Below are 57,671 nucleotides of genomic sequence, written 5' to 3' on the forward strand. Positions count from 1 at the left end.
GCTCATTTTGTCTTCAAAACCGAACTGTTTTACAGCAGCAACAGAATCGCCACCACCTACTAATGAAAAAGCACCATTTTGCGTAGCTTCCGCAATATAATCGCCTAAAGCGATAGTTCCTTTTGAAAATGCTTCCATTTCAAAAACACCTAAAGGACCGTTCCATAAAATAGTTTTAGACTCTAAAATTACTTTTTTGAAATTTTCCAATGATTTAGGACCTGCATCAAGACCTTGCCATCCATCAGGAATTTCTTTTACATCAACCACTTTTGTATTTGCTGTATTTGAAAAATCATCAGCAGCAATAACATCAACCGGAATATGAATCTGAACTCCTTTTTCTTTAGCTAATCTTAAAATTTCAAGTGCCAATTCCTGTTTGTCATCTTCGCAAATAGAATTACCAATTTTACCACCTAGTGCTTTCACGAAAGTAAAAGTCATTCCACCACCGATAATCATGTGATCTACTTTATCTAAGATATTTTCGATAACTGTAATTTTTGAGGAAACTTTAGAACCTCCAAGAACAGCAGTAACTGGTTTCTCGCTATTTTTAAGTACTTTATTTAAACTCTCGATTTCTTTTGCCAATAATGTTCCGAAACATTTTTCAGTTGGAAAAAATTGGGCAATAATTGTTGTTGAAGCATGCGCTCTGTGAGCTGTTCCGAAAGCATCATTTACATAGATATCTCCAAGAGACGCCAATTCTTTTGCAAAAGCAACATCTCCAGCTTCTTCTTCAGCATGAAAACGTAAATTTTCAAGCAATAAAACTTCACCTGGTTTTAGAGCTGCAGCAGCTGTCTTAGCTGGTTCTCCAACACAATCAGTAGCAAACTTAACTTCAACTCCTAAAATTTCAGAAGCTGTTTTTAAAATATGTTTTAATGAATATTTTTCTTCAGCACCTTTTGGTCTTCCTAAATGTGACATTAAAATAACACTTCCGCCCTGAGCCAGAATAGTATCAATTGTTGGTTTTGCAGCTTCGATACGAGTTGCATCCGTTACATTAAAGTTTTCATCCAGTGGCACATTGAAGTCAACACGGATGATTGCTTTTTTATTTTTAAAATCGAAATCGTTTAAAGTTTTCATTTGATAATTTTTTAATTTTTTGAAAGAAAAACAAATATAGAACTTTTAGAGTAGTATTAAATTTGAAATATGTAAAAATAACCTATCTATAACAACGAAAACGATGTAAATTATGAAAAAAAACAAATTTATATTTAAAAAAGATAAAAATGGTTGCTTATACCATTATGAAGTTAAACATACTGCAGTTTAAAAATTGTTTTCAAATTAAAAATCAAAATTTAAACGGCAGTAGTTTCAACTTTAGTTTTAGTTATGAACAGGACTCTGCGTACAAGGACAGTTACTGATAGCCTGTAAGAAATCAAATCCGATAGTAACTACGTGTGTACCGGTATTGTAGTTTCCAAGATCATTGAACATTACCTGGTAAGAATATCCGAAATAGAATTTCGACTTCATGAAACCAGCCATTGGCCCTACAGATAATGGTTTAGGAAACTGGTCGTTTAAGAAACGATATGAAACTCCAATCCAATAGTAGTCTTCGTAACGGTTGTAACGTCTGTACTTGAAGTTAAAATCGGTTGTAGAACGTTTATCACTTGCAAAATATTGATAGAAAACGGATGGCTCATATTCGATACGACTGTTTTCTCCATCTTTAAAAACATATCCGGTATAAACCTGATAATTAGAAAGTAAATTTGGCTCAACACCTCTGTATTTATCTGTGTTTTTCTTTAAAACGTTGTTCGCATTAAAACTCAAATAGAAGCTTTTGTTACGATACAAGGCACTAATATCAAAGTTATTATTCGATGTATAACGATTATCTGTAACAGCCGGATCTAAAATAGGATGCTCAATAGTGTTATTGAATTCATCGACATCAATACGGAAACTATTGAAGTTATATGAAAGTCCGAAAGACAAATATTGTTTAGAATAATAATCTAAAATGATATGATGCGCAAATGAAACTTTGGCACCGGTTTGTCTTGTATAACCATTCTTATCATTATAAACTGAGATTCCAACCCCGGAACGATCCAGGACTCTAAAATCAGCATAAAGCGATTGATTTTCTGGAGCATCTTTGATTCCGACCCACTGTGTAAGACCGTTGGCACGAATTCTAAGGTTATCTCCAATACCCGCATAAGCTGGTGAAAGCACGAAAGGGTTATCAGCTAAATACTGGGTAAACACTGGTAGGTTTAACTCTTGGCTGTAACTAGTTGTTACAGCCATGAGTACTAAGGATAAAAATAATTTTTTCATTGTAATAATTTTTTTAGACAACATCCTAAGGGGCATTATTTTGTTATCTGTATAAAGTGAAATGTCCAACAAACTCTCTTGCATCTTTCTCGTCATTTAGTTTAAGAACATACCAGTAATCACCTGATGGTAATTCTTCACCATTGTATCTTCCATCCCATTTTTGACCATAATGATATTTAGCAATTACACGACCGTATCTGTCAAAGATTGAGAATTCAAGGTTGTTGTAAATATTGGTACAACCAGGACCCCAATTATCATAAACACCATCTCCGTTTGGAGTAAAGTAATTGTCTAAACAAACATCAATGTAAACCATTGGTATTGTAATAGTTGCCGTACAACCATTTTGATCTCTAACCACCACTACATAATCTCCAGATTTGTAGATTTTATAAGTATTAGAAGAAGTAAATGGCTCTCCGTTGAAACTGTATTCGTAAGCTGGAGCACCACCTGTTCCTGTAACCGAGATTACGTTCATTTCAGGTTGTCCATCAGACAATTTGATTCCAAGTGGGGTGTATGCCTTAATCTCGAAGCTTACTGTTGGAACTTCACAACCATTTGTATGTCTGGCTGTAACATAGTGGTTACCAGGAGCAAGATTTGTAAAGATATTGCTTGGTTGGTAAGTACCTGTTCCGTCAAGTGCATAATCAATTTCTGTAAGATCAGTATTGCTGGCATCAACAGTAACTGTAACCATGTTAGCTTGTGTGTTGTTAACACAGTCATATGATACTTCTGCTATTGGGTTAAGCGTTACCGGCATCGGTACATTAACGTCTAATTCCTGAGGACAGTTTCCATTATCTTTCACGAACACCGTATGGATACCTCCTGCAAGATTTTCAAATGTATGTTGTGTTCCGTTAACCAATTGATAAGGACCGTTAAGATTATCTAAACTAACCATGTATGGTGGTGTACCACCTGCAAGGTCAATTGTAAATGCACCATTAAGGTCTCCAGCACACTCCTCAGGCATAGTCATTCCAGGCGTTTCAACAACTGAAAGTGGTGCGGCAGGCTGTTTTACCTCAACTACTTCCGTATCATAACATCCATGCTCATCAGTTGCTATCACGGTGTAGAAACCAGCTTTTAATTTCTCAAAAATGTTGCTGTCGAAGAATTGATCGTTTCTAGGTGAAATAGAGTATTTATAAGTTCCCGTTCCTCCTTTACCGATTACTTCAATTTGTCCATCATTTCCGCCAAAACATTTAACTGCAGTTGGAATAAATTCAGCTGAGAATACTTCTTTCGGCTGATCAATCGTAACAGACTCAGGTAAAGTTTCACAATCGCCACTTTTCACAACTACTTTATAATCACCAGCTAAAAGATCTGCAAATCTACCATCTGACTGTGGTCCTTTTAGTATGTTTCCAGCACCATCTTGCAAGATGTATTGATAGTTTCCTAATCCGCCTGAAGCATTTGCAACAATTACTCCACTTGGATCTTCACGACATAATACTACAGCGTTTGTTATATCTAAATTAGCCAACAATGGCTCAACAGCTTTTATTGTGATTTCATTAGAAACAAAATCAACACATCCGTTAACATCCTTCACATAGTATTTGTAAACTCCCGGAGCAACATCAAACGAAACAGAACTTGTAAATGGAACTGTTGAATATGTTACGTTATCACCACTATAAGTGTATGGAGGCGTACCACCAACCGCACTTAAGGTAAGTTCAGTATCTGTAAGACATGTTCTTTTTCTAGACTCTCTCAAACTTGGTTTAACTTCAGAAGGTTCCGTAATTGTCATTGGAGCTGATTCTCCTATACAATTAAATCCATCAGTTACCGTTACCGTGTAAGTTCCTGCGCCTAAACCTGCAAATGAAGGTGTAGCCTGAGGTCCTGTCGATCTTACAGGAGTAACTGAAGTAGTATTTAAAGTATATAAATAATTACTTCCCTGACCTCCTGTAACCGCAGTTACTGTAATCGTAGCGCTTAAATCTCCATTACATAATAATAATGTTTTGTCTGATAAAGCTGTAACCGCAATTGGTGTTGGAACTACTAATCTAACCTGATCAGTATCAATACAACCACCAGCATCTTTAACAGAAACTGTATACAATCCTGCTTTTAATCCTGAGAATATATTTTGAGTAGAAAAATCTACAGTAACCGGACCATCTAATTTATATAAATAATCTCCTGACCATCCGCCTTGAGCGCTTATACGGATTTCTCCATCATCATTACCTGATACACAAGTAATGTCTTTTTTAGACGCTTTAATTTCTAATTCTGCTGCAGGCCCGTCAATTCTAAATTGAGTTTCAACTGGACAGAAAGGCAGATCAAGTAATGTCGCAACAACTGTATAACTACCTTTTTTTAGATTAGAAAGTTTTAATTCTTTTGTTGTAGTTGCACCACTTTGAACCGTTCCGGATTCATGAGTAATAACATAACTAAATCTACCTGCATCATCTTTTGGAGTTGTAATATTATCTACTAATGTCAATGTAATTGCTCCATCTTCATCACTATAGCAAGTAACATTCTTAATATCAGAAGCTACAAATTTGAATGTATTTGGCTCATTAACAATATGGAATCTTTCGATACTACATCCTGTTACCGGATTTGTAACCACAATTTTATAGTTTCCAACTTTTAATCCCGTAAACAATCCAGTCGGACTAGTTGTCAGCGGATAAACTGTTGGGCTAACACCTTCTATTGTATAACTTAAGGTTGGCAATGTACCTTTTGTTGCAATTGCAGTTACCTGAACTGACTCATCATCTTTACAGTTAATTGGTGTAACATCAAGATCCAAGTCGGCAATACCAACATAAGGATCAATTGTAACTGAAACGTATGAACCTTGACAGTTATTAGAATCAAATACATTGATTACATAAGTACCACCTAAGTTGTCGATTTCAGTATAAGTGTTTCTGTCGTCATTTTGAACAGTAACACCATCTCTGACAAACTCGTAGATAACATACTTACCATTACCACCAGTTACAGAGCCCGGAGCAACCGTAATAGTTGCATTTAGAGCAGCATTAGTACCTGTAGAACATGTATATTGTGTTACAGCAGGTTTTGCTACTACAATTAGAGCTGGCTGTGGTACTATTACCCCTGGAGCTGTACCAATACAACCTCTTCCTGAGGTTACCGTTACTGTATAAGTACCAAATGGTAAATCATTGAAAATTGGTGATTTTTGAGGCACTCTATTTACTGGACCAGAAAGACTGTACATGTAAATAGGGTTATCATTTGATGTTGCAATTGTTACAAAAATACTTCCATCTGCATAACCATTACAAGATACCGCTTTTGGTGTTGCCACAATTCCGGTAACTAGTGTAGGAATTTCGATTTCTATAGAAATTTCTTTTTCACAAGTTGGTGATGTTCCAGTATCTCTTACCTTAAAGATATAAGTTCCTGGAGCTAATCCGCTAAATACTGGGGTTAAACTAATTGTAGTCCAGTTATCTCTTGTATAAACATAACTTGGAGGCGTAGTAGCTGAACCACCGCCAGCATATAATGTGACTTCGCCATCAGCAGTTGTACAAGTAGACATTTTAGTTACTTCTCCACGTAATGTTAGAGGATCTAAAACTTTTACAGGAGTCGTTGCTATAACTTCACACTTGTTTTTATCTCTTACTGTTACTGTGTAATCACCAGGTGAGAACACGGTAAAGAAATTATTACTTTGGAATTGTTTTCCGTCTAAGCTATATTCTAGAGTACCAACTCCATTAGCTGCCACATCGATTCTATATCCAGCGGCATTATAACATTGACTAGCCACAGTTACATTAGTAATAACTGGCATACGATCAAGTGAAATATTTACTGTTACGTGCTCAGGACAACCATTTTTATCTTTTACATAAACATCCCAAGCATCAAACGCTGGAGCTATTTTCGTAGTTGGGATTGTTTTTGTATTCTCTGGGTTGTAATCTCCAGCAACTGGAGTTGCACCCGCAGGAACAAAAGCATATGTAAATCCAGGAGTACCTCCAATAATTGTAGAAGCATCTACTGTTAACACAGCACCAGTAGTTTTACAGTTTTGGTTTACATTAGTAATAACCAAAGCAGATAAGTCTATAACTGGAGGCTGTGTAATAATAACATTATTTGAAACTACAGTACAGAGTGGATAAGCCGTTTCAGTAATACTAATTGTATAAGCTGTTCCAGCTGCTAAACCTGTTGGAATAGTAAATGGATTAACTGTAGCAGAATTTCCATTTCCAGGAGTAACAAGTAAAGGAGTTAGACCATTGTAAATTTGGTATGTATAAGGTCCCTTGTAATCTGTAATGTTGATTGTAATTTTTCCATCAGCATTTCCAAAACAGCTTATCATTTCAGCAGGAGTTGCAATAACTTTTGCTGTATTGAATAACGGAACTTCATAAGCATCAGAAATAATGAAACAACCTGTATTTAAGTCATTTATTTTTAAATGATAAATATGACCCGCTAACGGAGCTATATAAGTGAATGAATTTGTTCCGGCTGTAACTGGAATTGCAGGAAGACCAAAAGCGCCGCCATCAACAGAAACCTGATAATTGAAATTATAAGGTGTTGAACCACCATTAATTTGAACATTAATTTCTTCACCCGTATTATTACAAGCAATTTGTGTTACTCTTGTTAATGTAGGTGTTTTTAATGTTGGGAAAGGACTTATCGTAATTTGATCACTATCAATACATCCATTTGCATCTTTAACGAAATACGTTAAAGTTTGCGGCATTTGGTTATCAATAACATTAAATGTATTTGTCGTTTTCCAATTTGTTCCGTCAGCACTATAAGTGTAATCACCTACTGCACCTGTTCCTGCACCTCCAGCACCAGTTACGGTAACTATAGTCGCATTTAAGGTATTTGCAGGGCTAGCACAAGTAAATGCACCTGGCGTAGCAGTTGCAACAACTAGCGAAGGATCAGCAATGACAACCGTAGTTGGAGCATCACAATTTCTTCCAGACGTAACGTTAACTGTATAAGTACCTGCAATTAATCCTGTAAATAAAGGTGTGTCTTGCGTAATTAAAACACCTCCTGCCGGTATTGTACGCTGAATAGAGTACGTATATTTCGGATCAGCAGTAGATGTTAAAGTAAACAAGATAGAACCGTTGCTTATATTCCCTTGTGAAGGAGTAGAAGGGGCACAGTAAGGTGACGTAGGTACTGCTGTAAATACAACAGGAGCTGGTGCAGTCATTACGATTGCTGGTATTGGGTATGCACAGTCTTTTGAATCATAAACTGTAAATACATAACTTCCCGGAGTTGCTGCGTTAACTGAATAATCTACAAAAGAGAAACCTGCTCCAAAAGGAATTTTAGCAGAAGGCAAACCTCCATTGATAGCTACAGTATAACTGTAATCAGGGTAACCGCCAAGAGCACTTACTCTAATGGTTCCATCAACATTCGTACAGAAAATGTCTCCTTTATTCTCTACCGACGCAAAAAGCTGAGTTTTAATGTCAGTACTAGTTGCTGCAGATTCACAGCCATAGTTATCTCTAACTTTTATCAAATACGTTTTCGGAGTTAATTTATCGAATGTATTAGATGTATGCCATGTATCACCATTATCAATAGAATACTCAAACGTCACTGGGAAAGTAGATGTACTATTCGCAGTTATTACTAAAGTCGTTGAGTTTGTATTGTAATAGCAATAATCAGATGTTGTATCAATTGTTAATGTTGGTTTAGGAGCAACAAGCAATTCAAATGAATCTGTTACTGTCACCGTACAGCTGTTTGCATCTTTTACTGCAACATCATAGAAACCTAATTGAGTAAGGTTTTCGAAAATACCATCTGTATTAGTTATAGTTGTATTATCTGGCTGCGTTAAAGTAAACGTATAATCACCCCATCCACCAATTGCTGTTAAAGTAACTGCACCAAAAGTTGTACAGCCTAATGGCGTAACTACAGGCGGTGCTAAAACTAATGCTGCAGGCGGTGCTGCGATAGTAAACGTTATTAATTTATGACAATCAGTCTCATCATCGAATACCTCAATGTCATGTGGTCCTGCCGCTAATCCAGTCAAATTAATTGTTGAGCTGGTTAAACCAGTTACAGCGGTAGCTGAACCATCAAGAATATAATGATACGTTCCTACACCTGTACCAAATCCTGATACATAGAAACTTGCTTTTCCATCAACTGCAGTCGAACACGTAATTCCATCTGTAGATTGTTCTACGATATCAATATTGATATAATTATCAATTTTAAGATTTTTTTGAAAAGTACAGTTATTACCATCTGTTACCTGGAATATATACTCCACATCTGGCAACAGTCCTGAGAATACAGGATTGTTAAGATTATTAACTAATGTTGGCGAAATAATTTGGTAAGATAATGTACCTGCCCCATCAATAACTCCTGAAATAGTAACAGTTGTGTTAGCTCTTGAACAAGTAATTGCAAGTCCTTGAGTAAGGGTAAAGCCTTTTGGAGGATTTAATGGTGTAATTGTAACTGAACTAAACACTTCACAGCCATTGGCATCTTGAATTCCGTATGGAATAACCTTACCTGCATCACCCTCAACAACTGTATAGGTTGGGTTAAAATCAAATGCACTGTTGTTAAAGCTAAATTTATAAAGACCAGTTCCAGTTCCTGCAAGAGCTACTAAAGTAACCGTCGCAGATTGAGCAACATTTACTGGACCACAGCTAAGCGGTATAATAATCGGAGCATCAAAAGCTAAAGCAGAAGGTGTTCCTAAAGTTCCTGAACCAGATAATTCACAACCTAAATCATCTTTTACAATGTAGGTGTATGGACCAGCTACAACATCATAAAGTGTTTTTGAAGTAAATAATGAACCATTAAACGAATATGTGTAAGGCCCTTTACCACCACTTGCACCTAATTCCACAGAACCAAGTTCAGCAACACCGTTACATAATGGCTGTATTTCTATTGGGATATCAAGAGCAATTGGCACAATTGCATCAATAATAACTGGAGCAGTTTCTATTCGACAATTGTTTGCGTCAGTAATTCTAAATTGATATACATCAGCATCCGCTGGAGCAACTGTGTATGTAATCGTCGTCACACCCGCAGCTACAGTTGTAGTTGTTGGAATAAACGGAGCATATGCTGCTGCACCTTTTTTAACCTCATAAGAATACCCTAGAGTACCTTTTTCGATTTTAATTGTAATTGTAGCATCTTCTACTGCATTTCCAGCAACAGAGCAATCTAATACTTTAGTTACTTGTGCACTTGCAGTAGGTGTTGGTATAATTGGCGATTGCACTAATGGCGACTCGCAACCATTAAAATCTTTAATAATTACATCTACTGGACCGGAATTTAATCCTTTAATGGTATAAGGGAAAGGTACAGCGTCTGTAATTTCTGTGAAATCTCCACCATTTACACTTATGTAATATGGGGCAACACCTTGAGTTGTCATTGTAACTCTAACTTCAAAAGCACCTTCAGCAGCACATTTGTCTACTATTGCTAAATTATTAATTAGAGGCGTTGGGTCTGGATTAACTGTAACCGTAGTAAAATTGATACAATCATAAGCATCTTTAACCCAAACGTAGTAAAAACCTGCTTCTACATTAAATATATTAGCATTATCTGCACCCCATGCATCAGTTACTAACAGCGGTGTAGCAGATTGATTAATAATATACTTAAATGGACCTGTTCCTCCTTTTGGAGTCGCAACTACCTGACCTGCATTATTTTTACAATTGTCATTTTTAGGGGATGTTGCGGTTACTGTAAGATTAACCGCTGACTCCGTTACAACAAAAGGAAGTGATGAAGAAGTACAACCTGTATTTGAACCATCTACTTCTGTGAATTTCACATAATAAGTACCAGGAGATAGACCCAATACCTTAACTGGTACTGTAGTCGGCATTGTAATTGTACCCGTAATATTTGTAGTAACATCAGATTGATCAACAAATATTTCATAATTCACCTGAGTTGCAGTTGTACCACTTAAGCTAATAGATACGCCTCCTGTTGTAGTTCCTTTACAAGCTACCGGAACAGTAGTAGCTACGCTAGCTAAAGAAGTTATTGGAGCTATTGGACCAGCCGCTTTTTCAAAATAATAACAATTAGTAGTTGGGTCATATACCACAAAAGTATAAGTAACTCCCGGTGTTAGTCCTGTGAAAGTACGTCTCATCGGAAAACCTGGATCAGCAGGTAATAAACTTGTTGTAAATGGCGCTATTGGCAAATTATAAATACCAAATTCATATAGTGGAATTGCTGGAACAACAAGCGGGTTAACTTCAACAATAATGGTAGCACCATCTGCACAAGTTGCAATTGGTGTCGTTAAATCAATATCTAATTCATTTGGCGGAGCAACAATTTTAACATCATCTTTAAAATTACTACATCCATTAATATCAGAAACTGTCAATATAAAATCTCCATAACTTAAATTTGGAAAAGTATATGTTGAAGCTCCTGACTGACCTGTTACAATAATACTGCCTGTAACAGCATTTCTTAATTCATATGTAAAAGGACCAACTCCATTAGTAATTGTACTGACCGTCACAGAACCTAATGTTGGACCAGGACAAGTCATGTCTACCGTTGTATATGAAAACTGAATTTGAGCTGGCTCTGTCACAATAGCATAAGCAATGTCAGATGGACAACCTTTACTGTCAATAATAGTATATGGATATCCTAAACCTGTAGAAGCTGGTAAATTAGAAAATGTAGAGTTGTTCGTTGGTGCACCACCGTTAAAAATGTAAGTAAATGGACCTACTCCGGCCGTTGGAACAATTGTAACAATACCATCAGCAGATTGATAACAACTTAAATTAGTAACATCAGCATGTGCTACTGGTTTTACAGGATCTGTCACGACAAAAGGAACTGTAGATTCAGCTTCACATCCATCTGATTTTACTTTAAAGTAATAATCGCCAATTGCTGATGTATAAAATTCATTTGTACCTGCAGGTACTATTGGAGTGTAAGTTCCACCTGTACCCAGTTTATATTCATAAGTGTACGTACTATTACCACCGCCAGCAGATAAAGTAACTTTTGCATCTGTAGTTGCAGGTAATGTAGCAGTACAAGTTACCTCCTTATTTGGTGTAACAGTAAGTATTAATTGATTATTTACGTGTAAAGTCTTTTTGGCTTCACAACCGTTATTGTCTTTTACGCTTAAAACATAATCGCCAGGAGCTGATATAGTTTTTACTGGATCAGTGTTATAAACACCATCAATTCCATATTGAATAGCACCTCCATATACCGTACCTGATATAGTTACTGTAATTGGTGCACCGCCTGCTTTAAAACAAGTTACTGCAGGATCAACAATTGTTGGCGCAGCATCTCTAACAATAGTAGCTGTTGTTGTAGCAGAACAGCCTTTCGCATCGCTTACATATACATCATATGATTCGCCATCAACAAGAGTGTTTTTAGGGAATGTTTTTGAAGTAGTATAATCTGCAGGGAATGCAGGTGGAGGTGTTGTTCCAGCTTTTACCACAGCATAATATAACGTTCCTGTTCCGCCACTAGCAGTTACAGTAATTGTTGTATTATTTCTATCACAGAATACTTTAGGGCCTGTTGCACTTGCAATTGTAACTGGATCAGGGTTTGCAATCGTAAGCACTTTTACTGCTTGACATTTTGTAGCATCATTGATAACAGTAAAGGTATATGTTTCAGCTTTTAAGTTCGTATAAGTAATAGTATTAACCACTAGGTTTCCACCCGTAATTGTTGTACCGGTACCGTCTTTTAATTCGTATGTATAACCTCCTGTTATATTTCCTGATACATCAAATGCAAGTGTAGCATCCGCAAGATTATTACAAGAAACATTTTTAGTAATTGAGCCGTTAACTTGAATCGGAGTTACAGCATCAATTGTTTTACTGTCTTTTACAGTACATCCGTTATCATCAGTTATGGTAAAATTATACGTTCCAGCCACTAAACCAGTAAAGGTATGGGTGTTAGCATTTATATTTGTTGCAACTAGTCCACCTGTTGGGGCAACTGCTGCTGTATAACTTGTAATTTCATATTTCAAAGGTAGTTTACCACCTGTAACATCAACTTTTAAATCAGTTGTTAATTTGGTAGCCTCACAAGTAATAGCCAGAGCTGTAAAAGCTAAAGCTGTTGGAGGAGTTAATGCCACAACAGTTGCTGAAGTTTGTACAGTACATCCATTTGCATCTGTAACCGTTATATCTACAAGACCTGGAGCATTAATTGTAAATGTATTAGAAGTTGTTAAAGTTACTGATGTAGCAGGATTTCCAGTATCATAAGTATATCTGTACAGATTTACTCCTGTATAAGGAGTTCCTCCTGAAGCAGTAACTGTAATAATAGCCGCTTGTGAAGCATTGTTGATTCCACATTTTAATACTGTTGAAACAATTGCTGAAGCATCAAATATAGCTGCCGGTCCATTAACTGTTATTGATTTGCTAACAAAACATTTTGTATTGGTATCTCTAACTACAATAGTGTATGAAGCTGCGCCTAATCCTAAAAATTCGTTAGATGACTGCCAAGTACTTCCATTATCCTTACTGTATTCGTATGTTCCAGAAACTGGAGTAGCATTTACAGTGATTTTTCCTGTAAGGTTACTAAAACATTTAACATGAATAATATTCGTTGTAAAGTCCGGTGTTACTTTAGCCGCAACATTTTCTGTAAAGCCAGTTTTACAGCCTTTGCTGTCTAAAATTTCAAACACATAAGATCCAGAAGCAGAAGCAGGATAAGTAAACGTTGTTACTCCTGTTCCAACTGCTGTATAAGCAGTAGGGAAACCAGCTCCGTTAATATTTACTCTATATCTGTAATCAGGATATCCATCACCGATTGTAACTTCAATAACAGCATCTGTACTAGTACTACAGTCTAATTTTTTAGTTATTTTATGATCTGTAACTACTACTGGAGTAGCTACTACTTGTTTGGTTAATTGAATTGAACATCCTGTCGAAATATCTTTTACTGTAACAATATATTCACCAGGAATCAATCCTGTAAAAGTCCCATCGTTTTTAAATGTTCCATTGTTAATCTTGTATACATAATTTGTCTGAGTATTTGGAGTAACTGTAATAGTTGCTCCTGCACCACCTGCACACAAATCAGTTGCAGCTGCATCTATAGCAGCAACTGGATCAACTTTTGGGTTGATAGTAAATGTTGAGGTAATTTCACAACCATTTAAATCTTTCACTAAAACACTATAATCACCAGCATTTAAATTACTAAAAACATTACTAGAAGTTTGAGTAATTGCTGTTCCTGCTGGAGACGTTGGTGTTACAGTATAAGTATATGTTCCCCAACCGCCTACTACATTAATAGTTGCTGCTCCTTTATTATCACAAGTAACGTGTGTTAATCCATAAGGGTCAAATTTCAACACTGTACTTGGTGCCAAAATAGTAACCGGTTCTGAATCTGAACAAGTTGTTGATGTATTTGTTACCGTTATAGTATGAGTTCCTGCTCCTAAATTAGAGACAGAAATATCAAATGAACTTCCAACTGCAGGAGATGTTAACCCTGTTACAGTTGGCAATGCATCTACTTTATAAGAATAACCAACACTGTTACCCATTCCTGTAACTGTAAATACAGCACTTCCATCAGTTGAACCTAAACAAGAAATATTGTTAGAAGATTTAACTGTTACGGTAATAGCAGGCAAAGATTTTATTTCAATTGATTTTTCGTAAACACATTTGTTAGCATCTCTTACTTCAAAAACATACGTAACTCCAGCCGCTAAACCATTAAAGCTGTTGCCTGGTTGATATGTAGTTGTACCTGGAGGTGTAGGAGATTTAATTCTGTATTCTAAACCTGCAGTTGGCACAGCAACACCAGCGTCATTAACAACATTCGTAATCGTTACATTCGATGTATTACTTGGACAAGTAACCGCGCTCGGAGTAAGTGTCATTCCTTTTGGAGGATTCAATGCTACAATTGTTCCAGCAGTAACCGTTTTAGAACAGCTTTTGCTGTCTGTAATAGTAACAGTATAATCTCCCGGAACAGTTAAGTTTTCGAATAAACCTGTATTGTTTGTAGCTACAGCAACTGTAGTACTAACTGTTGTATTTTTTAACACATAAGTAAAACCACCAGCATTTCCGCCTGATGTTACTGATGCAGTAATTATTGCATTTGCAAGACAAGTGTAAGGAGTTGTAATTGAAGCTGTAGCTACAATATCTGCCGGCTGAAATACTTTGAATGTATAAGTCTTCGTACAATCTGTAGCGTCTTTTACAGTAAATGAATAGTCAGTTCCTGCAACAGATCCTGCTAAAGAACCATAGTGTGTTGTAGATGTAAAAGCACCCGTTCCATTAAACTGGTATGTAAAAGGCGCGGTACCGTTTTCTGCAGTAATGTCAATATAACCATTTGCTGCATTAAAACAAGTTACGTTTTCTGTTTTAAATGTTGCTGTTGGCTCCTCTTTTGCATTAATTGTTTTTTCTATGGTAATAGGACAGTCGTTTATATCTTTAATTACAAAAACATAAGTGGCAGCAGTCGCTGCTTGATAAGTAAAACTTGGCCCTGGAGTTGTACCATTACTAACTAATACAGCATTTGTATCTTTATTGGTCACTGTATAATTATATGGACCTGTCCCTCCATCAATCTTAACTTCGATAGTTGCATTTGCAGCACTTCCGGTTTTACAAGTTAATGGTGCCGTGACATCAGCCTTAGCCGTAATTGCTTTATCAATTTTTTGACTTATCGCTATAGCCTCACAATTGTTACTGTCGGTAATTAAAAAGTCATATGTCGCAGGAGCTGTAGCAGTATATGTAAATGTAGGTCCGTCAAAAGCAGGACTTGGTGTGCTGTAAGTAGCTCCTCCATTTGTACTTACCTGATACGTATATTTACCCACTCCGCCTGTAATTTTTATCGTGATTTCAGCATTTGTCGTAAAACATAAACCTGCAGTTTTAACTACCTCTGCTGTAGGTTTCACCGGAGCAGTGATTACTAAATCAGTATCTCTTGAATCTGAACATCCTTTTACATCCACTCCAGATACGGTATACGTTCCCGGGGCAATATCTGTTAATATTCCATCACTTGGAAAAACCTTGCTAGTGAAAGGCGCGTTCTTATCTGTAAGTGTTAAAGTATAAGCTCCATTACCACCAACTGCTGATGCAGTAACTGTAGCACCTACTTTACAAGTTGGAGTTGTAGCATTCGCATCAACTACAAATGCATCAGGTGTTGGAATTAAAGTTGGTATAGTGAAATTACAAGAAGTAGCACTATTATCATATCTAACTCTAATATCGTAACTTCCGGCTGCTTTATCTGTAAATACAACAGGAGAAGTAGTCGATTTTACCCACGTAGGAGTTGTAGCTGAACCGTTTAAAGTATACCAGAATCCGTTTGTTGTATCAAAATTTTTAGCGACAATACTAAAGGTACCGTTTTCATCTCCTTTACATTTAACTCCATTAACATTAGTAACTTCTGCAGAAAATGCTTGTCCAGTTTGAACTTTTAGACTTAAAGTTTTATCCTGCAAACATGATTTTGGTAATTGATAAACTAAAATATCATCAATTGCCAAATCACTTCCATCAACAATTGCAATATTAGTTTTAATTACAAAATCAAGATCTGTATTATCACCTGGATTGATTGTAAGTTCAATTTTATTCCATTGCTCATTCTGAGAAATTTTTGTTGTTTTTACAGAAGCTCCAGGAACTGCTGTTCCATTTTTACTTAACTCGATTGTTAAATCTGGTGCTGCTTTTGCATTTGAGCTTTTTAATAAATTTAAAGCATAAAAAGTAACTTTAACATCCTGTTTCGGGATAACATCGTGAATTGGCTTACTATATATAACTGTTCCAACAGGAATACCTTCTTGTACACCTCCAATATTAATTGCCAAATATCTTCCATCTGTTATGCCTGGAGTATTAGTATGGTCTTTTGGTATTATCCATCCAAAATCCGGATCATGATCAGTAAGAATACCTTTTGTAACAGTATACTCACCATCGTTCATTAACCAAGGATGCCAAACTTTTAATTTATCACAGTCAACAATAGCATCCTGTTTTTCAAAACAGTAAACATTATTAATTCCAGGCGAAGTAGTATCTTCTCCGTTCGCAAAATTCTCACTCAATAAATTACTGTACGTTGGGGCTGAAACTAAATTATATTCGACTTTAATTTTATAATCTCCAACAGGAATATCTTTAAATATATTAGCCGGAGAATTTGTATTTAAAGTATAAATGTAATTAGAAGGATTCGCCGGATCCGGTTTACCTAAATAGTAAGAATAGTTATAATTTGGACTTGCATCGGCATTAACCATTACTGTAGCTGTACCTTCTCCCTTACAATTATAAGTTAAAACAGGATCACTAAACGTAGGATCAGCCGGTTTTTCGTCTAAAATAATACCTGACATTGGGAAAACACACCCAGCAGCATCTTTAATATATAATGTAATAGGAGTTGTGCTTGGGTTTATGTAGGCAAAATTATCTGTAATATAAGTATCTCCTCCGTCAAAACTATATCTGTATAAATTTGGTGCAGGAAAAGGTACACCTCCCTGAGGATTGGTAATTCTAACCATTCCTTGTTTAGTATTTCCTGTCGGGCCGCAGCCTGATAATTCAGCAACACCTGCAGAAGCAGTTAGCATAGCTGCGGGTCCTGTGATCTTAATAATTTTTTCCGGGTCAGTACACTCTACTCCGTTTATTGTATATTTTACAGTAACCTTATAATCCCCAACTGATAAGCCCGTTGTTGGCAAAGATGTATATGCTCCGCCGGCAACTCCCGCAACACTATAGGAAACTGTATAACCAGAATCTGCAGGAGTAACTGTAATTGAAATTTCTCCTTCTTTAGCATTGTAACAACTTAAATTTTTCGGATTTATAGTAACTGTTGGTTTAGCAATAGGATTTACTAAAAATGTTGGAATTGTATAAATACAGTCATTACTGTCAGCAACTATAATACTGTAGCTTCCACCTGGACTTTTAACCGTAATTTTATCATCAGAAGAAACAAACGGCTCCCCATTTATAGAGTAAAAATAAGGTGACGTACCACCTTTAGGGTTTATTGTAATTTCTCCATCTGAACAAGCAGTAAGTGATTTTACATCATAAGTCGCAGTAAGTGGATCCGGTGCAACTATATGTACATCACTTATATTACTACAGCCATCAGCAGTAGTTACCGTAAGTACATAATCGCCCGCAAGTAAATCGAATTTTGTATTATTTTGAGAAATTGGTCCAACGCTCTGAACTGTTGTATTACCTTGTTCTATAACAAAAGTATAATTTGGATTCACATTATTTGCAGCAACGTCAACACTACCTTTAGCACCTGCACAAAGAGGTTGTTTTATAACTGTCTTAACATCAATATCTCTTTTTCTGATAAGAATGTTTTCAACTGTAAAATCACATGGAAAAGTAGTTACATTAGTTTGTCTAACATGCACAGTATAAGAACCAGGAGTACTTATTGGAAATACATTAGTTGGCTGATATGCTCCGATAGTTCCATTTGGATCTTTGCTGATTGCATACTCATATCCATCCGGAACACCTTCAACAGTAATACTACCATTTGTTGAACAAATAATATCGGTGTGCTTTTCTGTTGGAGTTAAATCATTTTTATAAACATCAAAATAAAAACGATTGAAACAGACTCCACCTTTATAGGTAACCGTTAATCTGTATTTTCCTTTTGTACTTGCAGTATAATCAGATCCTGTTCCTACTTGCTCCCATTTACAAAGTTCACTCGGGTTTCCAGTACTTGCCAGTGCTTCGTTCGGACAGTTTTTACCTGTTGCTACTGTACAGCTACCTTCAACGAAACGCTCCCATACTATATTGGACGCATCTAAGATGTTTGTTTTTATTTCTTTTTTATCATTACCACCACACAAATAAATGTTTGGAAATGGTTTTCCGTTATCAGCACAAGTTACAACTTCACTTGCGAAAGGTAGTACAGGATTTGGACTTGTACTTTTAAAACGAGTTACCACAAAAGATTGGGAGATAGATCTACACGGTGCTGCTGCTAAGTTATACACATAATATGTTCCTTCTTTGGTCACATTAAATGGATTTCCTACGCCAATTTTATTTGTCATTTTAGCATCACTATACCATGTGTACGTTTCATATCCTTTTGCAGGAATAAGATCAACACTATCTGTACATAAAGTTACGTTCTCTGTATATTGACAACCGTCTATACCTACTAAAAAGTTTGTGGCTTTTGGTGTTACAGCACATCCTTCAGTTGAATTAACACTTCCTTGCGGAGCTGTTTCATCGATTGAAAAATTGGTGTTTTCCTTACCTTTGTAAGTAGCAAAGGCCTGGTTATCGATACTGTTAGAACAAGCCTCACTTAACGAATGACAATCAGGAACAACCTGAACTTTAAAAGCAATAGTACTTACAGTAGGATTATTCTTTGTTATTAATTTAGGATCTGTTACCTCAAAAACAATTTTTCTTGTAGCAGGGTCATAAGGTGTTTTAACTCTTATTCCAGCTGGTAACGGAAGTAAGTCGTTTGACTGATTAAAAATAACGTTTATTGGCAACTGGTCAGTAATAACTAATGAAGTTGCATCATCATTACCCTTATTTTGAATAGTAATTTCATAACGCAGCTGCTGACCAAGTGTCACATTCTTTCCTCCGATATCGTTTCCGTCGGTGTCTTTTACAACTTTTGTCAGAGCAATTTGAGGGGCTATAACTTCTACGTTAAAAGCATTAAAATAAACACCATAACCATCGCCACTTGTCGTTAATTTTAAAGCAGCTGTTTGATCGCCATTTTTAATAATAGCATTATTGGTATTATTCAAATCGATAATACCTGCATCAAAACCAAGTGTATTTGTGCTGGCTGGCTTTCTTGCGAGATTAATTCCTGAAAGATCATTAATAACACTACAAAAGAAATTGTTTGTTTTACGCTCGGTTGTGAAAACCTGTGTACCATTTATAGAATAAGTATCGTCCTTCGTATTTGCATCTCCTTCTAAAGCTGCAAAAGCTAATTTTACTTTTACATTACCTGTTGGAATGGTTTTAAAACCTGAAACTGAATAAGTCAAAGGAGTACCACCAGATTTAATCCAGCTAAATCCATCGTAGGCAGTAATATATTTTGCACTTGAGTTTGGATCTTCATAAATAACAAACAAGGACCATCCTGCTGCATATCCTCCATTAGTTAATCTACCGCGAGCAGCATTAATATTTGCTACTGTATATTCTCCTTCAGGGTTTTTTGAAGCTTTTAGCAGGTCTGTTGCATTATAATAATAAGCATAAGGTATTTGATCACCATTTGTTGTTTTTGGAGTATTATTATAATAATCGTAAATTAACGTTCCTGTAATATTATTATAAGTCGCTTCGTTGGCAAGCTTAAACTTTACCTCACCTAAATCAGTTCGCTTTACCGTTTTGTTATCTAAAGAAGCTTGCGTATAAACACCTGACCAATACAATCCAGCATACACAATCTTGTAACAAGCTCTGCTCGCATTCGGCACCTTTAAGCTTGCAGAACTTGAACTAAAAGTATCAGGATCATTATCAATATCAACATATTGCATGTTCTCCGAGTTATTATCTGTAGTTCCGGTATAAGCATCGTTCGCATACTCACTTGTCTTATTGTTATCTCTATTAACAATACTATTACCAATAAGCATCATATCTCCTCTAATACTCGTATCAAACCTTGAAGTAAAAGGTATATGATTTTGTGCTAGCATAAAATAACTTTGTAATAAAAACAAAGTCAATAAAATCAATCTTAGGTTAGTAGGCTTTCTCATAATCTTTTTTTTGTTTACTTACATTTTATTCTTTAAGGGGCATTATTGAATAAAACACTTCGTATTCTATAACATTTATTATTATTACGTCCTCCCAAAAAAGAGGACCGACTTTAACTCTATTAATTCTCCACTTTTACAATAGCCATTTTCCCGTTGTATGGCTTGTTACCTTTTGCTTCTAATGCCTTAGTTGCTTCTGGTAAACCATCAAATTTCTCGTAATAGATATAATATTTACTTGTAGCTATGTTGTAGAAGAAATTAATGTCTGAGCGCCCTGAAGCTACTGCTTTAGTCAGGAATTCATCTCTTTTTTCAACACTGCTGTGAACTGCGATAATCATATAATAACCACTTTCAGAATTCTTGATATTCTTGATAATCTGCATATTTGACTGATCTTCACCAAAATCAAAATCACTTGCTGCTAATGGTGTACTACTAACTTTTGTAGTTTCCTTAATACGTTTAAGCGCTGCAAGATCCTGATTGTATCTTCCCTGATCATTTTCGTAAGCTGCACGTTTAATTCTACGTCTTTTCTCAATTTCAGTTTCAGCCTTAATTCGCTCTAAATTCGCTAATAAAGCAGCACTGTCTTGTTCCATTTTTAATTGAGCCGCTTTTAACTCATTTATTTTTTCAAGATAGGCTTTGTTTAAAGCGTCGTTTTTATTTGGAACTTTTCTAAGTCTCTCGTTGTATAAGTTTGTAAGCTTATTAAGCTCTTCTTTTGATGTTCTGTTTGCATCCGCAAGCTGCACTTTAAAAGCTTCTAATTGACTGTTTTCTGCAGCAACACTTTTAAATGGCTTAGGCTCTCTATAGATTCCTTTTTCACTTAAATCATTCTCTTCTCTTAAGTCATCAAGGTCTTTTTGCTTATTGGCAACCGTTGAAGTAAACTGAGCAAACAACTCTTTTTGCGTTTTAATAGCTGTTTCAATAGCTTTGGATAGAGCCTCAATCTCTTTTGCCGAATCATCCTTTGGAGTTGCTGCCAATTTTGCCGCAGCATCAGCATCGGCCTTAGCTTTAGCATCTGCCGCCAATTTTGCTTTTAACTCAGCTTCTTCAGCAAGTCTTGCCTGTAAGGCTTCTGCATCGGCTTTCGCTTTGGCATCGGCATCTAATTTTGCCTGACGGGCTTCTTCATCGGCTTTGATTTTGGCATCGGCTGCTAGTTTAGCCTGCAATGCTTCTGCATCTGCTTTCGCTTTGGCATCGGCTGCTAATTTTGCTTTTAAAGCTTCCGCATCTGCTTTCGCTTGGGCATCTGCTGCAAGTTTAGCTTTTAGAGCGTCGGCGTCGGCTTTCACTTTAGCATCCGCGTCAAGTTTTGCTTGTAAAGCTTCCGCATCGGCTTTCGCTTTAGCATCGGCAGCTAATTTTGCTTTTAAAGCTTCTGCATCGGCTTTTGCTTTGGCATCGGCAGCTAGTTTAGCTTTTAAAGCATCGGCGTCGGCTTTTGTTTTAGCATCTGCAGCAAGTTTAGCTTGTAAAGCTTCTGCATCGGCCTTCGCTTTAGCATCGGCAGCAAGTTTAGCCAATCGGGCTTCTTCAGCTAATTGTAATTGTTTTGCTTCGGCTTCAGCTTTCAATTTGGCAGTTATTTCAGCATCTGCTTTTACTTTAGCATCAGCAGCTAATTTTGCCTGCAATGCTTCCATATCGGCTTTGGCTTTGGCATCAGCAACTAATTTTGCTTGTTGTGCTTCTGCATCCGCTTTTGCTTTGGCATCAGCAGCTAATTTTGCTTGTTGTGCTTCTGCATCAGCTTTTGCTTTGGCATCGGCAGCTAATTTTGCTTGTTGTGCTTCTGCATCAGCTTTGGCTTTGGCATCAGCAGCTAATTTTGCTTGTTGTGCTTCTGCATCTGCTTTTGCTTTGGCATCGGCAGCTAATTTTGCTTGTTTTGCTTCTGCATCTGCTTTTGCTTTTGCATCAGCAGCTAATTTTGACACACGCGCTTCTTCAGCTAATTGTATTTGTTTTGCTTCTGCTTCTGCTTTTAATTTAGCAGTCGCTTCAGCATCTGCTTTCACTCTTGCATCTGCAATTAATTTTGCTTGCAACGCTTCCATATCTGCTTTTGCTTTGGCATCAGCAGCTAGTTTTGCTTGTTGTGCTTCCGCATCAGCTTTTGCTTTGGCATCAGCAGCAAGTTTTGCTTGTAATGCTTCTGCATCAGCTTTTGCTTTGGCGTCAGCAACAAGTTTTGCTTGTAATGCTTCTGCGTCAGCTTTTGCTTTGGCATCAGCAGCTAATTTTGCCTGTAATACATCTGCATCTGCTTTCGCTTTCGCATCGGCAGCTAATTTTATTTTCAATGCTTCTGCATCGGCTTTTGCTTTTGCTTCAGCAGCGATTAACGCTTGTCTTGCTTCTGCATCCGCTTTCGTTTTCGCATCGGCAGCTAATTTTTCTTTTAGAGCAGCATCCTCAGCAGCTTTTGCTTTTGCAGCAGCGGCTAGTTTTGCTTTGTTTGCAGCATCAATATTTGCTTTGGTTTTTGAGTCAGCAGCAGCTTTGGCTTTAGTTTCAGCAGCTAATTTCGCCTGATATGCATCTGAGTCAGCTTTTGCTTTTGCATCGGCAGCTAATATTGATTGTAAATCTGCAGCTTCAGCTTTTGCTTTTGCATCGGCTTTTCTTTTCGCTTCAGCAGCATCTGCTTTTGCTTTTGCATCGGCAGCTAACTTAACTTGTAATGCTTCAGCATCTGCTTTTGATTTGTCAGCAGTTAATTTTGCTTTTGCAGCAGCTTCGGCATCAGCCTTCGCTTTTTCAGCAGTTAATTGTGCCGCTGTTTTTTGAAGCGCAGCTGGTGTGCTTGCGGTTTTCACTTTAGCAGCATTTTCAGCATCGACTTTAGCTTTCGCATCAGCAGCTAATTTTATTTTTAATGCTTCAGCATCTGCTCTTGATTTGTCTGCAGCTAATTGTGCCGCTGTTTTTTGCGGTGCAGGTTTAGCCGTAGCAACTGTTTTTCTGGCAGCAGCTTCAGCATCAGCTCTTGATTTATCAGCGGCTAATTGTGCAGCTGTTTTTTGTGGCGCCGGTTTAGCTGCAATAGCCGTTTTTCTCGCAGTAGCTTCAGCATCGGCTTTTGCTTTTGCATCGGCAGCTAATTTTAATCTTTGTGCTTGTGCTGCATCGGCTTTAGCTTTATTATCAGCTAACAATTTTACCCTTGCAGATTCAGCGTCTGCTTTTGCTTTTTCTGCAGCAGCTAACCTCACTTGTTGTGCTTCTGCATCTGCCTTAGCTTTAGCCTCAGCAGCTAATTTTGCTTTTTCAGCACCATCTACTCTCGTAACTGGTGCGGTCGTTGCCTTTTTAGCCATTACTGGTTTTGACTTAGCCGGATCTATAAGAGAACCTTCGTCATCATCTCCGTAATAGTAATTTTTGTTTTTGAATTTATAAGCAATTACAAACTCGTGTGAACCACCCAAATTCGAGAAATTACCCATTCCTCTTTCGTAGTTATATTCAATAGCAATACTTGGCGAAATATTTACACCTAGACCTGCTGATACACCATATAAAGTATTATATCCTGCTTGTGCCCAGACTCCTTGTGGAATGGCGATCATAGCAAGTCCTGAAAGAACTGTTTTATCTTGTTTGATTTCCGTTTTTACAATTCCGGAAAATTTACTTCTGTCAAAAAAACCATAACTATCAAGATATCCTGTATACATTGCGTGAAGTTCAATCGCTCTTTCCGGATCTTCTTTTATCATTCCGCCACCGAAATTGTACAGAATAAGATTGTTTACCGATAATCCGAAATCAAGGAAAGCAGTACCGTAGTTAATACCAGGATTTACAGTAAGCATTGTATTTGAAGGATAATCTCCATTTAAAATATTTGGATCGTCAGATATAATTTTTCCTTTGTCTAAACCACTTTGATAAGCACCTACATTTAAACCAAAAGTTAAATTACTGTCTTGTTCCAAAACGATATTATGGGCAAAATTGACTACTCCGCCAAAAACGGTCATTAGACCATAATTTTGTTGAAACAATCCTATAGCAAAAGCTTCATTCTCTCTGAAACGGCCTGAATAATTAAATAAATAAGTATTTGGTGCATTATCAAATTGCGTCCATTGTCTCTTATTATAAAAACTTATATATGGATTTGATTCACGAACAAAACTAAATGTTGGGTTGATTAAATATCTATTAAACTTTAACGAATTTCTGATAGGTAACGAAAACGAAACAACTCCATTCTCAGTAGTTTCCTGGGAATAGAGTAAATTTGAAAAACCGTAAAATAAAGTTATGAATAGTAGGATTTTCTTCATATTATTTTATCACAGTTATTGATCCTTTTTTTTCACCTGTGTCTGATTGAATGACGTAGTAATAAACCGGATTGACATTTTTAAAATCTTTAATAAACGAATTGACCTGGGGGTCATAATTGCTTCCAACATCATCAAACATAATCTCTCCGTTTGAACTCATAATTATAACTTTTGTACTTGCAGTTTTGTATGCATCTGGAATATTCCAATACGGATAACTGCCGCTTAAGCTTACTATATTTGGAATTACCGTTGCCGGAGGGGCTGGTCCGGTTACTTTAAAAGGAAATTCTTTTGTAGCAATACAGCCTAAAGCCTGTGAAATTTTAACCTTATAACTACCTACTGCGGCTACCAGATAAGTATTAGTTGTTGCGCCTGCAATAAGATTGTCATTTAAAAACCATTCATAAGACGGACTTGTAGCATCAGTAGTAACGCTAACATTTATAGTTTCTCCTTCCGCAAGTGCAACTGTATCTGCAACATCGATACTGGCGTTAAATCCATTAGAACTTAGATTTATACTTCCTGTAGCTTTACAACCGCCAAAATCAACATCTACGGTATAAGTTCCTGACTCATTTGTAGTATATGTACGAGTAGTAACTCCACTAATCTCTTTCCCATCTTTAAACCATTTATATGAATTTCCAGCAGTAGCCGTTAAAACTGTTCCTGTTCCGTTTGAACAAAATGGATTTCCAAGACTAGAATTAATGGTTACGCCTGATCCTGAACTTGAAGAAGTAACAGTAACTCTATTTGAACTATAATTCACACTAGAACATTCACCGTAATCAAGTTCTGCAAAATAAACACCTGCCGAATTAACTACTAAAGAAGATAAATTTTGTCCTGAGATTAGAACATTGTCTTTATACCATTTATATTTAATATTCGGATAATTTGCAGGTGATGACTCCTTTACTTCAGGAGTAAGATTATCAACTGTTAAGGTAAAACTCCCTCCAGAACATAAAGTAGCAGTGTCTTTATTTTTATTAATTAAAAACGAAGATACATAGTCTTTATAATAGGCTGAAAAAGAATATATACCAGAGAAATTTTGTGCTCTTGGACTATTAATTCCGTTACTACTCACTATTCTTAAACTATAAGTATTGGAACCATTTAATGTTTTGGGGATTGCAAATTTAATTGTTTGCTCAGTACTTGATAACGGAATAACATCAAGTGTTGTAGTGGCTGTTGGATTATTAAAACTACCAAATTCATCAGACAATTGAACTGAAAAAGTAACATTTGAAGCAAAATTTAAATACGAAAAAGTCGCTAGATATTCATTGTATTTAGCGCCATCAACAATATCTCCAGCACAAATATCCTTAAAAGGTAATTGTTGAGGAGATATTGATGATTGCGCATATAAATTTACTTCTGAAAGAAAAAGAAGTGCTAAAATTATAATACAATTAAAAAAAGTTAAAGTAGTTTTTCGAATCATATAGTACGTGTTCTGGCAAGATCTATATTTTCAAAAAACAAAATATCAATAAATGTTTCAGAAAAGTCATATTTATAGTTCTCAATAATATCCTTTGCAAGGACAGAATAAGAACCAGATAATAATGAATTTTCCTGACATTTTGTAGAGGTCTGACTATTCGTTTCAGCTGCCATAGAAAGGCTATCCTTGGGGATGGATAGCCCTGCTATTAACTGATTAGAATTATCATCTAATTTGCTGATACGTTTATCAGCTATATCATTCTTTTGGTTTAAGGTTGTCGACGAAGTTTTTCCGCATTTTTCAGTACAAGAAACAGTTATGTTTCCTTTAGTACTTTGTGCATGTAAACTTAACGCAATAGGAGAAACCAAAAATATTGTATAAATAAAATACTTTTTTATAGTTGGGGCCATTATGTTTTGATCTTTATTTAGTCCGGTATAAGACGATACATAAATTGTGTCTGGGGACTTTATTAATAAAATTTACGCTGTAAAATAAAAATCGAAATCAATCTATTTATTGCCGCTTGACGCTGTGATTTTTCCTAATTGTAATCTGAAATCTGGCTTTTTAGGATTGAAAATATCAATGAATGTTTCTTTGTTATCACTTTGTGAATAAACATTGAAAAACACACTGTTTCCGTACCAGCTTTCTAAATCTTCATTGTTGGTATTGTACTCTGTAAAGATGTTTCCGTTACATAGGTTAAAGTACATTTCTTCAATTTTGATTTTCTTAAGGTTAGCATCATTAATCTCTGTTTTACTGTCTAATAAAACAGCAGGATTAAATCCAGAGATTACACTTCTTTTCATTTCTAGTGAAGCAGTTTCAGCAACATAAATTGCCTCTTTTACTAAACCAGCCTGAATATCAGCTTTGATGTTCTCACTGTCGTTAAGCATTGTAATATTTGTGGCTACAACTAAAGTTTGTTTTTTAGTAAAATCAGTTTCATTTTTCTTTTCGAATGATTTTACTTCCATGCAACGAGATCCGTCTTTATTACTAGATAAATAAGAAGATCTTACTGCTAATGAGTTATATAAACGACATTGTACACCTTGAGTAAATTTGTAATCGTCGTTAATTGATTTATAAGAAACTAATTTAGTAGCGTTTAAGTCACCACCAAAGAAAGCAAATGAGTCACCACCTGAGTAGCTTACCATAACGTTTTCTAATATAGTTTTGTTTCCAACTGCTGCAAGAGTTAATCCGTTGAAAGTATCAGCTCCTTTAACCTTTTTTCCAGCAAATTCGATTCTTACATATCTTAAAACTCCTGAGTTTCCAGCAGCATTGTCACCACCGTAAGTAGTTAGCGTTGGATCAAGATCTAAGTTATAAGAACCTACATTTCCAAATTTATTTATTGGAGCATCACCAAGTATTACAACTCCACCCCAGTCTCCAGCTTTTTTCTGGCTGCGGTTTGAAGTAAATACGATTGGGTCAGTTTCTAAACCGTCTGCAACAAGTTGTGCACCTTTTGTAACTACCAATGTTCCTTTTGTTTCGAAATCACCAATAATTAATGTTCCAGGCTCGATTGTTAAAACTGCATTGTTTGTAACATAAACATTTCCTTGTAAAACATAAATATTCCTCTTAAGCAACTTAGTATTAACAGAAATGTTTCCTGCTAAAATTTGATTTGCTTCTCCATACTCTACTTTGCTAGGCTTAAATTCGGTCCAGTTATTCAACCAATTAGTGTAGCCCATAATTCCTTTCTCTTGTTGAGCATTCATACTCGTAACCGTCAAAAGAACGCAGATAATTTGAGTAATTTTTTTCATGATAAGGGGGTATTAGGGTTAATAATAATAAATTTGGGTATGCGTAAATGAAAAAACTCATCTCGGGTTTTCTGATAATTTCAGAACACATCAAGAACGAGTTCTTTTTTATATCTCTTTCAAAATGACGTTATGAAGTCTTGTTCATCTACGTAAACATTCTAAAAAAGGTTTTAAAAAATATTCTGTTTATTACATTTCGTTCAAATCGTTGAACTCATGTAGTGATTTCAATGTGCTTTCGTAGAATAAAATTGCAGCGATTAAGTTACCCTTATCAGAATAAGGCATCATTTTACGCTGAAAATCTACAGTAGTATCCAGAAAAGTTGTAGTACCAACCGCCTGAGCGTCTAATACTTTTTTGTGTTCAGAATCGTCCGGAATACCTAAGTCTGCCATTGTAACACCTGGTTTAGTAACCAATGCAATGTAAGGAAGGGTTTTCACTAAAACTTTAATACGCTCAATGTATAATTCCAAAAGTTCTCCCTTTTGCATACCACTCAATTCTTTTTGATCATGGTATTTACGGATTAGAGCTGTTGTACTAATAATACTTCTTGGAGCATTTTTCGCCTGTGCTGAAATAGCACCAGTTGTCATGAAAAAAAGTGCGCTTAATAAAATAATTTTCCCTTTCATAGATTCTTATTTATAATTGGTTGTTATGAAAACAAAAATATATAAATTAACTTAAATTGCAACTTTATTGATTTCTTTTTTCAAAAAAAAATCTTAAAAAAATCTTAAAAGCGAGTCCTATGTCGAGAAAATATGCGTTTTAACGGGATTTTTGTTAAAATTGTTAAAACAAATCCTGTAAGATATTACACAATAAAAAAGAGCATTTCTACAAAATAATAGCCAAAAAAAAACAACGATTATCGCTTTTTCAAAAAAACTATTAACAAAATCTTCTTAATATCTCTCCCGAATAATCCCTTTATTAATAAAAGCTGACATCAAAAACGAAAAAAATTAAGTTAAAAACCTTCTTAAAAAACAAAAACAAAAAGTACTCTTATAAACTTTTTCACGAAAATTTTTGACTACATCATTTTCTTATATCTTTGCTTCATGCAATTTTCACAAATTTTAGGTCAGGATTACATCAAAAGTCACTTGATAAAAAGTGCTGCTTCAGGACGAATTCCGCATGCACAATTATTCATTGGGCCAGAAGGGAGTGGTACTTTATCTACCGCCATTGCTTATGCGCAATATATTTTATGCAACAATACCGGGAACGAAAATGAAAACGGAAATGATTCCTGCAATCTAAAGTTTCAAAACCTTTCGCATCCCGACCTGCACTTTATCTATCCGACAGTTACTACCGAGGATGTAAAAACAAAACCAAAGAGTTTAGATTTCATTCAGGACTGGCGTACTTTTATTCAGGAAATGCCTTACGGAGGTTTATTTGACTGGTATAAATTACTTGGCGTTCAAAACAAACAAGGAGAAATTCGTGTCGAAGATGCTCAGGAAGTTTTAAAATCACTATCATTAAAATCATATGAAGGTGGTTATAAAATTATGATTATCTGGATGGCCGATAAAATGAATATTGCCGCCTCAAATAAATTATTAAAACTTCTTGAAGAACCTTCAGATAAAACTATTTTTATTCTGATTTCTGAAAATGAAGAAGACATTATACAAACCATACGATCACGTTGTCAGGTCATTCACTTTAATGGTTTACCTGAAAAAGTAATTGCCGAAGCATTGGTTTCAAAAGAAAACATTGATTCCAACTTAGCCAAAAAGATCGCACATCAGGCCCAGGGAAATTTCAATAAAGCACTTTCTCTATTAAAAGAAGATGATGCTGAATTTCCTTTTGAACAATGGTTTGTCAATTGGGTTCGTGCCGCTTTTAGGGCAAAAGGAAATGCCGCCGCCATTCAGGATTTAATTTCCTGGAGTGAAGAAATTGCCGGACTCGGTCGTGAAAGCCAGAAAAAATTCATTCAGTTTTGTATCGAAATGTTCCGACAAGCACTTTTACTTAATTATGAAGCACCCGGTTTAGTTTACATTGAACCAAAGGTTGATAAATTTAAACTGGAAAATTTTGCACCTTTCGTAAACGGTAATAACATTCACGAAATTTTCAAAGAACTTTCGGATGCGATGTACCACATTGAAAGAAACGGAAATGCAAAAATAATTTTAACTGATTTATCTATAAAACTGACTCGTTTAATTCATAAAAAATAGTTTTCAATGAATAATGTTGCCTCCATTTTACTGTTAGCTTTTTTAGCCTTAACTTTTTTACAATCAGGCTATGAGAAAATTTTTTACTGGAAAGATAATGTCGAATGGCTAAAAGGACATTTCGCCAAAACACCATTAAAAAATCAGGTACCTCTCGCCTTATTTCATCTTTTAATTTTAGAATTAATTTCTGGAGTTTTATGCGTCGTTGGTGCCATACAATTATTAACAAACAGCGGTCGTGAATTTGGTTTTTATGGCGCTATTTTTTCTTGTATTTCTTTGTTAATGATGCTTTTCGGACAACGATTGGCAAAAGATTACGATGGAGCAAGAACCATTGTTATCTATTTTATTCCAGCTGTCATGGCTGTTTATTGGTTGAATTAAAAAACACGCCACTGATTTCACAAGTTTTTACAGATTTTTTCTAATCATTTTAATTTGTGCAATCTGTGGCAAGAAATAAATTTATATTAAAAAAATGAATCCAAAACATCCTTCAGAATCTCTTACTATACTAACCGATTTAGTTTTACCGAGCGAAACAAATCCTTTAAATAACCTTTTTGGTGGCGAATTATTAGCCCGTATGGATCGCGCCGCCAGTATTGCGGCCCGCAGGCATTCACGCCGAATTGTAGTTACAGCTTCTGTAAATCACGTGGCTTTTAACAGAGCAATTCCTCTTGGAGCAGTAGTGACAATAGAAGCAAAGGTTTCAAGATCATTTAAAAGTTCTATGGAAGTTTTCATTGATGTTTGGGTAGAAGACCGTGAATCCGGAAGCAGAACCAAAGCTAACGAAGCCATTTATACTTTTGTTGCAGTGGATGATAGCGGAAGACCTGTTGAAGTGCCCGCAATTATACCGGAAACGGAATTAGAAATACAGCGTTTTGATGCTGCATTACGTCGTAAACAACTAAGTTTACTACTTGCCGGAAAAATAAAACCAGCTGAAGCCACAGAATTAAAGGCTTTGTTTTTATAGTACAATTTTGATACAATTTGGGACAATCAAACTTCAAAAAAAGAAGTATTTTTACAAAATTACAAGCCTGATACAAATCTAAATCAGTAAGTTATTTAATTTCTGGTTTGTTTTGATAATGAAAGAATTATAAAAATATAGATGAAAGAAAAAGAAAAAAAAGAGATGAGTTCAGAAAAAGAAGCCAAATTAAAAGCGCTACAACTTACGCTTGACAAACTAGACAAGACTTACGGAAAAGGAACCGTGATGAAAATGGGCGATAAAGCCATAGTAGAAGTTGAAACTATATCTTCAGGTTCTCTTGGTGTTGATTTAGCGCTTGGAGTAAACGGTTATCCTAAAGGAAGAATTATCGAAATATACGGACCAGAATCTTCTGGTAAAACCACATTAACCTTACATGCAATTGCTGAAGCTCAAAAAGCGGGAGGAATAGCCGCTTTTATAGATGCTGAACATGCTTTTGATAGAAATTATGCCGAAAAATTAGGCGTTGATATCGAAAACCTGATCATCTCTCAGCCAGACAACGGAGAGCAAGCTCTTGAAATTGCTGAAAACTTAATTCGTTCTGGAGCAATTGATATCGTGGTCATTGACTCGGTTGCTGCATTGACTCCAAAAAGTGAAATTGAAGGTGAAATGGGAGATTCTAAAATGGGTCTTCACGCACGTTTGATGTCTCAGGCTTTGAGAAAGTTAACGGGAACAATTAGCAAAACAAATTGTACTGTTTTCTTCATCAACCAGTTGAGAGAGAAAATTGGTGTTATGTTTGGGAATCCTGAAACTACAACGGGTGGTAATGCCTTGAAATTTTATGCTTCTGTACGTTTAGATATTCGTCGTTCTTCTCAAATTAAAGATGGAGAAAACGTAATTGGAAACAGAACTAAAGTAAAAGTGGTAAAAAACAAAGTGGCTCCGCCTTTTAAAACTGCCGAATTCGACATTATGTATGGAGAAGGAGTTTCTAAAACTGGAGAAATTCTTGATTTAGCGGTTGAATTTGAGATCGTTAAAAAAGCAGGATCCTGGTTTAGTTATGGCGACACCAAATTAGGACAAGGTCGTGATGCGGTTAAAGCTTTAATCAAAGATAATCCGGAATTAGCGGATGAATTAGAAGCTAAAATTAAAGCACATATTAAAGAATTAGCAAACGCTTAAACTTACATAAGTCTATTAAAAACAAGACCTTTACACCTACCCGACGAGATTTAAATCTCGTCGGGTTTTTTATTTTAAAAATAAAATTAAAAATGACGCAACCTTTTTAAAACAATTCCATCTTATAAAGAGACATACGATTTGGTGCCGCCATAAGCGTCCATTTCAAATGGTTTTTAGAATAAATTTGGTTCATTTGTTTTTAATAAAAATCCGTTGGTTTATTTGGTGCTAACGGGTTTTTATTGTTTTTAAAGAAAATAATTTTCGTTTCAACGCAACCTTTTTCATTTTTAGCTCTCTATAGTATTGTGACGTTAACTTGAGTTTTAGTCAAACTCTTTATTATCAACCTTAAGATTTTTACCATGAAAGAAAAACTAGAAGTGTTGTTGAATAAAAACCGTAAAAAAACCAGATTAAAATTTAAAAAAGTATTACGCTTTATTTCAGAAAAAATTATCCATAGATAAGTTTTTGAATATAAAATGGGGGGTTTTAATTCAAAAGGAAAGCCGACTAATTAATGTAATTAGTCGGCTTTTATATTTAAACTATGCTATGTTTTTTGGTTTGCGAAACTCAAGTAAACTATTATAAATCAATAGTCTGACTTTGTCCCGAAGTTCCTTTCGGTTTTCTCCGGTTAATCCCTGGGTTTCTATAAAAGGCAATACTTTTGCACGCATTTTTCCAGGACTACCGCTTAAAAATGTATAGGAGAAACGTTCTTTATTATCAGCAAAAACAATTGGAACAATAGGAATTTGATGTTCAATCGCCAGGCGGAAAGCACCGTCTTTAAACTCGTCCAGCAAAACACTTTCGTCGTCCGGAACACCGCCTTCCGGGAAAATACAAATACTAAGCCCCTGGTTAAGTCTACTTTGTGCTCTCTTGAAAACTTCATTTTTACTTCGTGACGAATTTCTGTCTACCAAAATACAAGTTCTTTTATAGAAAAATCCAAATAAAGGAATCTTAACTAATTCTTTTTTACCCACAAAAACAAAAGGATTTCTAACAATCGCCAGCGTTAGCATAATATCTGTCATCGATGTATGATTGGCTACTATCATATAGCTTTTTCCTTTTTCCAGTTTCTGCTCGCGTTTAACTATATAATAAAAACCCATTCCGAAAAGGATAAATTTAGCCCAAATGCGGGCCATTTTAAAGAAATAGGGGTATCCGCTTTCTGTTATAATAGAAATAAGCAAAAACGGCAGCATAATCAATATCGGAATGGCCATTACGATGTAAAACCAAATGCGCCAAAAAACCCAAAAAATAATCTTAATTCCTTTCATAGTTTCAAATGTAAGAAAATGATAGAGAATATTAATATAAGAATTACTTCTCTTAGTAAATAGAATGTTTTTTTACCACAGAGGACACGAAGATTTTCGCAGAGAAAAGAAATAAGTTTGAAAATTGATTGCAAGCAATAAGATCACAGAGATTTTTACTTTGAGAAAGCTCTTCATTAATCTTCAATTTATTAACGACACTTCGTCACTTTCCAAAACTTTGTGCATCAGCAGCAAAAAAACATTATTTTTATACGAAAATACGCATTAAAATAAACAATTGCCATATGACAGAAAATGAAATATCAACCATTATAATTGGATTAGCCATTGAAGTTCATCGAGCTTTAGGACCGGGTTTGTTAGAAAATGCTTATCAAGAATGTTTATTCTACAAAATCAGGCAACGTGGACTTCTTGTCGAAAAAGAAAAATCGATGCCCTTAATTTTTGAAGAAGTAAAATTAGATTGTGGCTATCGTGTTGATTTATTGGTGGAAAGCAAATTTATAATCGAAATAAAAAGTGTAGAATCATTAACATTACAACACTTAGCCCAAACTTTAACTTATCTGAGACTTGGAAATTACAAGCTTGGATTACTTATAAATTTCAACGAAATACTTTTAAAAAATGGAGTAAGAAGAGTGATTAATGATAACTAAAAAAGCACGATTCCTCAGTGATCTGAGCTAAGTTTGCTTTTAGATAACAGTGAAGACTTCTAATCTATGCGAAAATCTTCGTGTCCTCTGTGGTAAAAAAATCATTAACATAGAACAATAACATTCTAAAACTTTACAAAAAACTTATGCTCTTTGAGGTAAAAAAACGAACTTTGCGATTAGAAATAAAAAACTAGAATGGCAAAAATACTAACTGGTGTTCAGAGTACTGGAACGCCACACTTGGGAAATTTATTAGGAGCAATTATTCCTGCAATCGAATTATCGAATAATCCGGCAAATGAATCTTATTTGTTTATTGCTGATTTACATTCGATTACGCAAATTAAAGACGGTAAAACATTAAGAGAAAACACCTATAGCACTGCAGCAGCCTGGCTTGCATGCGGTTTAAATCCAGATAAAGTTACTTTTTACAGACAATCTGATGTAACTCAAACCGCCGAATTAACCTGGTATTTAAGCTGTTTTTTTCCGTTTCAAAGATTGACTTTAGCACATTCTTTCAAAGATAAATCAGACCGTTTAGATGATGTTAACGCGGGACTTTTTACGTATCCAATGTTAATGGCCGCCGATATTTTATTATATGATGCCGAATTTGTGCCGGTTGGAAAAGACCAGTTACAACACTTAGAAATTACGCGTGATGTCGCTTCTCGTTTCAATCACCAAATGGGAGAAACTTTTGTAATTCCTGAAGCTAAAATTCAGGAAGACAGCATGTTAATTCCGGGAACAAATGGCGGAAAAATGAGTAAATCGGCCAATAATATTATCAATATTTTCCTGGATGATAAAACTCTTCGTAAGCAAGTAATGAGTATTGAGACCGACAGTACACCACTTGAAGAACCAAAAAATCCGGATACCTGTAACGCTTTTGCGATCTATTCTTTATTAGCAAATGAAGAACAAATTGCCCAAATGAGAGCTAATTATTTAGGCGGAAATTACGGTTACGGTCATGCCAAACAAGCTTTGTTTGAATTAATTACCGAAAATTTTAAAACCGAAAGAGAAAAATACAATTACTACATCAACAACCTTGAAGAAGTAGATGCCCTTTTGAAAAAAGGTGCCGAAAAAGCTTCAGTTGTTGCTGATGGTGTTTTGGCCAAAGTTCGCGAAGTTCTTGGATTTGGAAAGTAATTTTTTTACCACAAATTACACAAATTTTCACTAATTAATTAGTTGGAATTTGTGTAATTACTTCCCCTTATTTTAAATTAAATTGCCTCAAACAACTTCCCAGGCAAAGGCCGAATAACTCCTTTAAGCTCCATATTTAAAAGTATTCCTGAGATTTTATAAATCGGGAAATCGCATTGAAGCGCAATAACGTCCAGCAATTCTTTTCCGTTTTTTAAGAGAAAATCATAAATTTTCTGCTCGTCCATTTCCAGGCTTACGAAAAGCTGTTTCTGAATTGATTTCGCTTTCATTTCAACATCCCAATTCAATACATAAACCAAATCAGCAGCACTTGTCAGAACGTTTGCTTTTTGTGTTTTAATCAAATCATTACAGCCCTGACTATATTTGTCTGTAACGCGCCCGGGAACGGCAAAAACATCACGATTATAATCGTTGGCTAAATTCGCCGTGATCAGCGAACCTCCTTTATCTGCAGATTCAATTACAATGGTCGCCTCGGTCATTCCGGCCACAATTCTGTTTCGACGTACAAACTTTTCCTTATCCGGGTTTGATGAACTCCAAAACTCGGTTATAAATCCGCCATTTTCTTCCATTCTGGCGATATATTTTTTATGCGTTTTCGGATAAATCTGATTCAGTCCATGCGCTAAAACTCCAATTGTCTGCAAATTATTATCCATTGCCAATTGATGTGCAACAATATCAACTCCGTAAGCAAAACCACTAACAATTACCGGATCAAGTGGCGTCAAATCTTCAATAAACTTTTTGCAGAATTCCATTCCATATGAAGTAATCTGGCGTGTTCCAACTATACTGATTAATTTCTTGTTTTTTAAATTAATATTACCCGAAGTAAAAATCAAAACCGGCGAATCGATACAATGTTTGAGACGATCCGGATAACTTTCATCCTGAAAAAAAGAAACATTTATAGCATTTGATTTAATAAATTCTAATTCCTTATTGGCTTTTTCAAATACAGTTTTATCTTTTAAATTCCGCAATAAAACTGAACCAATACCATCTATACCAGCAATTTGATGACTTTTCACTTTAAAAATGGCTTCGGGATTTCCAAAATGGGTTAATAGTTTTTTGGCCATAATATCACCAATGCCATCTACTTTTAATAAGGCTAATAAATAAAATAATTCTTGATCTGACATGGCTTCGAAAACAGTTTATTGAGAGGATAAAAAATATCTTTTAAAACAAATCTTTATGAAATTAAAAGAACGCAAATATATAAATTAGAAGTAAATTCTTATAAAAATAAAACATTAAAGATTTCGCCTGACTTTTTGCAAAAAGCTAATTTTATTTAACTACTTGAAAACGAATTGTCTATAAAATTATCAGAATTGTTAATAAAAATTGTGAATAAAATTTTGATAACTATATTGGATGTATAACTTTGTTACTATGAAAATCGAAACTTATATAGCACAGTTATTGTATCGTTATCAGTGTGTAACGGTTCCAGGGTTTGGAGCATTTTTAACCGAAATTCAATCGGCGCAGCTTAATTCTAGCACAAATTCGTTCTCTCCGCCAAGGAAAACGATCGCATTTAACAGTCTTTTGAAAAACAATGATGGTTTGTTGGCAAATCATATTGCGCAAACAGAAAAAACATCATATGGATTTGCTGTAAGTGCTATTGCATTTGAAGTTTTAAACTGGAAAAAAACATTAGAAGAATATGGTGTTTTAAATATAAAAAACATCGGTGATATTCGTCTAAATGCCGATAATAATATGGTTTTCACTCCAAGTGATCAAACTAATTATCTAACGAGTTCTTTCGGACTTAGTCCGTTTGTTGCTCCAATGGTAAAAAGAGAAATTTTTGAGAAAAAATTACAGGAAATCGAAGAATCGAAAGTATTTGAATTACAAGATTCTGAAGAAGAATCTAGGTCTTCGGGTTCGTTTTTGAAATACGCTGCCATTTTTGTTTTAGGCCTTGGAATTACCGGAAGCATCGGTTATCCTTTATACCAAAATCAAATTACTACAAAAACACTTGTGGTAGAAAATGCGGTTCAGAAAAAAGTAGAAAACAAAATTCAGGAAGCTACATTCTTTATTGAAAATCCGCTACCCGCGGTAACCTTATCTGTCGATTCTGCAAAAACCGAAGTTGTAAAAGTGATGCCTTATCATATAATGGCAGGCGCATACAGAAGCGAAGAAAATGCACGAAAAGCTTATAATCAATTGATTAAAGATGGTTATGAGGCCCGAATGCTTGGCGAAAACAAACATGGTTTATTTCCGGTTTTATACGGAAGTTATGCAACGATGTCTGAAGCTCAAAAAGCACAAAAAGAAATACAAAAAGGCGAAAATCCGGATGCCTGGATTCTGGTCGAAAATCTATAAAACTTAAAAGCCTAATCTTTCGATTAGGCTTTTTTTATTTGGCAATTATTTTAGCATTTTGCGAAAGAATCACTTTATCACCCTGATAAATAGTTAGTTTCGCTGAAAGGGGATTATTTTCGCCAGCTACTATAAACGCACATTCATAAGTATAATTTTCCTTTTTAAATTCATATTGGTGGTTTCCTCCGCTTCCTTCGACTACGAAATTACCTCTGTAAATTATCAAATCAGGTTTTTCACTCATGGCTTTATCAATTGGCCAGGAAACATATCGGTAATTTTTATTTCCTAAATTATCAATTCTGATTCTGAATTTATCGGTTTCCAAAATACAGATCGGTTTTTGAAAAAAGGCAATACTAGAATCCAGTTCCTTTTTTTGAGCAGCAATCAGTTTCATTTTAAGATCACTCTCTGCTTTTGATTGATAATTAACACTGGTCAAACGTCCGTCAAAATCCATCCAGACATTTCCCTGATTCAACATCATACCACGCCAACCCATATCAGACCAGTCTTTTGCAGGATTAGATTTCGTAATTTCATTTTTTAAGGTTGTGTCGAAAATTTCATCATAGCGTTTGATAAAATCCGATTTGTCAACAACATCAGGTATTGGATATTCCCGTTTTAGAGGATAAGCAACCATCTCTGCGATGGCCTCTTTTTTGTCACTTTTCAAAGTATCAATAAAGCTTTTGATACATTTTTGATACTCAGGTTTTACCGTTTGGGCCGAAACGAAAACGCTCAAAAGCAGTACTAAAACCAGAAACAGATTTACTTTTTTCATATTAAAAACACTTTAATTGATTATTAATCTGATTATTAAGTTCCAAATATAAAAGTAATTAATTTATAGTTTCCTTGTACATTTTTGCTTCATTACAAGCAAATTCAACCTTGGTATTATTTATTTTAAAAACAAAAAATCCCGTTCCATGTGGAACAGGATTTTCTTATTTAGTCACTATTTTTGCATCCTGATTAAGTATCTCTTTATCATTCTGAGAAATTGTTAATAGCGCCGGCGGAGAATCAGATGTGCCAATTACAGTGATGTAACATTCATATAAATAAGCACCTTTTTTGAAGTCGTAATGGCTGTTTCCTCCACTTCCATCTGAGATCCATTTTCCATTCGTTATTATCAAATCAGGTTTTTCACTCATTGGTTTTTTAATGGACCAGGAAGCATATCTGTAGTTATCATTTCCTAAATCATCAATTCTTATTCTGAATTTTGAAGTTTCTAAAACATAAACGGGCGCTTTAAAAGTTGCGATTGACGAATGAAGTTTTACTTTTTCGCTGGAAATCAATTTATTCTTCAGATCTTTCTCAACTTGAGACTGGTAATTTATTGTTATGATTTTTCCGGTTGTATCAATCCAAATATCACCCTGACCTAGCATAATACCGCGCCAGCCCATTTCAGACCAATCTTTTGCAGGATTTGAATTGATGATTTCTTTCTTCAGCGTAGCATCAAAAATTTGATCGTAACGTTTTATAAAATCTGCTTTATTTTTAACAGCAGGAATTGGATATTCTCTTCCAAGCGGAAAAGAAATAAAAGTCGCAACCCCTTCTTTGTTGTTACTTTTTACATTGGAAATAAAGCTTTTAACGAATTTCTGATACTCTTGTTTCAAATCCTGAGCTGAAATATTTTGAATGCAAAAGACAATAAATATGACGTAAATTAACTTTCTCATAATTTCTATTTTACATAATGTTAAATAGGTTAATTCCAATTATCCACACTAAGTTACAAAACACAAAATCAATTGATACTGGCTTTAAACATTTTAAGCTCATCCCAGGTAAATTCGTCGCCGTGTTTTTCCTTCAACCCATTCAGAGATTCTTCCTGATAAAACTCAAAAGCCTCTCGTAACGCCAGAATTTTATCGTATGGCAAGACATCAGAAATATCAACTTTCTTCGCCTGAATTAATTTAACCAAATGCAATTCAATAGTTTGAACATTAAGTTTTCTAATTCTGGCAATATCCTGAATCGAATTTTTTTCAACCCATAAATCATATGTTTCTTCAACCGTAGTCTTTTTTACCGTTTTCGGTTCATTTTTATCTAGTTTTCTGGCCGTATAACGCACTGTAGGTTCATCCAATTTAAAAATATCTGTATTCGACATATTAAATTCCTCGCGAATCTTAGCGACCTTGTCCAATTTATAGTTTTTAATCGCTGAGGACGTTAATTTCTCTTTACAGATGGTTTCACCTGCAACGACAATTTCTATGAGTAATTTGGCCTTCATTAAGCGTAAAACTGCTTTGGTTTGCAAATCGTCTAAAAGAGCTAATTCTTCGTAAAACTCCTTTACTTTTTTAAACTTCTGAATTTCAGCCATTTTTTGTAAAAGGTCTGTTACCAATTTATCCATCGGTTTGAAAAAATAATCGTAGGCCGCTACTACCCTTTCCTGTACAAAAGTTAAATCAACCGTTTCTTTACTGAAAATTTTATTGAGCTGCTGAACGAATTTTTGAGAAGGATCAATTAAAGCATCAATTGCTTCCAAACGTTTATGCGCCCAAACGGAATGTTTTGCTTTTTCTGAATTTACCGCATTTTCATTATAACTAAAACGGTGGTTGCGCCATTCCTGAGCCAAATCTGTCCAATTAAAACTGTTAATCAAATAGTTATGAATAAAATTTTTAGTTTCAAAGTGCAATGAATTTTTCAGGACTTCTTCTGTTGCTTTATTCAAAGCGTAGTCCATTACATCCTGATCGTTCGAAATGCCATTCATTTGTATCGGAGAAAGTAAAATAAGGCCGTTTAAAGAGGTTAAACGCGATAATGCCACATAGGCTTGTCCCGGAACAAAAACTTGCGATACATCAAGCGCAGCTTTCTCAAAAGTTAATCCCTGACTTTTATGCACCGTAATTGCCCACGCCAATTTTAGCGGATAATGCGCAAATGTGCCCAAAACTTCCTCTTCAATCTCTTTTGTGAGCTCGTTTACTTTGTAGCGAATGTTTTTCCATTCGTACTTCTCCACTTCTATGGTTTTATTCTCTTCCGGAAAATGAACAAAAATTTCTTCAGGAGAAAGCGATTTGATAACACCCATTTTTCCGTTGAAATAGCGTTTTTCAAAAGACAAATCATTCTTGACAAACATCACTTGTGCTCCAACCTTTAACTTCAGATTTTCCTCTACCGGAAAGATTTTTTCAGGGAAATCTCCCACCACAAAAGGTTGATAAGCATGTTCATTTCCTGCCAAATCGCCTATAGCCTGTTCATTCATCGAGTCGGCTTTAGCATTATGTGTGGTCAATGTTATATAACCAGGATTATTTTTTAGATCAAAATCTGGTTTTACATACTCATTCAAAATCTGAATATCCTGCGGTGTAATCTGATTGTTTCGAAGATTGTTCAAAACCGAAATGAATTTATCATCGCTTTGACGATAAATCTTAGACAATTCAATGTACAAAGGTGGATTTTGCTGAATTACATGCGAATGAAAGAAGAATTTTCCCTTGTAATAATTACGCAAAGTGCGCCACTCTTCATCGCGAATTACAGGCGGCAATTGCAGTAAATCTCCAATAAAAAGCACCTGAACACCCCCAAAAGCACGTGTATTTCTACGAACCGTCTGCATCATAAAGTCAATCGCATCCAGCAAATCGGCACGCAGCATACTCACTTCATCAATAATCAGCAACTCCATGTTTCTGATGACGTTACGCTTAACATTATTCATTTTAAAATGCCTGCGCAGTGACTCTTTATTTTCGAATTTTACCGTTTCTGTAAATTGTGAACTCTCCTCATAAGTGGGTAAAAAAGCTGAAAATGGCAGCTGAAACATCGAATGAATGGTCACACCGCCAGCATTCAGTGCGGCAATACCAGTTGGGGCCACAACAACAGTATTTTTGTGTGTAGTCGCAATGATTTCGCGCAAAAGAGTCGTTTTTCCTGTCCCGGCTTTACCGGTCAGAAATATAGATTTTTGCGTTTGATTAATGAATTGTAAGGTGTAAGCAGCAGCTTCTGAAACGTTTTGCATTGGGCGTGTATTGAAATACCAAAAGTATCGCGTTTTTATAAAAGAAAAAACCTAAATCTTGACAGATTTAGGTTTTTAATTTAGTTAGTTAGTTTGGTATTATTTTTTAGCTTCTTCTTTAGCCGGAGCTTCTGTTTTAGGCTCAGCTTTATATTTATCGTTCAAAGCTTTAATGATATCTTTTGTGATGTCATATTTCTCTTCAGCATATAATATTGATGCTGCATCTCCTGTTCCGTAGATATAAGAATAACCGTTTTTCTTACCGTAATCTTTGATGAATTTTTTAACTCCGCTTATTAGAGAATCCATTTCAACTCCACTTTCTTGCTGTAATTGTTGAGACAAAGCTTGTTGAGCATAACCCAATTGTTGTTCTCTTTTTTGCAACTCAGCTCCCCTTTGTTGAGCCCATGCCTGTCCATTAGCTTGTGCCTGGCTTTGAAAATTAGCAGCGTCTTGTTTAAAACGAGTAATTTCCGCTTGTAGCTGTCTTCCTTTTTCTTCTGCCTGAGCTTTGTATTTAGCTTCAAGATCTTTTGCTTCAGTGTACTCTTTCATTAAAACCGAAGTATCAACGTAAGCTGTTTTTACTTCCTTAACCTCTGTTGCTTTATTACACGAAACAACCAAAATTGAAAGTGCGATAATTACTAATGCTTTTTTCATTTTCTAAATTTCTATTTTTTTTATTGTATTGAAGACAAAAATATAAAAAAATAAATAGCATCAACATAAAGTTTAAAAAATGCTATAATTTTATGATATTGTTTTTATTTATGGAAAGAAAAATGTCAATAATTCAATGCTATTAAAACCGGCTTTAATAGCTTTTATTAGAAACGTTTTCTTAAAAAAGACATAAATTCCCCTCGGTTAGAGTAAAAAAACGGCAGAAACGCGCTTAAATTGCGTTTTACTTGTTTTTTAAGACATAAATGTGCGATGAATACTCTTTAGTACTGCTCGCTTTTAAATTTGATTTTAATCCGACGAAAAAAGCAGTGATGTAATTCATTTTTCCGGTTTTGTATTTTTCGGATAATAAACTCACATAAAAAGAATCAAATTTCATTGGAAGTACTTTTTCCAATTTCATATCTACTTTTTCAAAAAGCGATTGAATGGCTTTTTTTGAGAAATGCCAAAAATGAATTGGCACATCATAGGCTGCCCAAAATTCATTATAATATTTTGCGTCGTACGATTTAAAATTTGGAACCGCAACAATTAATGTTCCAGTTGGTTTTAGTAAACGCTTCAATTCCTGAATTTGCAATTCTAAATTTGGAACATGTTCCAAAACGTGCCACATTGTAACTACGTCAAAAGATTTTTTTTCAAGTGCGTCAATCTCATTCACAAAAGAAATTCCTTTTTGTATCGCAATATTTTTTGCTCGCTCGCTTGGTTCCACTCCAACCGTTTCCCAACCGTCATTTTTTGCAGTCAATAAAAAATCTCCTGTTCCGGCACCAATGTCTAAAATTCTTCCTTTATGAGATTGTTCAGAATTGATTAAATTCAGTTTGTTTTTCAGCGCTATATTTTTTACAAAATGATATGCTTTTTCAAATAAGGAACGTTTGTTGTCTGTATGCGAAATGTAATCTTCACTTTCGTAATATCTTCCAAGATTTTCCAAAGCAGGTTGTGGAGATGTAATCAGCATGTCTAAAGTTTCATCATGATACAACTCAAAAATTTCTTTCGAAACAGAATGGTCTTTTACAGTAAGAAAATGTTTTTTGTTTAAAACGTCCATTTTATAATTATAGGTTTTTAGTAGGATTTGGTAAAATATATTTTTGGGGCTTTTTTTTAAATAGTTTCACGTGGAACAATTAAAAATTGTTTCAGGTTTTCTTTGTTTCAAGTTTCAGGTTTAATCTAAAATTTAAATTTGTTTCAGGTTTCAAGTTCCAACAAAACTTGAAACTTGAAACCTGAAACAAAATAAACATTTTCTATCTTCCCATATAAATCAAAAGCACCGAAATATCACTCGGAGAAACTCCGCTGATTCGTGAAGCTTGCGAAATTGTTACAGGGCGAATTTTGCTTAATTTTTGCTTTGCTTCAATCGACATTGATTTGATTTTATTGTAATCGAAATTCTCCGGAATCTTCACTTCTTCTAAACGAGTTAGTTTATCAGCGTTGTTTCTTTCCTTTTCGATATAACCAGAATATTTAACCTGGATTTCGGCTTGTTCTAAAATTTCCTGATCTACATCATTTGCTTCGATATATTCCTTTACTTTTTCAAATTTCATCATATCCTCCAAATCAATTTGCGGACGAGAAAAAACTTTGAACATTTTATCACCTTGTGTAATTGGAGCAGTTTCTTTTGCTTCTAGAATCGGATTCGTTTCAGCAACCGAAACACTCGTCTCTTTAAAGAAAGCAACCATCTTCTCAGATTCATTTAATTTCTTTTCCATTCGGCGTAAACGAGCTTCAGAAGCCAAACCAATTTCATGCGACATTGGTGTCAATCTGAAATCGGCATTATCTTGACGCAACAATGTTCTATATTCTGCTCTTGATGTAAACATACGATAAGGCTCTTCTGTTCCTTTCGTAATTAAGTCGTCAATCAATACTCCAATATAAGCTTCATCACGTTTTAAAATTAACGGTGCTTTTTCATGCACTTTTAAATGCGCATTTATTCCGGCCATCAAACCTTGCGAAGCTGCTTCTTCATATCCTGTCGTTCCATTAATTTGTCCGGCAAAATACAAACCTTCCACTAACTTTGTTTCCAAAGTATGTTTCAATTGCGTTGGCGGAAAATAATCATATTCGATTGCATAACCTGGACGAAAGAATTTCACATTCTCAAATCCAACAACCGAACGCAACGCTTTAAACTGAATATCTTCTGGAAGTGAAGTTGAAAATCCATTCACATAAACTTCACAAGTATTCCATCCTTCCGGTTCAACAAAAAGTTGATGACGTTCTTTATCCGCGAAACGATTTATTTTATCTTCAATCGAAGGACAATATCTTGGTCCAATACTTTTGATTCTTCCGTTGAACATTGGCGAACGATCAAAACCTTCTCTCAAAATATCATGAACGCCCAAAGACGTATATGTCATATGACAAGATCTTTGATGCGTTAACGGAGTTGTCAAATCAGAATAAGAAAACTTATCCGGTTTTGCATCTCCTTTTTCTTCGTTCATTTTAGAATAATCCAAAGAACGTCCATCCACGCGTGGAGGTGTTCCTGTTTTCATTCTTCCTGCTTCAAAACCTGCTTTCACCAAATCTTCGGTAATTCCGGTAGCAGCACTTTCACCTGCTCTTCCTCCTCCAAATTGTTTTTCTCCAATATGAATCAAACCGTTTAAAAAAGTTCCGTTTGTCAAGACAACAGATTTAGATCGAATCTCCACTCCCAACGAAGTTTTGATTCCTTTTATCTTTCCGTTCTCAATAATTAAACCTTTCACCATCTCCTGGTAGAAATCCAAATTCGGAGTTCCCTCCAACATCATTCTCCATTCTTCGGCAAAACGCATTCGATCACTTTGAACTCTCGGCGACCACATTGCGGGTCCTTTTGATTTATTCAACATTTTAAACTGAATTGCTGTTCGGTCTGAAACAATTCCAGAGTATCCTCCAAGCGCATCAATCTCACGCACAATTTGTCCTTTTGCAATTCCACCCATAGCAGGGTTGCAAGACATCTGTGCAATGTTCTGCAAGCTCATCGTAACCAATAAGGTTTTCGATCCCAAATTTGCGGCCGCTGCCGCGGCTTCAGATCCGGCATGACCTGCACCAACCACTATAACATCGTATTCTTCTAAAAACATTTCGTTTTATTATTCTCTGGAAACCGTTTAAGGCGATTCACAGAATTAACTTTTTCATTCTTTTGTTCCACGTGGAACGGCGCTAACGCGCAAATTCCAATTTAAAAAATCCCAAATTCCAAACCAAACCTGATGTTCCACGTGGAACATCAAGTTTACCTTTCAAAAGCCATATCTCAAATAAACTATGTTCCATGTGGAACATTTTAAAATCTTCAAATCAAATCTTCAAATCAAATCTTCAAATCTTCAAATCAAATCTTTAATATTAAATGTTCCACGTGAAACATCTCGTCTCTTTTAACGCGTCTTATGTTTCACGTGAAACAATTGGAATTTGGAATTTGGAATTTAAAACTTGGAATTTTAATTTATTGTTCCACGTGAAACATTGCGATTTTTTCATCTTCTTTAGAACGCATTAATTCAGCATCTTTATCTGATTTATCTTTGTATCCACAGTAATGTAATATACCGTGAGCCAAAACACGTTTCAATTCTTCTTCAAAAGAAACATTAAAATCCTTTGCATTATCTTCTACTCTTTCAACAGAAACAAATATATCACCGTTTAGCTGATTGCCAACTGTGTAATCAAAACTGATAATATCAGTTAAAGTATCGTGATCCAGATATTCTACATTTATCTTGTGAAGGTATTCATCGTTACAAAAAATGTAATTTATCTCTCCTTCGTTTTTATTCTCAGAAACTATTACAGCACTTAACCAATCAGAAAAGGCTAGTTCGTTGTCTAAAGTAAATTCGGTTTCGTAATTAAAATTGATCATTTTGTATTAAAATATTCTTGAACCTTTTGATTAAAATTCGAGCGCAAAGGTAGTGATTGTCTATTTAAAATCTCTACACTGTTTAAATATTCCAAAAGCGAACTTGGTAAAGCATTCGAGCGATTAAAAAATTCAGCTTTGTTTGTTTCCGATTGACGCTTCGTATCCTGACCTTGTTGCTGAACAGCATTGTTTAATTTTAATAATTCTTGTTGAATATTTAAAATCCTCTGTAGGTTTTCATTCTTAAAACCTTTATTCAAAAGTTGCTTTTCAGATTGTTTCATTTGATCAATCACAGATTTTCCCTGAGAATCCAAACCTTGTTTTGCTAATTCTTTTTGTAACGCTTCACGAAGTTTTACCTGCTCTTTATAGATTTCCATAATCGCCTCAGCATTTCCTTCTCCATCATTTCCATCTTTGCTTTCATTTCCTTTTCCTCCAGATTGATTTCCTTTTCCATCTTTACCCTGGCCAGATTTACCTTGACCTTCTTTTCCCTGACCTTCCTTTCCTTCTCCACTTTGTCCCTGTTGTCCTTCTCCTGGTTTATTTCCTTCCTTCATTCCCTGCTTCATTTTATCACCAAGGCCTTTTTGCTTTTGAATAATATCTGGCAATTGCATTCCCTGACCATCTCCCGGTTTTGGTTTTCCAGACCCCGGTTTCGACATAGACATTTGCATGTTGTTTAATAAATCACTTAAAAAATCAGCTAATTTATTGGCAGACGATACAGCATATTGTTGATGCGAAACTCCTTTCGGAACCTGAACGTCTGTCAAAGATTCAATCGCTTTGTCAACATTATATTGTACGTTCCCAATTTCCTTTGTTACATCTTCAGCTACTTTTGGATTTCTTAAGGACAATGCAAACAAACTATCGTCAACATGTTTGAACTGTTGTTTCAAATTCTGTTGTACTTTAATGTTTTTGGTATAAGCAGAAGAACCTAATTTCATCGATTTAAATTGTTTCATCACATCTTCCTGAGATAAAGAATAAGCCAGAAGATTATCCAGAACCTGACGAAGCATTGCAACATCTTCCTCTAATTGTTCCTGATCTCCACCTTCCATACTGGATTGCATTTGTTGTGCCATGCTCTTCATTTTTTGAGAGGCACTTTTTTGTTTTGGCTTAGCCGAAGAAGTATTCTTTTTAGCTAATTCTTCAGAAGCTTTTTGCAAATCAGAATTGACATCTTTTTCTTTTGAAGCATCAGAAGGAATATCCAACGGTGCTTTTAATGTTTTATTTTCTTCTTTTAAATCCTTCAAATCATCCTGAATCTTATCAAAAGATTTATTGATTTCATCTTGTTTATCTTTGGTGTTTTCACTGTCTTTATTCGAAAGCTTCTCTTGTTGTTCTGCTAACTTATTTAATTTTTCTGCAACCTGATCTGCTTTCTTCTCTACGTAAAAACGTTTTGTTAACTCAACTAATTGTTCTAAGTTGCGCGATTGGTTCTTACTGATCTGTTTGAATTTTTCCATCTTATCAAACAAATCTTCACTATTCAATTTATCGTTCAGGTTCTTTAGTTCCTCTAAAAGCTTTTGGTTTTTCTCCAAATCTTTCTCTGCATTATCCAAACGCTTTTGTAAATCTTCAGCCGTCTTGTCTTTCTTTTCGTCTTTGAATTTATCTAAATTCTGATTCATTTTCTCAGCGAACTGCTTCATCAATTCGTCTTGTTGCTTTTGACGTTTGATAAAATCATTGATCTTTTGCTGATCTTTAAACTCTAAATTATCTTTTTCTTTTCCGGTATTTTGAATCTTATCCATTTCAGAAAATTGTTTATTCTGATTCTTCAAAGATTTCTCAAGACTATTGATATTCTGATTCTGTTGTTGCAATTCCATATCCTGAACTTCGTCAGTAGTAGAAACTCTGTCTGAAAAAACAGAAGACTTTGTACTCTTAAAATGATGAGGCGCATCATTGTCGAAAACCTCAAAATAGTATTCGTAAGACACTCCTTCTTCTACAGCCAAATTACTTGGAAAGTTAAAAACGAATTGGTCAAATACTGCTTGCTTCACAGGAATGGTTCCACGCTTCGCTGTGTTTGGTTTGTTACGTTCGTAGTAAACAATCTGTAATTTCGACAAACCATAATCATCGCCCAGTCTTCCCAAAACATAATTCTTATCTAACTTTAAACTGTCCGGTGCAGGCGAAACTGTGATCGTTGGATGCTGATCTTTGATAACAGACAGCTGATAATCCAGTTTTTCGTAGTTTTTAACCTTATTATTTGAAGTAAGAATTTGATATTCTGTATTTTTGCTGATATTTTTGGCCAATTTAAACTCGTTTTCAGCCTTACTAAATTTTAAAACTGCATTTTCATCCTTCCAAACAATCTCCTGAGTAGATTGTGTATTCATTTTCCAGGTTACCAAAGTTCCTTCCGGTACAATTGCATTTCCGGTTCCCTGGATAGTTTCTGATTTTTTTTTCAAATAAGATGGAAAATTCAACACCATTTCGAAGTTGGTAATTGACGGAACTGTAATCACTTTTAATTCATATTCATCTGATGAAACCGAATTTCCTTCAAAAGAAAATTGAACATTATCAACCGGTTTTTCAATCTTGAATTCAAATTTTCCTGGTTGAGATGATTCCATAAAATAACTTTCATCTCCAATATGAATCATGACATTCTCCGGAACTACCTTTCCAACTGATTCCATTTTGATAACGAAATCTTTGTTTTGTTCCGTTTGTAAATTGGAATTTAAAACCACAAATTTGAAAGGAGCCGGTGGTAAAAACGTAGCATTAAAATGTACTACTCTATTAAAGCTTTGCGAAATAATAGTGCTATATCCGGAAATATAAAATACTGCAAAAAGCAAAATAGGAATAAGAGCCAATGGCAAATATTTCTTATTCGCTTTAAAATTGATCGCATTTCCAAATGGAATTGGTTGCAATGAATTCGCTTTTTGTTCAATTGAAGCCAACATTAATTCTGAACTTTCTGCTGAATTTTCAGAGGAAGACAATTGCAAAAAGTTGGTTAGTTTATCACTTACTTCTGTAAAATGGTTTCCAATAATTTTGGAAGCTTCATTATAATCAATTCCTTTTTGAAGTTTGAACAACTTGAAAATTGGAAACAAGATAAATCGGAACAAAAGGAAAACTTCTACGCCAATAAACATCCAAAATAAAACCGTTCTCCCTAGTGGTTTTAACCAAAGAAAATACTCAATAAAAAGCGTAAACAGAAAATACAATAATCCAAAACCAATAAAAAGAAGTCCTCCTTTTATCAATTCATTCGTGTAATATTTCTTTATAAAAGCTTCTAACTTTTGATATATAGCAGATGTCGTTTTCAAAATAAAATCTCTTTTGATTATAACCCATAAAAGTACTAATTTTAATTAGATAATTCTCAATGAGAAAATTAGTCAATTAAGCTACAAGCAAGGCATTATCTAATTAAAACTCATTTTCTAATTCTCTAATTAGAATTGTATCTTTGCATCAAAATTTAAACAAATGTCAAAGCAAGTTCGTGTGCGTTTTGCACCAAGTCCGACTGGACCATTACATATTGGCGGAGTTCGTACTGCCCTATTTAATTATTTATTTGCCAAAAAAAACAATGGTGTTTTTTACTTAAGAATTGAAGATACAGATCAGACTCGTTTTGTTCCCGGTGCTGAAGCCTATATTATGGAAGCATTGGAATGGTTGGGAATTGCTCCTGAAGAAACCGTTGGTAAAAATGAAAAATTTGGCCCGTACAGACAAAGCGATCGTAAAGATTTATATCAATCTTATGCTGATCAATTAATCAATTCAGGATGGGCGTATTATGCTTTTGATACTCCGGAAGCTTTAGATGCACATAGAAAACAACACGAAGCAGAAGGAAAAACATTTATTTACAACCATCATAATCGTGAAAAGTTAGATACATCTTTAGTGATTTCTGCTGACGAAGTTGCGAAAAGAATTGCTAATGGAGAACATTATGTTATCCGTTTTAAAACTCCGGTTGATGAAACTTTACATTTGAAAGATATCATTCGTGGTGATGTAAAATTTGAAACGAATCTTCTTGACGATAAAGTATTGTTTAAAAGTGACGGAATGCCAACTTATCATTTGGCCAATATTGTTGATGATCATTTGATGGAAACTTCACACGTAATTCGTGGTGAAGAATGGTTGCCATCGATGCCATTGCACGTTTTATTATACAGAGCTTTTGGTTGGGATGCTCCGGAATTTGCTCATTTACCGTTGATTTTGAAACCGGTTGGAAACGGAAAATTATCCAAAAGAGATGGAGATAAATTAGGATTTCCTGTGTTTCCATTAGAATGGAAAACCGAAGAAGGTGTTTCATCTGGATACAGAGAGAAAGGATTTTTCCCGGAAGCAGTTATAAACTTCCTTGCTTTATTAGGATGGAATGACGGAACTGATAAGGAGTTATTTTCTTTAGAAGAATTAGTTGAATCTTTTGACCTGAACCGAGTTCATAAATCGGGAGCGAAATTTGATCCGGAGAAAAACAAATGGTTCAATCATCAATATTTAATCAAACAAAATGATGCAGATTTAGCGAAAGACTTCACTCCTATTCTTATTGAAAAAGGTGTTGATCTTTCCAAATATGATGTTACAAGAATCGTTTCTTTGATTAAGGAAAGAGCCCATTTCGTTTCTGAATTTTGGGATTTGACCGATTTCTTTTTTCAGGCTCCAACATCTTATGATGAAAAGGCAAGCAAAAACTGGAACTCAGCAACTCCAGCTTTAATGCAGGAATTGATTTCGACTCTTGAATATATTGATGGTTTTGATTCAACAAATATTGAAGCAATCGTAAAAGACTGGTTAACCAAAAATGAAATCGGAATGGGTAAAGTTATGCAGCCTTTCCGTTTGAGTTTGGTTGGCGCTTTGAAGGGTCCTCACCTATTTGACATTGTTGAAATCATTGGAAAAGAAGAAACTATTTCGAGAATTCAGAAAGCAATAAATACTTTATAAAAATAATTTATTTTAAAATCTCAAACGCTAAGAAACATCCATAAAATGTTCTTAGCGTTTTTTTAATGTTTAAAAAATTGGAATTGGAAGAATATTCGTAATTTACCCAATCATAAAAACTAAACTATATCACCATGAACACAGCTTTAATTATCCTTTTAGTATTTGGATTCTTCATTTTTATGTCTTCCTTTTTTACCGTGAAACAACAATCGTCTGTTGTAATCGAAAGATTCGGTAAATTTTTGAGCGTTAGAAATTCAGGTTTACAACTTAAAATTCCGATTGTCGACAGAATTGCCGGACGAGTAAATCTTAAAATTCAACAGTTAGATGTTATCATTGAGACCAAAACCAAAGACAACGTTTTTATCAAAATGAAAGTTTCCGTTCAGTTTAAAGTAATCCAGGAAAAAGTTTACGATGCTTTTTATAAGCTGGAATATCCACACGATCAGATTACGGCTTATGTATTTGATGTTGTACGTGCCGAGGTTCCTAAATTGAAATTAGATGATGTTTTTGAAAGAAAAGATGATATCGCAATTGCAGTAAAAAGAGAATTAAACGAAGCAATGACTACTTATGGATATGATATTATCAATACTTTGGTAACCGATATTGATCCGGATATCCAGGTAAAAAATGCGATGAACAGAATCAACGCCGCCGATAGAGAAAAAACCGCTGCCGAATTTGAAGCTGAAAGTTCAAGAATCAGAATTGTTGCAAAAGCAAAAGCCGAGGCTGAAAGTAAACGTTTACAAGGACAAGGTATTGCAGATCAGCGTCGTGAAATTGCAAGAGGTTTAGTAGAAAGTGTTGAAGTTTTGAACAATGTTGGAATCAACTCTCAAGAAGCTTCTGCTCTAATCGTAGTTACGCAGCATTATGATACTTTACAAGCAATTGGTGCAGATGCAAATTCGAATTTAATCTTACTTCCTAATTCTCCACAAGCCGGAAGTGATATGCTGAATAATATGGTTGCTTCTTTCACTGCCTCAAACCAGGTTGGTGAAATGATGAAAAAGCACAATAAAAAAGTGGAAAAACCAAAACCAATTCAGCCACAATCTGGTTATGAAGATGACATTCAACCAGAAACAAAACAATAATATAAAATAAAAAAGAGGCTTAATTGCCTCTTTTTTTATTTATAAACCAGCTGATAATATGTGGTAAAATGGATTGTAAAATCTTAGGATAATTATTTGAAAAATAATCTTTATAAGAGGAAAAGAATCCATTAACAATTTTCTGCGGTGTGATTCCTTCTTTTGTTCTTTGAAAACTTAAAACTAATTTTTGATAATTAATCTCTTTTTCTAATTTCAGAATTTCCAAATCTCTTTCGATTTCTGCGTATGACGAGTATTTTTTCGGTTCCATAATTAGTCGTTGAAAAAGATTTCTGAGAATTTTTCTAAAATTGGACCTTCAACAAATTTATCTTTTATAAAGAAAAGCAAGATGGTAAAAACAAGATAAATCCCTCCTACTGCCAAAAATCCAAGTGCTGTGCTTTCAAATAAAGAACCAAATGCATAAGCTGCTGCAAAAGAACCAAAAATCAAAACCATACTAAAACACAATAAGATCAAAGTAAACTTAAAAATTAAAGTGGTTGATTTCATTGCAACCTTGAAACCCCAAAGTTTATAATAAGCCAAATGACTGTCCAGATAAACTTTCGCCTGATCCTGGATATTTTCGGTGTTTTCTTTTAATTCTTCAAAAGCCATAGTGGTAGTTTGGATAAAAAAAGCACAAAACTTACTTAAAAATTAAGCAAGCTTTGCGCTTTTAGGTATTAATATTATTTCTGAAGTTTAGCGTTCTGTGCCTTTAAATCAGCCAATTTAGATTCTAAGAAAGTAATTACTTCTTCTGTTTTATGACTTACATTTGATAACAATTCATCAAAAGTTCCATCAAGACCCTGAGTAGCACTTGTAAACTTCTCACGCAATACTTCAGAACTAGCTGAAATCGAATCCTTTAAATTATTAGATGCATCATCTAAACCTTCTTTAAGTTTAGCACGCGTTTTTGATCCTTTGTCCGGAGCAAATAAAATTCCGATCGCCGCTCCTATTGCAGCACCAGCTATAACAGCCGCAATTGCATTTGATTTATTTGACATGATAGTTTTTATTTTAAATGATGAATAAAGATACTTCTTTTTTAAATTATAAAATATTGGTTAAAAGATATTTACAAATATTTAACAATACAATTAATACACGTAAGCAACTGCTTCATATTTGCCGTCATTTTCAACTATGCTTACAAACGGATAACCCTTTGAAGCTGAATGCATTTTGATTCTCATAGCTGTATGATTTTGGTTTGCCATTGGCGGTTCACCTTTTGTCTTCGTCGATATTCCCGTAAAATTAGCTGCTTGTTTTAAACCTATTGTCTTTTCCTGAGGTAAAACGGTTACCAATTTATAATCCGATTTTGAATCAACTATAACTTTATCAGATACTTTTTGAGTTTGATTCGTTTGCTTATTGGTAATTTTTGAAACAGCGTACTTCGTAATTTTATGTTCTTCGAAACTTCCATTTAGAGAATAATGAATTAAATCATTTTCATGTTTGATAAAATTAACATCCAATTCTTCTCCATTGTGTTTTGAAATTTGATGTGTTTGAGAAATTGCAATGTTTGCAAATAAAATAGCCAGAGTAAAAAATACATTTTTCATGATAATTAAATTTAAGGATTAGAAATTTCTTTGATCAAAAATGAAAATCAAAATTTATAAATCACAAAACCAATTTCATGAAATTTGAAAATTATGAAATACTTTGAAAAACTACTTTTACTGAAGAATTATCAAAACATCAACACAATTAGAATTGACCATAAAACCAATTTTCGGAATTCAGATTTAGAATAAAATATAAAAACAAAAATTAATTTTTGAATTTTAGAAAAACTCAGCTTCGATTCTTCCTAAGTGTCATTTTTAAAATTAAAAAATTTCAGGTTTGACCTTTGGATAAAAATAGCAACTTTATAAACAATTGTATGTTAATAACCCGTTAAACTCACAAAAACGATGTCTAAAACATAAATAAAGCTTAAAAATCAACAATTATTCAAAAGATGAGTTAAGAGATAGAAGAAGTAAAAACACGTCTTAAAATTAAAATATGAAAGTCATTTTTAGTTTATAATATCTATTAAAAATTAAATTATAATAGATTCTATATATAATAATCAAAAACATTTAAATTTTATTACTAATCATTAAAATTGATTTTGTAAATTTTATTCTCTATTTGAAGAAAATCCACTCATTTTTTTTTAAAGTAGATTCCAAACGGCTACTTTATAAACATTCCGTTGTTAATAAGCTCTAAAGACGGCTAAAATAAGACCTAAACCTAAAATAAAGCGTAAATTTTAAGTATTTTCTGAAAGATGAATTCTGTGTAGGAAGAAGTAAAAAAATCGTTTAAAATCAATTTATGAGCGTCACTTTTAATATAAAATATTTATAAAAATAAAATTTTCCATAGAAAATACAAATAATAAAAAAAGCGCTTATAAAAAGCGCTTTTCAATAGGTTATAATGATATTATTTTTTAATCATTTCAGAAAGAATTTCAATTTCTCTTTCTGAAGCATTTTTTGGAAGATTTGAATTTAATTTCAAAATTTCCTCTTCAAACTGATTTTTAAATTCTGAAGTTTCTAAATCTCTTAAATTCAAAAGCGCTTTTGATCTAACATAAGTCGATTCACTTCTAAGAGACATATTATATAATTTTTTGATATCCTCTTCTTCAAAATCTGAAGATTTTAAATGAGAATATTTCAAAATAAATTGAGCAAATAACAACGAAGCTTTATTATTGTTGATGTTTTTCTTTAATGAATTTTGTAACAATGAAAAACTTGAAACATTTTTGATGCTCTCCCCTATTGCACTTTCAATTGCAATGCGTTCTGGTTTTGTTTCAACTTTAAAATATTTGTTAATGTCTTTTAAAGAATTATTGATACTGTTTTCTTCTTTTTTACCTTTTTCTTCCCAGGCATCTTTCAATCCAACAGTTTTGTTAAACACTAATTTTGAAGGGGTTGAGTCTTTATCAACAGTAAAGTAACCCAAACGTTGAAACTGAAATTTATCTTCGTTTTGAGCAGTTGCCAAACTCGGTTCAACATAACCTTTGATGATTTCTAATGAATTTGGATTCACAAAATCCAGGAAGTTTTTATCTTTATAACTATCCGGAGCCTCATCTGTAAACAAACGATCATACATACGAACTTCTGCTTCAACTGCATGTTGAATAGAAACCCAATGTAATGTTCCAGACACTTTTCTTTGACTTGCTTCTGTCCCGCTTCCACTTAAAGAATCGGTGTCATAAGTAACATGAATTTCTGTGATACTGCCGCTAGCATCTTTTACAACACTTTCTCCTTTAATGATATAGGCATTTTTAAGACGCACTTCTTTTCCTAAAGTCAAACGGAAAAACTTCGCAGGGGCTTCTTCTAAAAAGTCTTCTCTTTCGATATATAATTCTCTTGAAAAAGGCACTTTTCTGAAACCTGCATTTTCATCTTCCTGATTATTCTCCGCTTCTAACCACTCCTCTTTTCCTTCAGGATAATTGGTAATTACCAATTTTACAGGATCTAAAACAGCCATTACACGAGGTGCAATTTTATTTAAATCTTCACGAATACAGAATTCTAAAACCGATACATTTATCAAATTATCACGTTTTGCAATACCAATTGTATTCGCAAAATTACGCAATGAAGCAGCGGTATAACCACGTCTTCTTAACCCTGAAATAGTTGACATTCTTGGATCATCCCAACCGTTAACATGCTTTTCTTTAACAAGTTGCTGTAATTTTCTTTTACTAACAACAGTATGTGAAAGATTACGTCTTGCAAATTCTCTTTGCTTAGGACGAATCTGATTTTCATCAATGATTTGGTCTAAAAACCAATCGTATAATTCACGGTGAGGCAAGAATTCAAGTGTACAAAAGGAGTGTGAAATTTCTTCTAAATAATCACTTTGTCCGTGTGCCCAATCGTACATTGGATAAATTTTCCAATCGTCTCCAGTTCTATGATGATGCCTATGTAAAATCCTGTACATGATAGGATCACGCATCAGCATATTGGTAGATTTCATGTCTATTTTGGCACGAAGAATATGAGTTCCAGCCTCAAATTCTCCCTTTTTCATTCTTTCGAATAAATCTAAATTCTCTTCAACAGAACGATTTCTGTACGGACTATCCGTTCCAACAGTAGACGGAGTTCCTTTTTGAATCGCCATATCTTCAGAAGATTGGCTATCAACATACGCTTTATCTTTTTTAATTAATAAAACGGCCCAATCATACAATTGTTGGAAATAATCTGAAGCATAACGTTCTTCTGCCCAGGTATACCCCAGCCATTCCACATCTTTTTTAATAGCGTCAACAAATTCCTGCTCTTCTTTTTCTGGATTTGTATCGTCAAAACGTAAATTTACAGGAGACTGATAATCATTTCCTAAACCAAAATTTAATGCAATAGAACTAGCGTGTCCGATATGCAAATAACCGTTTGGTTCTGGTGGAAAACGAAAATGAAGTTTAGTTTTAGAAAGACCTGATTTTAAATCTTCTTCTATGATTTGTTCAATAAAATTGAGTGATTTCTCTTCTGATGCCATTATTTTATAGTAATTTTAGCAAAGATAAAAAAGTTTACAGTTTATGGTTTACAGTTTATGGTTTTCTTTGGAAACTTCTCAGTAAACCTGAAACTTAGAACTTGAAACTAAATTTGAAATGGGAGTTATAAAACTAAAAAACATCCGAACTTTCTCCTACCACGGATGTTTGATTGAAGAAGGAAAAATTGGATCAGATTACACTGTTGATCTAAAAATTAAAACCAATTTACAAAAATCAGCACAAACAGATCATCTTGCCGACACGGTTGATTATGTACATTTGAACAGAATTGTTACGGAAGAAATGGCAATTCGTT

33 protein-coding genes (2 of these 33 cut by a window edge) are annotated in these 57,671 nt (G+C 34.7%); 10 read left to right on the forward strand and 23 right to left on the reverse strand.

The genetic code is table 11. The features are described from left to right. The 8 genes from pgk to ASC72_RS23095 form a co-directional block, all read right to left on the reverse strand. A protein-coding gene (pgk, locus tag ASC72_RS23060) for a phosphoglycerate kinase (protein WP_056196615.1) crosses the window boundary here: on the reverse strand, nt 1–1,107 show its 5' portion. Its footprint begins 81 nt before the window's first position; only the first 1,107 of its 1,188 coding nucleotides appear in the window; it begins with the start codon at nt 1,105–1,107; the stop codon falls past the left edge of the window. A 249-nt stretch (nt 1,108–1,356) separates the two neighbouring features. Next, nucleotides 1,357–2,331, reverse strand: a complete 975-nt coding sequence (locus ASC72_RS23065) for a type IX secretion system membrane protein PorP/SprF (protein WP_056196859.1) — start codon at nt 2,329–2,331, stop codon at nt 1,357–1,359. Nucleotides 2,332–2,374: 43 nt separating this feature from the next. Beyond that, a complete protein-coding gene (locus ASC72_RS23070; protein ID WP_082564387.1) occupies nt 2,375–20,350 on the reverse strand; it encodes a T9SS type B sorting domain-containing protein in 17,976 nt (5,991 codons plus the stop codon). Nucleotides 20,351–20,472: 122 nt separating this feature from the next. Next, nucleotides 20,473–24,675 (reverse strand): type IX secretion system membrane protein PorP/SprF, encoded by a 4,203-nt coding sequence (locus ASC72_RS23075; protein WP_056196620.1) that lies wholly within the window; start codon nt 24,673–24,675, stop codon nt 20,473–20,475. A gap of 1 nt (nt 24,676) precedes the next feature. Next, a complete protein-coding gene (gene sprC / locus ASC72_RS23080) occupies nt 24,677–26,146 on the reverse strand; it encodes a gliding motility protein SprC (protein ID WP_056196623.1) in 1,470 nt (489 codons plus the stop codon). Beyond that, a complete protein-coding gene (locus ASC72_RS23085; RefSeq protein WP_056196626.1) occupies nt 26,143–26,565 on the reverse strand; it encodes a hypothetical protein in 423 nt (140 codons plus the stop codon). The genes sprC and ASC72_RS23085 overlap by 4 nt, the downstream gene beginning before the upstream one ends. 102 nt (nt 26,566–26,667) lie before the next feature. Continuing rightward, nucleotides 26,668–27,960 carry a hypothetical protein gene (locus ASC72_RS23090; RefSeq protein ID WP_056196627.1) on the reverse strand — a complete coding sequence of 431 codons (1,293 nt, stop codon included), beginning with the start codon at nt 27,958–27,960 and terminating at the stop codon, nt 26,668–26,670. Nucleotides 27,961–28,152: 192 nt separating this feature from the next. After that, entirely contained in the window at nt 28,153–28,605 is a 453-nt protein-coding gene (locus ASC72_RS23095; RefSeq protein WP_056196629.1) for a hypothetical protein, read from the reverse strand. A 435-nt stretch (nt 28,606–29,040) separates the two neighbouring features. Here ASC72_RS23095 and ASC72_RS23100 point away from each other — a divergent pair, with 435 nt between their 5' ends. From ASC72_RS23100 to recA, 4 genes are all read left to right on the forward strand, one after another. Next, nucleotides 29,041–30,189 (forward strand): DNA polymerase III subunit delta', encoded by a 1,149-nt coding sequence (locus tag ASC72_RS23100; RefSeq protein ID WP_056196632.1) that lies wholly within the window; start codon nt 29,041–29,043, stop codon nt 30,187–30,189. A 6-nt stretch (nt 30,190–30,195) separates the two neighbouring features. Continuing rightward, nucleotides 30,196–30,579: a hypothetical protein gene (locus tag ASC72_RS23105; RefSeq protein WP_056196635.1), complete on the forward strand. Its 384-nt coding sequence runs from the start codon at nt 30,196–30,198 to the stop codon at nt 30,577–30,579. Between the two features lie 94 nt (nt 30,580–30,673). Beyond that, nucleotides 30,674–31,183 carry an acyl-CoA thioesterase gene (locus ASC72_RS23110; RefSeq protein ID WP_056196638.1) on the forward strand — a complete coding sequence of 170 codons (510 nt, stop codon included), beginning with the start codon at nt 30,674–30,676 and terminating at the stop codon, nt 31,181–31,183. A 165-nt stretch (nt 31,184–31,348) separates the two neighbouring features. Continuing rightward, entirely contained in the window at nt 31,349–32,356 is a 1,008-nt protein-coding gene (gene recA / locus ASC72_RS23115) for a recombinase RecA (protein ID WP_089069626.1), read from the forward strand. A 554-nt stretch (nt 32,357–32,910) separates the two neighbouring features. Here the strand turns inward: recA and ASC72_RS23120 are convergent. Beyond that, the gene (locus tag ASC72_RS23120) at nt 32,911–33,666 is read right to left on the reverse strand and encodes a 1-acyl-sn-glycerol-3-phosphate acyltransferase (protein WP_056196646.1); all 756 of its coding nucleotides are present in this window, start codon (nt 33,664–33,666) and stop codon (nt 32,911–32,913) included. Nucleotides 33,667–33,953: 287 nt separating this feature from the next. Between ASC72_RS23120 and ASC72_RS23125 the strand changes: the two genes are divergently transcribed. Beyond that, complete coding sequence (locus ASC72_RS23125; protein WP_056196649.1) at nt 33,954–34,331, forward strand: GxxExxY protein; 378 nt, start codon at nt 33,954–33,956, stop codon at nt 34,329–34,331. Nucleotides 34,332–34,529: 198 nt separating this feature from the next. Continuing rightward, the gene (gene trpS, locus ASC72_RS23130; RefSeq protein WP_056196651.1) at nt 34,530–35,504 is read left to right on the forward strand and encodes a tryptophan--tRNA ligase; all 975 of its coding nucleotides are present in this window, start codon (nt 34,530–34,532) and stop codon (nt 35,502–35,504) included. Between the two features lie 77 nt (nt 35,505–35,581). Here trpS and dprA read toward each other — a convergent pair whose 3' ends face one another. Beyond that, on the reverse strand, nt 35,582–36,682 hold the full coding sequence (dprA, locus tag ASC72_RS23135; RefSeq protein WP_056196654.1) for a DNA-processing protein DprA: 1,101 nt from the start codon (nt 36,680–36,682) through the stop codon (nt 35,582–35,584). 256 nt (nt 36,683–36,938) lie between these two features. On the opposite strand from dprA, the gene ASC72_RS23140 reads away from it, so the two are divergent. Continuing rightward, nucleotides 36,939–37,901 carry an SPOR domain-containing protein gene (locus tag ASC72_RS23140; protein ID WP_056196657.1) on the forward strand — a complete coding sequence of 321 codons (963 nt, stop codon included), beginning with the start codon at nt 36,939–36,941 and terminating at the stop codon, nt 37,899–37,901. A 34-nt stretch (nt 37,902–37,935) separates the two neighbouring features. Here the strand turns inward: ASC72_RS23140 and ASC72_RS23145 are convergent, their stop codons facing one another. From ASC72_RS23145 to ASC72_RS23180, 8 genes are all read right to left on the reverse strand, one after another. Further along, a complete protein-coding gene (locus ASC72_RS23145) occupies nt 37,936–38,697 on the reverse strand; it encodes a hypothetical protein (protein WP_056196660.1) in 762 nt (253 codons plus the stop codon). 166 nt (nt 38,698–38,863) lie between these two features. After that, nucleotides 38,864–39,622 carry a hypothetical protein gene (locus tag ASC72_RS23150; protein ID WP_056196862.1) on the reverse strand — a complete coding sequence of 253 codons (759 nt, stop codon included), beginning with the start codon at nt 39,620–39,622 and terminating at the stop codon, nt 38,864–38,866. A 68-nt stretch (nt 39,623–39,690) separates the two neighbouring features. Continuing rightward, nucleotides 39,691–41,970: a helix-turn-helix domain-containing protein gene (locus ASC72_RS23155; RefSeq protein WP_056196663.1), complete on the reverse strand. Its 2,280-nt coding sequence runs from the start codon at nt 41,968–41,970 to the stop codon at nt 39,691–39,693. 99 nt (nt 41,971–42,069) lie between these two features. After that, nucleotides 42,070–42,639 (reverse strand): OmpH family outer membrane protein, encoded by a 570-nt coding sequence (locus ASC72_RS23160; RefSeq protein ID WP_056196666.1) that lies wholly within the window; start codon nt 42,637–42,639, stop codon nt 42,070–42,072. A gap of 247 nt (nt 42,640–42,886) precedes the next feature. Further along, a complete protein-coding gene (locus tag ASC72_RS23165) occupies nt 42,887–43,735 on the reverse strand; it encodes a bifunctional 2-polyprenyl-6-hydroxyphenol methylase/3-demethylubiquinol 3-O-methyltransferase UbiG (RefSeq protein WP_056196670.1) in 849 nt (282 codons plus the stop codon). A 202-nt stretch (nt 43,736–43,937) separates the two neighbouring features. Next, complete coding sequence (gene mnmG / locus ASC72_RS23170; protein ID WP_056196672.1) at nt 43,938–45,809, reverse strand: tRNA uridine-5-carboxymethylaminomethyl(34) synthesis enzyme MnmG; 1,872 nt, start codon at nt 45,807–45,809, stop codon at nt 43,938–43,940. Nucleotides 45,810–46,180: 371 nt separating this feature from the next. Next, complete coding sequence (gene ybeY, locus ASC72_RS23175; protein WP_056196675.1) at nt 46,181–46,600, reverse strand: rRNA maturation RNase YbeY; 420 nt, start codon at nt 46,598–46,600, stop codon at nt 46,181–46,183. Further along, the gene (locus tag ASC72_RS23180; RefSeq protein WP_056196677.1) at nt 46,597–49,968 is read right to left on the reverse strand and encodes a DUF4175 family protein; all 3,372 of its coding nucleotides are present in this window, start codon (nt 49,966–49,968) and stop codon (nt 46,597–46,599) included. Before ASC72_RS23180 ends, ybeY begins: the two co-directional genes overlap by 4 nt. A gap of 163 nt (nt 49,969–50,131) precedes the next feature. Between ASC72_RS23180 and gltX the strand changes: the two genes are divergently transcribed. Continuing rightward, nucleotides 50,132–51,637 (forward strand): glutamate--tRNA ligase, encoded by a 1,506-nt coding sequence (gene gltX, locus ASC72_RS23185; RefSeq protein ID WP_056196680.1) that lies wholly within the window; start codon nt 50,132–50,134, stop codon nt 51,635–51,637. Nucleotides 51,638–51,771: 134 nt separating this feature from the next. Continuing rightward, nucleotides 51,772–52,755, forward strand: a complete 984-nt coding sequence (locus tag ASC72_RS23190; RefSeq protein ID WP_056196683.1) for an SPFH domain-containing protein — start codon at nt 51,772–51,774, stop codon at nt 52,753–52,755. Nucleotides 52,756–52,774: 19 nt separating this feature from the next. Here the strand turns inward: ASC72_RS23190 and ASC72_RS23195 are convergent, their stop codons facing one another. The 5 genes from ASC72_RS23195 to ASC72_RS23215 all read right to left on the reverse strand — a co-directional run bounded on the left by ASC72_RS23195 (nt 52,775) and on the right by ASC72_RS23215 (nt 57,351). Beyond that, complete coding sequence (locus ASC72_RS23195) at nt 52,775–53,029, reverse strand: DUF6327 family protein (RefSeq protein WP_056196684.1); 255 nt, start codon at nt 53,027–53,029, stop codon at nt 52,775–52,777. A gap of 2 nt (nt 53,030–53,031) precedes the next feature. Further along, nucleotides 53,032–53,382: a hypothetical protein gene (locus tag ASC72_RS23200; protein ID WP_056196687.1), complete on the reverse strand. Its 351-nt coding sequence runs from the start codon at nt 53,380–53,382 to the stop codon at nt 53,032–53,034. 74 nt (nt 53,383–53,456) lie between these two features. Next, a complete protein-coding gene (locus tag ASC72_RS23205; RefSeq protein ID WP_056196689.1) occupies nt 53,457–53,783 on the reverse strand; it encodes a YtxH domain-containing protein in 327 nt (108 codons plus the stop codon). A gap of 93 nt (nt 53,784–53,876) precedes the next feature. Next, entirely contained in the window at nt 53,877–54,353 is a 477-nt protein-coding gene (locus tag ASC72_RS23210) for a hypothetical protein (protein WP_056196694.1), read from the reverse strand. Between the two features lie 880 nt (nt 54,354–55,233). Continuing rightward, nucleotides 55,234–57,351, reverse strand: coding sequence for a glutamine--tRNA ligase/YqeY domain fusion protein (locus ASC72_RS23215; protein ID WP_056196696.1), 2,118 nt, complete (start codon nt 57,349–57,351; stop codon nt 55,234–55,236). Between the two features lie 118 nt (nt 57,352–57,469). Between ASC72_RS23215 and folB the strand changes: the two genes are divergently transcribed. Next, on the forward strand, nt 57,470–57,671 hold the 5' portion of the coding sequence (gene folB / locus ASC72_RS23220) for a dihydroneopterin aldolase (RefSeq protein ID WP_056196699.1). The gene runs 158 nt beyond the window's last position; 202 of the gene's 360 nt are visible here — the first part of the coding sequence; its start codon is at nt 57,470–57,472; the stop codon falls past the right edge of the window.

The sequence above is a fragment of the Flavobacterium sp. Root420 genome (genome assembly GCF_001427905.1).
In the GTDB taxonomy this organism is placed as follows: Bacteria; Bacteroidota; Bacteroidia; order Flavobacteriales; family Flavobacteriaceae; genus Flavobacterium.

What these genes read in the sequence shown, in the direction of transcription:
- ASC72_RS23065 (WP_056196859.1), bottom strand. Translation starts at nt 2,331, where the DNA reads ATGAAAAAATTATTTTTATCCTTAGTACTCATGGCTGTAACAACTAGT.
- ASC72_RS23070 (WP_082564387.1), bottom strand. Translation starts at nt 20,350, where the DNA reads ATGAGAAAGCCTACTAACCTAAGATTGATTTTATTGACTTTGTTTTTA.
- ASC72_RS23075 (WP_056196620.1), bottom strand. Translation starts at nt 24,675, where the DNA reads ATGAAGAAAATCCTACTATTCATAACTTTATTTTACGGTTTTTCAAAT.
- sprC (WP_056196623.1), bottom strand. Translation starts at nt 26,146, where the DNA reads ATGATTCGAAAAACTACTTTAACTTTTTTTAATTGTATTATAATTTTA.
- ASC72_RS23085 (WP_056196626.1), bottom strand. Translation starts at nt 26,565, where the DNA reads ATGGCCCCAACTATAAAAAAGTATTTTATTTATACAATATTTTTGGTT.
- ASC72_RS23090 (WP_056196627.1), bottom strand. Translation starts at nt 27,960, where the DNA reads ATGAAAAAAATTACTCAAATTATCTGCGTTCTTTTGACGGTTACGAGT.
- ASC72_RS23095 (WP_056196629.1), bottom strand. Translation starts at nt 28,605, where the DNA reads ATGAAAGGGAAAATTATTTTATTAAGCGCACTTTTTTTCATGACAACT.
- ASC72_RS23100 (WP_056196632.1), top strand. Translation starts at nt 29,041, where the DNA reads ATGCAATTTTCACAAATTTTAGGTCAGGATTACATCAAAAGTCACTTG.
- ASC72_RS23105 (WP_056196635.1), top strand. Translation starts at nt 30,196, where the DNA reads ATGAATAATGTTGCCTCCATTTTACTGTTAGCTTTTTTAGCCTTAACT.
- ASC72_RS23110 (WP_056196638.1), top strand. Translation starts at nt 30,674, where the DNA reads ATGAATCCAAAACATCCTTCAGAATCTCTTACTATACTAACCGATTTA.
- recA (WP_089069626.1), top strand. Translation starts at nt 31,349, where the DNA reads ATGAGTTCAGAAAAAGAAGCCAAATTAAAAGCGCTACAACTTACGCTT.
- ASC72_RS23120 (WP_056196646.1), bottom strand. Translation starts at nt 33,666, where the DNA reads ATGAAAGGAATTAAGATTATTTTTTGGGTTTTTTGGCGCATTTGGTTT.
- ASC72_RS23125 (WP_056196649.1), top strand. Translation starts at nt 33,954, where the DNA reads ATGACAGAAAATGAAATATCAACCATTATAATTGGATTAGCCATTGAA.
- trpS (WP_056196651.1), top strand. Translation starts at nt 34,530, where the DNA reads ATGGCAAAAATACTAACTGGTGTTCAGAGTACTGGAACGCCACACTTG.
- dprA (WP_056196654.1), bottom strand. Translation starts at nt 36,682, where the DNA reads ATGTCAGATCAAGAATTATTTTATTTATTAGCCTTATTAAAAGTAGAT.
- ASC72_RS23140 (WP_056196657.1), top strand. Translation starts at nt 36,939, where the DNA reads ATGAAAATCGAAACTTATATAGCACAGTTATTGTATCGTTATCAGTGT.
- ASC72_RS23145 (WP_056196660.1), bottom strand. Translation starts at nt 38,697, where the DNA reads ATGAAAAAAGTAAATCTGTTTCTGGTTTTAGTACTGCTTTTGAGCGTT.
- ASC72_RS23150 (WP_056196862.1), bottom strand. Translation starts at nt 39,622, where the DNA reads ATGAGAAAGTTAATTTACGTCATATTTATTGTCTTTTGCATTCAAAAT.
- ASC72_RS23155 (WP_056196663.1), bottom strand. Translation starts at nt 41,970, where the DNA reads ATGCAAAACGTTTCAGAAGCTGCTGCTTACACCTTACAATTCATTAAT.
- ASC72_RS23160 (WP_056196666.1), bottom strand. Translation starts at nt 42,639, where the DNA reads ATGAAAAAAGCATTAGTAATTATCGCACTTTCAATTTTGGTTGTTTCG.
- ASC72_RS23165 (WP_056196670.1), bottom strand. Translation starts at nt 43,735, where the DNA reads ATGGACGTTTTAAACAAAAAACATTTTCTTACTGTAAAAGACCATTCT.
- mnmG (WP_056196672.1), bottom strand. Translation starts at nt 45,809, where the DNA reads ATGTTTTTAGAAGAATACGATGTTATAGTGGTTGGTGCAGGTCATGCC.
- ybeY (WP_056196675.1), bottom strand. Translation starts at nt 46,600, where the DNA reads ATGATCAATTTTAATTACGAAACCGAATTTACTTTAGACAACGAACTA.
- gltX (WP_056196680.1), top strand. Translation starts at nt 50,132, where the DNA reads ATGTCAAAGCAAGTTCGTGTGCGTTTTGCACCAAGTCCGACTGGACCA.
- ASC72_RS23190 (WP_056196683.1), top strand. Translation starts at nt 51,772, where the DNA reads ATGAACACAGCTTTAATTATCCTTTTAGTATTTGGATTCTTCATTTTT.
- ASC72_RS23195 (WP_056196684.1), bottom strand. Translation starts at nt 53,029, where the DNA reads ATGGAACCGAAAAAATACTCGTCATACGCAGAAATCGAAAGAGATTTG.
- ASC72_RS23200 (WP_056196687.1), bottom strand. Translation starts at nt 53,382, where the DNA reads ATGGCTTTTGAAGAATTAAAAGAAAACACCGAAAATATCCAGGATCAG.
- ASC72_RS23205 (WP_056196689.1), bottom strand. Translation starts at nt 53,783, where the DNA reads ATGTCAAATAAATCAAATGCAATTGCGGCTGTTATAGCTGGTGCTGCA.
- ASC72_RS23210 (WP_056196694.1), bottom strand. Translation starts at nt 54,353, where the DNA reads ATGAAAAATGTATTTTTTACTCTGGCTATTTTATTTGCAAACATTGCA.
- ASC72_RS23215 (WP_056196696.1), bottom strand. Translation starts at nt 57,351, where the DNA reads ATGGCATCAGAAGAGAAATCACTCAATTTTATTGAACAAATCATAGAA.